This is a genomic window from Leptolyngbya sp. FACHB-8, from assembly GCF_014695575.1.
In the GTDB taxonomy this organism is placed as follows: domain Bacteria; phylum Cyanobacteriota; class Cyanobacteriia; order Elainellales; family Elainellaceae; genus Vacuolonema.
This window is the reverse complement of the sequence record NZ_JACJOO010000087.1, coordinates 115,343-173,013: the sequence shown is the minus strand read 5'-3', so window position 1 is coordinate 173,013 and position 57,671 is coordinate 115,343. Positions and strand designations below refer to the sequence as shown.

At 52.2% G+C, this 57,671-nt stretch carries 38 protein-coding genes (2 of these 38 running past the window's edge); 12 read left to right on the top strand and 26 right to left on the bottom strand.

The annotated features are described in order from the left end of the window. The 8 genes from H6F91_RS25530 to H6F91_RS25495 form a co-directional block, all read right to left on the bottom strand. A protein-coding gene (locus H6F91_RS25530; RefSeq protein WP_190773215.1) for a glycogen/starch/alpha-glucan phosphorylase crosses the window boundary here: on the bottom strand, positions 1 to 1,947 show its 5' portion. The gene continues 558 nt to the left of window position 1, outside the view; 1,947 of the gene's 2,505 nt are visible here — the first part of the coding sequence; it begins with the start codon at positions 1,945 to 1,947; its stop codon lies off the left edge, out of view. A gap of 365 nt (positions 1,948 to 2,312) precedes the next feature. Further along, entirely contained in the window at positions 2,313 to 3,899 is a 1,587-nt protein-coding gene (locus H6F91_RS25525) for a glucose-6-phosphate isomerase (protein WP_190773214.1), read from the bottom strand. A gap of 36 nt (positions 3,900 to 3,935) precedes the next feature. Then, a complete protein-coding gene (locus H6F91_RS25520; protein ID WP_190789540.1) occupies positions 3,936 to 6,818 on the bottom strand; it encodes a substrate-binding domain-containing protein in 2,883 nt (960 codons plus the stop codon). Between the two features lie 89 nt (positions 6,819 to 6,907). Continuing rightward, positions 6,908 to 7,222, bottom strand: a complete 315-nt coding sequence (locus tag H6F91_RS25515) for a hypothetical protein (RefSeq protein ID WP_190773212.1) — start codon at positions 7,220 to 7,222, stop codon at positions 6,908 to 6,910. A 162-nt stretch (positions 7,223 to 7,384) separates the two neighbouring features. Continuing rightward, positions 7,385 to 12,340 (bottom strand): glycogen/starch/alpha-glucan family phosphorylase, encoded by a 4,956-nt coding sequence (glgP, locus tag H6F91_RS25510; RefSeq protein ID WP_190773211.1) that lies wholly within the window; start codon positions 12,338 to 12,340, stop codon positions 7,385 to 7,387. A gap of 43 nt (positions 12,341 to 12,383) precedes the next feature. Continuing rightward, positions 12,384 to 13,415, bottom strand: a complete 1,032-nt coding sequence (locus tag H6F91_RS25505; RefSeq protein WP_190773210.1) for a 2-hydroxyacid dehydrogenase — start codon at positions 13,413 to 13,415, stop codon at positions 12,384 to 12,386. Between the two features lie 475 nt (positions 13,416 to 13,890). Then, positions 13,891 to 16,317, bottom strand: coding sequence for a phosphoketolase family protein (locus tag H6F91_RS25500; protein WP_190773209.1), 2,427 nt, complete (start codon positions 16,315 to 16,317; stop codon positions 13,891 to 13,893). Between the two features lie 1,200 nt (positions 16,318 to 17,517). Further along, entirely contained in the window at positions 17,518 to 19,032 is a 1,515-nt protein-coding gene (locus H6F91_RS25495) for a phospholipid carrier-dependent glycosyltransferase (protein WP_199308049.1), read from the bottom strand. Positions 19,033 to 19,540: 508 nt separating this feature from the next. Between H6F91_RS25495 and H6F91_RS25490 the strand changes: the two genes are divergently transcribed. The 4 genes from H6F91_RS25490 (at position 19,541) to H6F91_RS25475 (ending at position 25,201) form a co-directional block, all read left to right on the top strand. Beyond that, the gene (locus H6F91_RS25490) at positions 19,541 to 19,840 is read left to right on the top strand and encodes a YkvA family protein (protein WP_190773207.1); all 300 of its coding nucleotides are present in this window, start codon (positions 19,541 to 19,543) and stop codon (positions 19,838 to 19,840) included. A 442-nt stretch (positions 19,841 to 20,282) separates the two neighbouring features. Next, positions 20,283 to 22,013: a diflavin flavoprotein gene (locus tag H6F91_RS25485; protein ID WP_190773206.1), complete on the top strand. Its 1,731-nt coding sequence runs from the start codon at positions 20,283 to 20,285 to the stop codon at positions 22,011 to 22,013. A 173-nt stretch (positions 22,014 to 22,186) separates the two neighbouring features. Next, positions 22,187 to 23,908 carry a diflavin flavoprotein gene (locus tag H6F91_RS25480; RefSeq protein ID WP_190773205.1) on the top strand — a complete coding sequence of 574 codons (1,722 nt, stop codon included), beginning with the start codon at positions 22,187 to 22,189 and terminating at the stop codon, positions 23,906 to 23,908. Between the two features lie 105 nt (positions 23,909 to 24,013). Next, positions 24,014 to 25,201, top strand: a complete 1,188-nt coding sequence (locus H6F91_RS25475) for a HEAT repeat domain-containing protein (RefSeq protein WP_190773204.1) — start codon at positions 24,014 to 24,016, stop codon at positions 25,199 to 25,201. A 112-nt stretch (positions 25,202 to 25,313) separates the two neighbouring features. Here the strand turns inward: H6F91_RS25475 and rsmI are convergent, their stop codons facing one another. Further along, a complete protein-coding gene (gene rsmI, locus H6F91_RS25470; RefSeq protein ID WP_190773203.1) occupies positions 25,314 to 26,156 on the bottom strand; it encodes a 16S rRNA (cytidine(1402)-2'-O)-methyltransferase in 843 nt (280 codons plus the stop codon). Positions 26,157 to 26,557: 401 nt separating this feature from the next. On the opposite strand from rsmI, the gene H6F91_RS25465 reads away from it, so the two are divergent. The 3 genes from H6F91_RS25465 (at position 26,558) to H6F91_RS25455 (ending at position 31,286) form a co-directional block, all read left to right on the top strand. Beyond that, positions 26,558 to 27,541, top strand: coding sequence for a sensor domain-containing diguanylate cyclase (locus H6F91_RS25465; protein WP_190773202.1), 984 nt, complete (start codon positions 26,558 to 26,560; stop codon positions 27,539 to 27,541). 188 nt (positions 27,542 to 27,729) lie between these two features. Continuing rightward, complete coding sequence (locus H6F91_RS25460) at positions 27,730 to 29,616, top strand: fatty acyl-AMP ligase (protein WP_190773201.1); 1,887 nt, start codon at positions 27,730 to 27,732, stop codon at positions 29,614 to 29,616. Positions 29,617 to 29,696: 80 nt separating this feature from the next. Further along, a complete protein-coding gene (locus tag H6F91_RS25455) occupies positions 29,697 to 31,286 on the top strand; it encodes an alpha/beta hydrolase (protein ID WP_190773200.1) in 1,590 nt (529 codons plus the stop codon). Positions 31,287 to 31,738: 452 nt separating this feature from the next. On the opposite strand, the gene H6F91_RS25450 is transcribed toward H6F91_RS25455, so the two are convergent. Further along, positions 31,739 to 33,652: an acetate--CoA ligase family protein gene (locus H6F91_RS25450; protein WP_190774246.1), complete on the bottom strand. Its 1,914-nt coding sequence runs from the start codon at positions 33,650 to 33,652 to the stop codon at positions 31,739 to 31,741. A 389-nt stretch (positions 33,653 to 34,041) separates the two neighbouring features. Here H6F91_RS25450 and H6F91_RS28655 point away from each other — a divergent pair, with 389 nt between their 5' ends. From H6F91_RS28655 to H6F91_RS25435, 4 genes are all read left to right on the top strand, one after another. Further along, complete coding sequence (locus tag H6F91_RS28655) at positions 34,042 to 34,254, top strand: hypothetical protein (RefSeq protein WP_347280085.1); 213 nt, start codon at positions 34,042 to 34,044, stop codon at positions 34,252 to 34,254. A gap of 608 nt (positions 34,255 to 34,862) precedes the next feature. Further along, on the top strand, positions 34,863 to 35,723 hold the full coding sequence (locus H6F91_RS25445) for a cyanophycinase (RefSeq protein ID WP_190774245.1): 861 nt from the start codon (positions 34,863 to 34,865) through the stop codon (positions 35,721 to 35,723). A 201-nt stretch (positions 35,724 to 35,924) separates the two neighbouring features. Continuing rightward, positions 35,925 to 36,542 (top strand): pyridoxamine 5'-phosphate oxidase family protein, encoded by a 618-nt coding sequence (locus H6F91_RS25440; protein WP_190774244.1) that lies wholly within the window; start codon positions 35,925 to 35,927, stop codon positions 36,540 to 36,542. A gap of 280 nt (positions 36,543 to 36,822) precedes the next feature. Continuing rightward, on the top strand, positions 36,823 to 38,154 hold the full coding sequence (locus H6F91_RS25435) for a glutamine synthetase family protein (RefSeq protein WP_190789539.1): 1,332 nt from the start codon (positions 36,823 to 36,825) through the stop codon (positions 38,152 to 38,154). A 73-nt stretch (positions 38,155 to 38,227) separates the two neighbouring features. Here H6F91_RS25435 and H6F91_RS25430 read toward each other — a convergent pair whose 3' ends face one another. From H6F91_RS25430 to H6F91_RS25390, 9 genes are all read right to left on the bottom strand, one after another. After that, positions 38,228 to 38,953: a glycerophosphodiester phosphodiesterase gene (locus H6F91_RS25430; protein ID WP_190774242.1), complete on the bottom strand. Its 726-nt coding sequence runs from the start codon at positions 38,951 to 38,953 to the stop codon at positions 38,228 to 38,230. Positions 38,954 to 39,024: 71 nt separating this feature from the next. Then, positions 39,025 to 39,948 carry a nucleoside hydrolase gene (locus H6F91_RS25425; protein ID WP_190774241.1) on the bottom strand — a complete coding sequence of 308 codons (924 nt, stop codon included), beginning with the start codon at positions 39,946 to 39,948 and terminating at the stop codon, positions 39,025 to 39,027. Positions 39,949 to 40,063: 115 nt separating this feature from the next. After that, on the bottom strand, positions 40,064 to 40,867 hold the full coding sequence (locus tag H6F91_RS25420; RefSeq protein ID WP_190774240.1) for a formylglycine-generating enzyme family protein: 804 nt from the start codon (positions 40,865 to 40,867) through the stop codon (positions 40,064 to 40,066). A 56-nt stretch (positions 40,868 to 40,923) separates the two neighbouring features. Further along, positions 40,924 to 43,242, bottom strand: coding sequence for a formylglycine-generating enzyme family protein (locus tag H6F91_RS28085; protein WP_242035986.1), 2,319 nt, complete (start codon positions 43,240 to 43,242; stop codon positions 40,924 to 40,926). A 119-nt stretch (positions 43,243 to 43,361) separates the two neighbouring features. Beyond that, positions 43,362 to 44,453: a VWA containing CoxE family protein gene (locus H6F91_RS25410; protein ID WP_190774239.1), complete on the bottom strand. Its 1,092-nt coding sequence runs from the start codon at positions 44,451 to 44,453 to the stop codon at positions 43,362 to 43,364. After that, positions 44,450 to 45,433: a MoxR family ATPase gene (locus H6F91_RS25405; RefSeq protein WP_190774238.1), complete on the bottom strand. Its 984-nt coding sequence runs from the start codon at positions 45,431 to 45,433 to the stop codon at positions 44,450 to 44,452. The genes H6F91_RS25410 and H6F91_RS25405 overlap by 4 nt, the downstream gene beginning before the upstream one ends. Then, entirely contained in the window at positions 45,430 to 46,431 is a 1,002-nt protein-coding gene (locus H6F91_RS25400) for a hypothetical protein (protein WP_190774237.1), read from the bottom strand. Before H6F91_RS25400 ends, H6F91_RS25405 begins: the two co-directional genes overlap by 4 nt. A 315-nt stretch (positions 46,432 to 46,746) precedes the next feature. Next, a complete protein-coding gene (locus H6F91_RS25395) occupies positions 46,747 to 47,781 on the bottom strand; it encodes a caspase family protein (protein WP_206754977.1) in 1,035 nt (344 codons plus the stop codon). Positions 47,782 to 47,994: 213 nt separating this feature from the next. Next, positions 47,995 to 49,458: a hypothetical protein gene (locus H6F91_RS25390; RefSeq protein WP_190774235.1), complete on the bottom strand. Its 1,464-nt coding sequence runs from the start codon at positions 49,456 to 49,458 to the stop codon at positions 47,995 to 47,997. Positions 49,459 to 49,786: 328 nt separating this feature from the next. On the opposite strand from H6F91_RS25390, the gene H6F91_RS25385 reads away from it, so the two are divergent. Then, entirely contained in the window at positions 49,787 to 50,212 is a 426-nt protein-coding gene (locus H6F91_RS25385; protein ID WP_190774234.1) for a gamma-glutamylcyclotransferase family protein, read from the top strand. Positions 50,213 to 50,389: 177 nt separating this feature from the next. On the opposite strand, the gene H6F91_RS25380 is transcribed toward H6F91_RS25385, so the two are convergent. From H6F91_RS25380 to H6F91_RS25350, 7 genes are all read right to left on the bottom strand, one after another. Beyond that, entirely contained in the window at positions 50,390 to 50,896 is a 507-nt protein-coding gene (locus H6F91_RS25380; protein WP_190774233.1) for an ureidoglycolate lyase, read from the bottom strand. Between the two features lie 716 nt (positions 50,897 to 51,612). Beyond that, the gene (locus tag H6F91_RS25375; protein ID WP_190774232.1) at positions 51,613 to 53,271 is read right to left on the bottom strand and encodes an ATP-dependent DNA ligase; all 1,659 of its coding nucleotides are present in this window, start codon (positions 53,269 to 53,271) and stop codon (positions 51,613 to 51,615) included. Between the two features lie 175 nt (positions 53,272 to 53,446). Continuing rightward, positions 53,447 to 53,929, bottom strand: a complete 483-nt coding sequence (locus H6F91_RS25370) for a hypothetical protein (protein WP_190774231.1) — start codon at positions 53,927 to 53,929, stop codon at positions 53,447 to 53,449. Next, entirely contained in the window at positions 53,926 to 55,089 is a 1,164-nt protein-coding gene (locus H6F91_RS25365) for a pyridoxal phosphate-dependent aminotransferase (RefSeq protein WP_190774230.1), read from the bottom strand. The genes H6F91_RS25370 and H6F91_RS25365 overlap by 4 nt, the downstream gene beginning before the upstream one ends. A gap of 51 nt (positions 55,090 to 55,140) precedes the next feature. After that, positions 55,141 to 56,127: a D-glycerate dehydrogenase gene (locus H6F91_RS25360; protein WP_190774229.1), complete on the bottom strand. Its 987-nt coding sequence runs from the start codon at positions 56,125 to 56,127 to the stop codon at positions 55,141 to 55,143. Positions 56,128 to 56,273: 146 nt separating this feature from the next. Then, positions 56,274 to 57,476 (bottom strand): hypothetical protein, encoded by a 1,203-nt coding sequence (locus H6F91_RS25355; RefSeq protein WP_190774228.1) that lies wholly within the window; start codon positions 57,474 to 57,476, stop codon positions 56,274 to 56,276. A gap of 26 nt (positions 57,477 to 57,502) precedes the next feature. After that, a protein-coding gene (locus H6F91_RS25350) for an AMP-binding protein (RefSeq protein WP_190774227.1) crosses the window boundary here: on the bottom strand, positions 57,503 to 57,671 show its final stretch. Its footprint extends 1,877 nt past the window's final position; only the last 169 of its 2,046 coding nucleotides appear in the window; its start codon lies off the right edge, out of view — the gene reads right to left on this strand; the stop codon is at positions 57,503 to 57,505.

Below are 57,671 nucleotides of genomic sequence, written 5' to 3'. Positions count from 1 at the left end.
ACTGACGTTATAGTCAGGAATGAAGACGACTTTGAGGCGATCGCCCACATCCGGATCGCGATTCACCACTTCCCCAACAGCATTAATAAGCCGGATGATCAGCTTTGCCATGGCATAACCTGGAGCCGCTTTGCCACCAAAAATACAGGTGCGCGGCGTCATCTCCATATTGGGATTGTCTTTGAGACGGGTATAGAGCGTAATAATATGCAGCACATTCAGGTGTTGCCGCTTGTACTCGTGGAGGCGTTTCACCTGAACGTCGAACATCGAGTCAGGATTAACGGCAATGCCAGTACGCTGTGCAATGTAGCCAGCCAGATTTTGCTTCAGGTCACGTTTAACTCCGCGCCATTCGTTGCGAAAACCAGGGTCATCGGCAGAGCCCTCCATCTGGCGCAAGTCGCTGAGATGGGTGAGCCAGCGATCGCTCCCCATCTGACGGGTTAGTAAACGAGCCAGACCGGGATTGCTCTCGGCAATCCAGCGACGGGGGGTGACACCATTGGTTTTGTTGCTAAACTTCTCTGGCATCAGGTCGTAGAAGTCGTGCAGAACCGTTTTCTTGAGCAGTTCCGAGTGAAGGGCAGCAACGCCGTTGATAGCATGGCTGCCCACACAGGCGAGGTTAGCCATACGCACGTAACGGGGGCCACTTTCATCAATTAAGGAGACGTGCATGACCTTCCCAACGTCGCCGGGATACTTCATACGCACCTGATCCAGGAAGCGGCGGTTAATTTCATAGATAATTTCCAGATGCCGGGGCAGCATTTCTCCAAACAGGGCAACGGGCCACTTTTCCAGGGCTTCGGGTAGCAGGGTGTGGTTGGTAAAGCCGAGGGTACGGGTGGTAATGTCCCAGGCAGCGTCCCAATTCATCAGGTGCTCGTCCACCAGAAGCCGCATCAGTTCGGCAACGGCGATCGACGGGTGAGTGTCGTTCATCTGCAAGGCAAATTTGTCGGGCAGGGTGTCGAGGGTGCGCCCACAGTTCAAATGCCTTCGGATTACATCTTGCAGGGAGCAGGAGACGAAGAAGAATTGTTGTTCCAGGCGCAGTTGTTTCCCCTGAATTTGCTCATCGTTGGGGTACAGCACCTTGGTAATGTTTTCTGAAATGACTTTAGCGTGAACGGCTCCCCAGTAATCTCCCTGGTTAAAGGCTCTAAAGTCAAAGGCTTCAGGAGATTCAGCTTTCCAGAGGCGCAGAGTGTTGGCGGTGTTGACTTTGTAGCCCAGAATGGGGGTGTCGTAAGGAATGCCCGCGACGGTGAGTTTTGGAACCCAGCGCACCCGGTAGCGTTGCTGCTCGTCAGTGTAGCTTTCGGTATAGCCGCCTAATTTAACTTCAATGGCTTCCTGGGGGCGGGCGATCTCCCAGGGGTTGCCGTATTTCAACCACTTGTCGGTGATTTCGACCTGCCAACCGTCCTTAATTTCCTGGTCGAAGATGCCGAATTCGTAGCGAATGCCATAGCCAATGGCGGGGACTTGGAGGGTGGAGAGGGAGTCCATATAGCAGGCGGCGAGGCGTCCCAATCCGCCGTTGCCGAGGCCGGGTTCTTCTTCGGTGTTGATGATTTCTTTCAGGCTTAGCCCCAGTTCTTCGATCGCCTGCTTGACGGGATCGTAGATATCGAGGTTGATCAGGTTGTTGGCGAGGTGGGGGCCGACGAGGAATTCAGCGGAGAGGTAGCCAACAATTTTGGTAGTGGAGCGGCACATGGTTTGGCCAGTGCTGAGCCAGCGTTGAATGAGGCGATCGCGCACAGTATAGGCGAGGGCCAAGTAGTGATCGATGGGGGTGGCGTCGGAGGAGAGTTTGCCCTGGATGTAGTAAAGATTGTCTAGAAAGGCGCGTTTGAGGGTTTCCGTGTGGAGGCCGGTGCGATCGTCTTGGATGCCAGCGGTGGTGAGGGTGGAGGGGTTGATGGATGCGGTCATCGGGGGTTCCTCTGGAATGGACGTGGGCAAGGCCGTCAGCCAAAGCGAATTCGATTGTTTTGCGATCCGAAAGGGGAATTAGAACTTACGCATTTGTGTTGTGGGGTAGGCTTTGCTCACCCCACAACACAAATACTCCAGTGAGAGTGGGTTTATGTAAACCCTGGAAGTTGAGGTGGTTGGAGAAAAGTGTTTTTGGCGGAGGCTTGAATTGAAGGCACGTCGCCCCCAAACCCCCCGACTGGGGGACGGGCTGCCCCTTCCCCAGACCCCCTTGGGCATAAGGGGTTTTGCATGAGGATGTCAGGCCGCTTCGCATCGGTGGGGTTTGGATCAGGTTTGGGTGATGCAGGTAGGCTGTGCGGCTAACCGGCACTAACGGTTAGGGTAGCGGGTTTGGCGCGATCGCCCTCTAATACCACGCCGCGCTTGTTAGCCTCCAGGTGTCGCAGAATCAGGTAGATGGATTCGATGCGATCGCCTGCGCCCACTTTCTCAGCCAGGGTAGCCAGATCGAGGGGTTGCCCAGTCGCTTTCACAACGTCTACGACTTTGCGCTGTAAGTCGAGGATAGAGGCAGCGGCTTTCTTGCCGGCTTCTACACCGGGTTGGTGGTAGGCGTTGATGTTGACCAGGGAAGCGTAGAAGCCCACGGCCCGTTCGTATAGAGCGATCAATGCGCCCACGATGCGGGGGTTGACGGTGGGAATGGTGATGGTGACGGAGCCCCGGCCATTCTCGTAGAGGGCTTGACGCGTGCCCTGATAGAAGCCAGAGAGGAAATCGCCGGAGGTGGCTCCGGTCTCCACTTCGATGGAGGGGCCGTCGCGGTCTTCGAGCACTTCGATGAAGGTGGCGAAGAAGTTAGGAACGCCTTCCCGGAGTTGCTGCACGTAGGCGTGTTGGTCGGTGGAGCCTTTGTTGCCATAGACGGCGATGCCCTGGTAGACCTTGTTACCGTCCAGATCCAGCTCTTTGCCCAGGGATTCCATGATCAACTGCTGGAGATAGCGGCTGAAGAGCAACAAGCTGTCTTTGTAGGGCAGAATCACCATGTCCTTTTCCCCTTTGCCATTGCCGGAGGCATACCAGGCCAAAGCCAGCAGAGCGGCAGGGTTTTGCTTCAGGTCTTTGGCGCGGGTGGCTTCGTCCATCTCGGCGGCCCCGGCCAGCATGGTGCGGATGTCGATACCCTGGAGGACGGCGGGAAGCAGACCCACAGCAGACATTTCGGAGGTGCGACCGCCTACCCAATCAAACATGGGAAACTCCGCCAACCAGCGCTGATCGCTGGCGAACTTGTCCATCGTGCTGCCCTGCATGGTGACGGCGATCGCATGGGCTGGGAAGTTAAGCCCGGCCTGGTCAAAGACGTTCTTGACCTCCAACATGCCGTTCCGCGTCTCGGGGGTGCCGCCAGATTTGGTGGTTACGAGTACCAGGGTGCTCTTGAGCTGATCCTTTAACAGGGTCATGACCCGATCGATCCCGGCGGGGTCGGTGTTATCGATAAAGTGAACCCGCATGGGAGCGTTCAGGGGAGCCAGGGCTTCCGCAACGAACTCAGGGCCCAGAGCCGAGCCACCAATACCCACCGAGAGCAAATCGGTGAAGCGATCGGCTTCGGGGGGCTTGATCTCGCCGCTGTGAACTTTGCGGGCAAATTCCTCGATTTGAATAAGGCCGTCTTCAATCGCCTGCTTTAGCTCAGGAGAGGGGGCGCGGTCAGAATCCCGCAGCCAGTAGTGGCCAACCATACGCTCTTCGTCGGGGTTGGCGATCGCCCCTGCCTCTAGTGCCTCCATATCTGCGAAGGCTTTCTCAAATTTAGGCGTGAGGGACTCGACCAGGGAGGCATCAAACCGCATCCGGCTGATGTCCAGGTATATGCCCAGGCCGGAATGATAGTAGAGCCAGTCCTGGTAACGTTGCCACAGTTGGGTTGGGTCCATAAGTCACCTCATCATGTATGCGAGCCTGACGGCTGTTCAGGGGGTTTCTGGAGGGGAGAGCTGCTCAATAGACAGGGTCAGTTCTCCTTCGTTGTCTCCCTTATAAGTGTCGATGAACAACGCAGCGAGCGTAGTCGGCTCTAACACTTCCAGGGTCAGGCTGTCGTGATAACCATTCAAAGTAGACCACGTAGCCGACACTGGCACACGGGTTTTCTGGTTGATAAATCTTCCACCATAAATCCATAGCAGTACCCAGGGTTCACCTGGATGACCTGAAGCGGCCTGATAATGAAAGTTTCCGCTTTCAATGAAGATTTTGTAATGGCCAGAGTCTAATGGGTACCGAACGGCCACCTCTTGCATCTGCTGCATCCGCAAAGGATCCAGCACAAAGGAGTGGGCCCGGTTATCAACGGTGAGGTATTCGGTCGCGGGCTCTGGTATACCAGAAGCATCCGCTTCTAGCGGAACCAGATGCAGTCTATCCTCATGCTCTAGCGGTTCGGGTGCCTCATCCATGGGAATGAAATCGGCCTCCGTCGAGCTGTCCTCATCCCGCTGCCGTTCTGCTGCCACTTCAACCGAGTGAGAGGGCTCCGTCTCAGTTTCATCGGAGGACTGAGCCGCAATTGCCAGCCCCGCTAATGCAGCCGCAGTAGCACCCGTTGCAAGCGCTGGGTTTGCATCCTGCTCCTCCATAGGATTACCAGACTCATCAGCCGGAACGAGCGGTAATTCTTCATGGGAGGGATGGGCGATCGCCTCCTCTTCCGATGGCAACTCTACCATCGTTTCGGGTGTCGGTTCTGTCGCATTTGCGGCGATCGCCGCTCCAGCCAGGGCAGCGGTTTCTGTCAAATCGGCTGCATCATCCAACGGTTCTGGAACGGGTTCAGCGGCATCAAGTGCATCCCCATCGACAGGAAGGTGGTTTTCCTCGTAGCCAGCCACATCAGCCACGGCTGTCACAACTTCAGCCTCAGGAGCAGGCAAAGGGCTCTCAGTCGAAGCTCCTATAGAAGGTACTACTTCAGCAGGAACCACCTCCGGCTCCTCTCCTCCGGCCTCCTCGCTGGGTTCTGACAGGGGAGCACCAGATCCCTCCCCAGGGGTTCGAGGGGTACCCGCTTGAGAGGCAAGGGAAGTTGCAATGACGGCTGCAGCGATCGCTCCTGCTCCCGTTAAAACGGCGGCATCATCCATGAATTCAGATGGTGCAGCCTCCACCGGAGGGCCTTCCACTGCGGGATCAGCATCGACCGAATCTGGAACAACTGCTGCGGGTTGCTCACGCACAGACTCTGCCGGATCCGCCGTTGCGTCTCCTGCCTCAACGGGAGGCCCCGTCTCAGCAGCCGATGACTCCGCCACAGGGGCTGAAGCATCAGCGGCAACCGATGAAGGCGTTTCCCAGGGATCTGGAATGACAGGGTTGGAACGCCGAGGGGAGGGAGTAACTGGTTTGGGAGCCTTTCGGGGAATAGCCGTTCCCGCCAGCCCGGCGATCGCCGCCCCTGGCAAAGCGGCCCCATTATTGTGGAGAGGTGGCTCTGCTGTATTTAAGGTATTTCCTGCTGATGGATTGACTTCTGGCAAGGGCTGCGGCTCAGACTTGGGAGCAAAGCTAACAGCAGGCTCCGTTGCGCCCGGCAAAGCTTCGGGTGGAGGTGGAGAGGCGATCGCCCGCGAGCGAGGTGGCGGTGCACTGGCTTCATGGCGACGGCGCAGTAACAACAACACACCGGCCAGCAACAGCGGAATCAGGAAAATCCACCAGGGGAAAGCCGCATCCGGCCCCTCAGTGTTGGAGGAGGGAGCTGTAGGCTCGGTTGTGGTCGCTCCTCTAGGGGCGGTGGTAGTGAAAGCCCCAGACGGTTCGGCGGGGCGGTCTGAGGAAGAGGCTGCACCAGTAACGGCAGGCTCGCTGCCGGTGCCCTGAGGAGAATTAGCCGTTGTTGTGCCAGCGGTTCTGGGGCCACCCGAAGACTGGGCCGCATTCGCCGCCAGTACCTCAGCCGGAAGCTGACTCCAGGTCACATTCCGTGCCGCTGTCACCGCTGCCTTCCCAGGATCTGAGGTGGCCCATCCCAAAAACGCCTGAGCCCCCTCGCTCACATTCTCTTTGCGATACACATATCCCTGAGACTGCGAATAGGGGTAGAGGGAACTATCGGCAGAAACCCCATGCATCTTCACAATTCGGACATCCGGGTTGTCCTTCACCTGGCTATAAAGGGCGTACCCGATGCCATCTTTCCCCAAGGCCTCGATCACCCCGGCCGTTTCATCCCCATCAACCGGAACCGCCGTTTTCCCAGTTCTCACCTTGCCCGCGAAAATATCGTAATAGCGGAGAGATTGACGGGTATCGCTAGTTTCCGGGCGATCGATAAAGCGTACAGGGCGATCGGAGCCACCCAGTTGCTCCCAGTTCGTAATTTCACCCCAAACAATACGGGCGAATTGATCAAAGCTAATCTGCCCCTGAAACGGATTGTCTTTACTCACAATCAGAGCAATCTTTTCTCGCCGTAGGGGCACTTCCGCCAATCCCTCGGCCTTTTCTTGCGAAGACAGAGGCCGTCCAATCGCCACCAGATCTACGCCTCCCTGCTGCAATCGATTCAGGGCATCCGGGGTTCCGTCAGCGGCCATCCTCAAAGTTGTGCCAGGAAATGCTTCTTCAAACTGCCGTCGCAAGGTTTCGTTCAGCAAAATCAGGCTGCGGGAGCCGTCAACTTCCAGGATTGTCCCCTCGGGAACCTCCTGGGGGGGCGGAAAGGGTGCAGGAGCAGGGGTACTGCGGGTGGCATGGGCAATGGTGAATTCCCGTTGCAGCGCAAACCCCATCGGTTCAGGGGCGATCGCCAACGTCATCAACAGGGGAAACACACCAATCAGTGAACGAGATTTCATAGCGCGAGGGGTGCCCAGGTAAGACTAACGCCTTCTCAAACTTCTCAGAACATGTAGATCGAAGACCACCCAATATTCTTGACAGACCGCTACAGCCGGGTGAAGGCCAATGTCAGTTCGCCCTCATTATCCTCCCGATGAACATCAAAGAAAAAGGCCGCGACAGTAATAGATTCCAGAACCTCCAGGGTAAGTGTATCGTCATAGCCGTTGAGGGTAACCCAGGTAGCCTCCACTTCAACCCCCGTATCCTGATTCACAAAGCGCCCCCCATAGATCCAGAGCATCACGATGGGTTCGCTTGCTTCCCCAGCCCGATACCCAAACCCTCCACCATGAATGCGGATTTGGTAACGGCCCGAAGATAGGTTTTTGGATACAGCAGTTTGTTCTAACTGCTGCATCAGGTCAGGTTCTAGAACGTAGCAGTTTTGTTGACTGTTAATCGTCAGGCGTGTAGAGGGTGGAGAAGCCGGGGTTGGTTCTACTGGAAGGGGTTCGAGCAGGGGCAGGGGAGTATCAGCAACGTCTGCCGGTTGTGCCTTGGGGGCGGGGGGTTCTGCCAGTCAGCCATAAGGGGGGGAGGTAAGCAGGTGCAGGCGATCGCCCCGAGGCTGCACCTGCCACAGGGTTTGTTGGTAAGTTTGGATGGCGCGATCGCTGGAGAAGCGACCCATCCGTGCCACGGCTCGAATCGATTGGCGAGTCCAGGTCAGGGGCTGGCGGTAGAGATCGCCAACCTGCTCTTGAGCAGCGGTATAGGCGGTGTAGTCTGCCAGTACCCGATAGGGATCTTGAGACAGGAGCTGACTTACCAGAGGGCGGAATAGTTGCGGATCAGAGGGCGTTAGCGAGCCATCTACAAAGGCATCAATTGCGGCTTTCAGTTCGGTATTGCGCTCATAAATCTCCCAGGGTCGATAGCCCTCCTCCTGTAACATCTGGGCTTCCGGCTCCGTTAGACCGAATGGGAAGAAACTGCCTTCTCCCAGGATCTCCTGAAGCTCCAGGTTGGAGCCGTCGGGGGTACCAATAAGCAATGCCCCATTAAGAACCGCTGCCATGTTGGCCGTATCTGCCGCTTCTGTTCCCGCCAGGGAGAGATGCTCGGATAGATCCAGCGCTGGATAAATGACCTCAACCAGTTTTTGGGTAAAGTCGGGCAGGAATAGTACTGTTAGCCGTCCCGCTACATCTGGATCTGTATTGATCCGCTCGGCCACGGTGGTGATCAGTTTGATCATCAACTTGGCAATGGTGTAGTCCGGGGAAGCTTTTCCACTGAACAGGAATGTGCGCGGCAGAATGTCTAAATTAGGGTCCGTCTTGAGCCGATGGTAGAGGGTCAGGATATGCAGCACATTCAGATGTTGCCGCTTATATTCGTGAATCACCGTAGCCTGCCCATCAAACAGAGTATCTGGATTCACGGTCTGTCCCAGACGCTCCTGAATCCAACCGGCCAGGTTCTCCTTACCGGTTCGTTTCACCTGTTGCCACTGGGCACAAAAAGCATCGTCATTGGCCAGAGGCTCCAACTGGCTCAATGCTTCAGGGTTGCGCAACCAATCCTGACCGATCGCCCGCGTAATCAGCTCCGCAAGCAGCGGGTTGGTTACGGCCAAAAATCGCCGTTGACTCATGCCATTGGTGATGGTGTGGAAGCGATCGGGGGTGTAACTGTAAAAATCTGGTAGGATCCGTTGCTCTAACAACTGGGTGTGGAAACGAGAGACGCCATTGACGGCATGCGTACCGATACAGGCCAAATTAGTGAGACGAATCCGTTGTTCAGCCCCATCCCCAATCAAAGACATGCGCTGAATTTTTGCATTATCGAAGAATTGCGATCGCAGCCCATCCAGAAAGCGTGCATTGATCTCATAAATAATTTGCAAGTGCCGGGGTAACTCCGCCTCAAACAACGCCACCGACCAGAAATCATCCAGAGCTTCGGGCAAGAGGCTGTGGTTGCTGTAGGTCAGGGTACGTTGAGTGAGATCCCAGGCAGCCTCCCACTCCAGCTCATGCACGTCCACCAGGAGGCGCATCAGTTCAGCAATCGCCAGCAACGTATCGGTGTCGTTCAAATGAAGTGCAAGGCGATCGGGTAATGCATCCCAGGGTTGGCCGCTCTCCTGATGCATCCGCAGCAAATCCTGCACTGCACAGGACACCAGGAAGAACTGCTGCCGCAAGCGCAAATTTGCACCATGATCCTCTCCATTCACAGGATAGAGAACTTTGCAGAGGCTATCGTCGGTGTTGGCTCGCCATAGACGCAGCAGGTTTACGGTATCGGTCGCATAACCAGGAACAGGCGTATCGAAGCATTGGGCCTGTACCGTCTGAGCGGCCACCCAACGGACGCGATAACGGCCCTGTTCATCGGTGTAGGACTGGGTGTAGCCCCCGAATTGGATGGTAAGGGTGCGATCGCCCCGCTCCACCTCCCAGGGGTTGCCGTATAGCAGCCAGTTGTCCGGCACCTCAACCTGCCAACCATCCCGGATTTCCTGGTCAAAAATGCCGTACTCGTAGCGCAGGCCATAACCAATGGCAGGAACGTCCTGAGTTGCCAGAGAATCCAGGTAATCCATCATCAGCCGTCCCAAGTTGCCACGCCCCAAGCCAGGTTCTTCTTCCTGTTGCAGCAGGGAGGTTAGATGCAGCCCCAGGTCTTCCAGAACGTGCTCGGTGGTTTCCAGACATTCCAGACTAACGAGAGCATTTCTTAAATGAGGACCGGGCAAGTATTCTGCCGAGAGTTGAGCAATCAGCCGTCCATCGGTCGCTATTAACGTAGCCTCAGGGGTACGGCGCTCTAGCAAGTGATCGCAAAGAACCGATGCCAGAGCCAGGTACGCCTCATTGGGAGTAGCCCCCTGAACGGTTTTGCCATAGGTTCTTAACCGCTCCTGAAATGCCTGTTTGAGCGCATCGGCTGTGATTGGCGAGGGCAGCGTGGTTGCTTCTAGGGGTGCTGGGGCAACTGGGGCGATCGCTTCAGCCGCCCACACAGGAACGGCTTCTTCAACCCCAGGCTCTGAGATCTCAGACGCCGCGATCACTTCTGAATCAATGGGTAAAAGGGTTACAGGCTCAGCAGCAGGCTCCTCGACCACAGGTTCAGGAATTTCTGGGGCAGCCATGGGCTCCGAAATAATGGGCGTCCCTTCTGGTTGGCTCGCCTCTACCACAATGGGTTCAGGGATCGGCAATGGTTCTTCGACCGTCGTTGACTCAATCGTCGATACCAGTTCTTCGACAACCGCTTCAGGAGTTGCTTCTTCAACCCCAGACTCTGGGATTTCAGACGCCGCGATCACTTCTGAATCAACCGGTAAAAGGGTTACAGGCTCAGCAGCAGGCTCCTCAACTACAGGTTCAGGAATTTTCGGGGCAGCCATAGGCTCCGAAATCATGGGCGTCCCCTCAGGCTGGCTCGCCTCCACCACGATGGGGTCGGGGGTCGGCAATGATTCCTCGACCGTCGTTGATTCAATTGTCGATACGAGTTCTTCAACAACCGCTTCAGGAATGGCTGGCTCTGAGACGCCATCCACTGGTTCTGTTAATGATTCAGTGCTTGGGGATGGTTCTTCGGTCAGTAATTCTGTCACCTTAGCAGAGGGAGCCAACGCGGGTTCGGCTGTTTCAATCGCGTCGTGGAGAACAGGCGAAGCTGGAGCTTCGGGAGTTGGGGCGATCGCCTCCACAGCTTCCCCTTCGCTGGGTTCCGTCAGTACGGCTTCCAATTCTGCAGCTTGCTGATAACTGGCCTGAGCTTCTTCAGTCCGACCCAGGCGCGTCAGGACATCTCCCTTGCCAATCCAGGCAGCTTCCAGAGACAGATCTAACCCCAGGCTTTGCTCAAAGGCATCGAGAGCTTCGGGTAGCCGCTCCAGGGCCAGGAGAATTTGACCCTGAAGCACCCAGGCATCAGATCGATCGGGCTGCTGCTCAGTGATTTGCTGGAAATAGGGCAGGGCTTCTTCAAAGCGATCGCCCTCAAACAGCTCCATCCCCTGCGAGAAAAGGCCCGGAATAGCTCCCATTACCTCTGCTACCGATGGAGTTTCTGACGTTACAGATAAACCTGGGGCCGCCGGCATATCTTCCAGCACGACAACAGGTTCCGGAGCTTCTTCATCCTCCCGACCGCCTGAACCCTCATCCACGGCAGCCTCAACCGTAACCGAAGGTTCCAAAACCTCGGATTCCTCCCAATTTTCCCAATCCTCATCTACGGCAGCCTCAACCGAGGTCGAAGGCTCCATTTGGGCTTCTTCCCAGTCTTCTAAATCCTCATCCACTACAGCCTCAGCCGTAGCAGGAGCCTCGTCTTCTTCCCAGTTGTCCAGAATGTCGTCGTCTTCAACGGGGGTTGCTACAGGGGTGCGCTCCTGGGCCGCTCTTCGGGTTATTGGAGGCCGCTGGGGCGTGCGACGGGGCCGCCTCCGTAACAGACCTGCCAGGAAAAGGAAGAGTGGAAAAACGGGAACCAGGAACCAGACCCACACGGGAACCTTTTCTAAAGAAAAGCCGGGTGCCGGTTCGCTCGGGGGAAGCGTGGCTACGTCTTCGTTAGGAGCTTCCGCTACCGGAGCAACCACCGGACGGGTTGCCACACGGGCCTCTTCTTTACGGGCCGTGGCGATCGCATCTCGCCCCACATCTGTCGAGGTGAAGCCCAGGAACGACTTCACATTGGAATCGGTCTCATCGCGATAGGCATAGCCCCGCACTTGAGAGTAGGGGTAAAGGGCATCGCCCGGAAGCGTCGTTTGCAGAATGGCAATTTTGATGGGTTTAACGGCGGGTTGGTTGCGAACCTGATTGGCGATCGCATAGCCAATGTCATTCCGCCCCAACTCCCGGATCATCTCCTGAGTGTCATCTTGTTCAAGCTGCACCCGGTTAAGAGTTATGGGCAGCTCACCCTCCGGAAACAGCTTGTAGCGCTCCAGAGCAAGACGGGTCTCGCTAATGGGAGGACGATCCACAATGCGAATCAACCCCGGTTCTCGGCCCAGTTCCGCCCAATCTGTAATCTCACCCCGAAAAACCTGGGCCAGTTGCTCCAGGGTCAGGCTGCCGTTAAAAGGGTTGTCCTGGCTGATCAGAATGGCAACTTTATCCTGGCTCACCGGGATCACGCGCAACCCCTGAGCCTTCTCCTCAGCCGTCAGCGGGCGACTAATGGCCGCCAGATCCAGGTCGCCATTGAGTACAGCCTGCAGGGCCGTACTTGTGTCGGGGCCGTCCTCTATCTGCACTTCCGTGCCAGGAAACTGCTCCTCAAACTGGCGCTTTAAGGATTTATTGATAGGAGCCATCAGAGGCGAACCGCCGATGCGCACAGTGGTGCTATTCGTCACCGCCGAGGGCATCGGGAAAATCACTGTAGGCGGTTCAGCGAGCTCTTCCTGAGCAGCAGCAGGGGAAAAGGGGGCGATCGCCACAATTCCTGCGAGCAAAAGCGCCAGCAGGACAAGCAGAAGAGGGGGCAATGAAAGCATGACACGTACCCGTCGAGGAGATTAAAGATAACGTTGTAGACCCTTACCCTTTGGAAGCTGAAATGGGAACCGGGATCATCTCAGCCTTCACCTCATTCGCACAGGAGCGACCCTGTTCGATATCGGTGACATTTTGCAGAGTGGTATTGGCGATCGCCTCCACCGCATTCCGGGTAAAAAAGGCCTGGTGGGCCGTAATCACCACATTGGAATAGGACTGCAACAACTGGAAAGTATCATCCTTGATAACTGTATCGGACAAATCTTCAAAAAATAATTCAGCTTCCTCCTCGTACACATCGGTACCCAGGTAGCCAATTTGCCCCGACTTAATCCCATCAATCACATCCCGCGTGTTGACCAGCGCTCCCCGACTCGTGTTGATCAGCATCATACCTGGCTTCATTTGGGCGATCGTCTCCGCCCGAATGATGTGATGCGTAGACGGCAACAGTGGACAATGCAGAGAAATGATATCTGAATTTGCCAGTAACTCCGGCAGATCTACATACCGGGCATCTCCAATTGAACTAAATGCGTCTGTAGGATAGGCATCATAGCCCAGCAAATGGCAACCAAACCCATGCATAATGCGAGCAAAAATCTGACCAATTTTGCCCGTACCAATCACCCCAACGGTGCTGCCATTCAAATCAAATCCTAATAACCCATCCAGTGAAAAATTATCCTCTCGCACCCGGTTATAAGCCCGATACAGCTTACGGTTCAGCATTAGCACCAAGCCTGCGGCATGTTCCGCCACCGCATAGGGTGAATAGGCCGGTACCCGCACCACATGAAGCCCCAACTCCCCCGCTACCTCCAGGTCAACGTGATTAAAACCCGCCGACCGCAGCGCAATCAACTTTGTCCCATTCGCTGCCAGAATGCGTAGCACCTCGGCATCCAACACATCATTAATAAAGACACAGACACAGGGAAAGCCTGCCGCCAGTGCAGCGGTTTGGCTCGTTAAACGGGGTTCAAAAAAGGTGAACTCATGGCCGAGGTTAGTATTTGCAGATTCAAAAGAGATGCGATCGTACCGCTTAGTACTAAAGAACGCGACCCGCATAAAAATACCTCCAAGTATAAGTAAATAGATCTCTAAACACTTTCTAAAAGCATCCTACAGAGCGCTTTGTAGGAATTTTGTTGTTACTGCCTAAATCTAAAAGGGCGGGCTAAAAGGGCGGGTTTTGCCAAAAGATAGCTGCTGTGACCCAAGAACCTCTGCTAAACCCACCCCTACATCAAAATTGCCACCTCTCCGGAAATTAGCGTGCCTCTGCCATGCATCATTTCCAGACGGCACCCCATCATCGCCACCCACCTACCCCACCCAAACCTGATCAAAAACCCCACCGATGCGAAGCGGTCTAACGCATCCCATGCAGAACCCCTTTTACCTAAGGGATCTAGGGGAGGGTCACCCCGTCCCCTAGTCAGGGGGGTGAGGGGCGACGCACCCCCAAGCAGGGCATCAAAAAACCCTTATCTAAACTCCAGGCACCCGGTGTTTTTAGAAACACCGGGTGCCTAAACCCACCCTATGGGCAAGCCGACGAGCCATGCGGCCACGTCCAATGCGTGATCTCATCCTTATCTGCCCCATACTCATGGGCGTAGTTCAGGTTATCGATGATCTCATTCTTCATGCGTTCCCGCACATGGGCCGCCCGCGATCCCAGACTCGGCACCCGATCGATCACATCAATCACCAGGCTAAAGCGATCGACATTATTCCGAATCGCCAACTCCAACGGCGTGTTGATATTCCCCTTCTCCTTATAACCGCGCACATGAATTCGATCCTGATTTGTGCGCCGATACGTCAGCTTGTGGATTAACCAGGGGTACCCGTGGAAGTTAAAGATAACCGGCTTATCCGGCGTAAACAACGCATCAAACTCCCGCTCCGACATTCCGTGCGGATGCTCCTCCTGTGGCATCAACGTGAGCAAATCCACCACATTAATAAATCGCACCTTCAAGTAAGGAAACTCGTCCCGCAAAATTCCTGTCGCAGCAAGAGACTCACGAGTCGGCACATCTCCGCAGCAAGCCATTACTACCTCAGGTTCATCAGGCTCAGTTCCACAATCATCATTGCAGGCCCAGTCCCATATACCCACACCCTTCGTGCAGTGCTTGATTGCCTGCTCAATATCGAGGTACTGCATGTGCTTCTGCTTATCCGACACGATCACATTTGTGTAATTGGTACTGCGGAAACAGTGATCAGCAACCGACAGCAAGCAGTTCGCATCCGGCGGGAAATAGATCCGCACCACACTGGGATCCTTATTCGTCACCACATCCACAAAACCTGGATCCTGGTGCGAGAAACCGTTGTGATCCTGCCGCCACACCGTCGACGACAACAACACGTTCCACGATGACACCGGAGCTCGCCAGGGCACATGGTGCTTGCAAATATCCAACCACTTCGCATGCTGGTTGAACATTGAACTAATTACATGGGCAAACGCCTCGTAGGTATGGAAGAAGCCATGCCGTCCTGACAGCAGATAGCCTTCCAGCCACCCCACCAGGGTATGCTCACTCAACATCTCCATCACGCGGCCATCTTGAGCTAGCTCACTGCCATCCAAATCTTCCGGCAGCATCTCCGCCATCCACGTCTTCTTCGTCACCTCATAGGGTGCTGTCAGGCGATTCGACGCCGTTTCATCCGGCCCCATCATCCGGAAATTAGTGGGGTTGTTCTTCATGATGTCACGCAGGAAGATCCCCAGAGGCTTTGTATTCTCCGCCTCGACGGTGCCAGGGCTCGGCACATCCACGGCATAGTCACGGAAGTTCGGCATTCGTAGCTCTTTGCGCACCAGGCCGCCATTGGTAATGGGGTTGGAGCCCATGCGGCGATGACCTACGGGAGCCAAATCCTTCAATTCCGGAATGAGTGTCCCGTTCTGGTCAAACAGTTCCTCCGGTCCGTAACTGCGTAACCATTGTTCCAATACCTGCACATGGGCCGGGTTGGTTTGCAGATCCGCCATGGGCACCTGGTGCGATCGCCAGAACCCTTCCACTTTCCGTCCATCAATTTCAGCAGGAGCCGTCCAGCCCTTGGGCGATCGCAGAATAATCATCGGCCACTCAGGACGACGCGTTACCCCTTCAGAACGAGCCTCACGCCAAATAGCATGAATATCCTGCACCGCCGATTCCATCGCCGCAGCCATTGCCTGGTGCATGTATTGCGGATCTGAACCTTCTACAAAATAAGGCTTGTAGCCATAGCCCCGGAACAAGCTCTCCAGTTCATCATGGCTAATTCGCGCCAGGATCGTGGGGTTCGCAATCTTGTAACCGTTTAAGTGCAGGATCGGCAATACAGCCCCATCCCGAGCTGGGTTAATAAACTTGTTGGAATGCCAGGAGGTTGCTAGCGGCCCCGTTTCGGCTTCCCCATCTCCAACAACCCCCAGAACAATGAGATCGGGGTTATCAAGCGCAATCCCATAGGAATGGGAGAGGCTGTACCCCAGTTCCCCCCCTTCGTGAATTGAGCCCGGAGTTTCAGGAGTAGCATGGCTTCCAATTCCACCGGGGAACGAGAACTGTTTGAAGAACTTGTACATGCCTTCAATATCTTCGCTCTTATCCGGGTAAATCTCCGAGTAGGAGCCTTCCATATAAACCGGAGCTAGAAATCCAGGAGCACCGTGCCCCGGACCAGCCACATAGACCATGTTCTGGTCATACTTTTTGATCAAGCGATTGGCATGGACATAGATAAAGCTGAGGCCTGGGCTCGATCCCCAGTGTCCCAACAACCGCTTCTTCACATGCTCAGCCTTCAACGGCTCCCGCAGCAACGGGTTACCTTTCAGATAGATCATGCCCAGGGCCAGGTAATTGCAGGCTCGCCAGTAGGCATGGGTCTTGCGCAATTCTTCCTCAGAAAGAGGATTTCCAGTAAGAGTAGGTCTCTCAGGAGTAGCTACCATATTCTGTTTGCTCTCAACGACAACTGTGCTGTGAATATCGATGTCATGGCTATCAGGCAAGGGACTGACGGTGTGTAAAACCGACTTCCCTGGATGAACACTTACCCAATAGCCACATCGGTTCGAAAGATCTGGCCGGACTTAATCGTGTGAATCCATTGAAATCGCAAGTCGAAATTTGAGGATTTTATGGGAGATGACGGCGCAATTATGCCGAACAGAGAGAATAGAATCTCATGAAGCATCAGCCAGGGCAAAAACCCGGGTTTTCTGGTGACAATCTAAGCCGATTTCGAAGGAATTGCCAGTGCTACCGAATACTAAACCTGCCCAATGATAGATCTTTAATTTTTTACAAATTTAACGAATCAAATCGCTCCGAGGCATGAGAAATGGGGATCATAGGCAACGGCAAAAATCAAGCAGCATTATACAAGTCAACTAAAATTTCCCGCCTCTATCAATTGAAAGACCGGTAAATATCAATCTGTTATTCTTTTGAATTCCTTAAGTATTAACTTGAGTTTCTTATAGAAATTCTGCTAACTTGTCTTTGCTTTAGCTCTGAAAAATTAGACTTTAGAAATATCTTTAGATTATTTAGAATTATTGCAGAAGAATATACGAGGTGATTTTTAAAAACCTTAAGTTTGTGTGTAACTTGTATACACAAACTTAGCGTTAAGCAATAGAAATTACTCTATGTTTAAGGGTCCATTGTACATACACAAGTGCCTGGCTGTACGGAAAAGTCTCCCAACCTCCTTTTTCAAACGAGGGGGAACTGGAAAATGGGCCTACTCTAGGCAAAAACCGGCTCTCTGGCTCAGTCTCCCCCTTTCCCTGGAAAGGGGCTAGTAGGCTGCGGCCTAAGGAGATTTCCAGTAATGAAATTACCCCCAGAATGTTAGTGCTTTGCCCGCTTCGCGGGCAAAGCACTAACATTCTGGGTAAATTCTTATGCAGAAACCTCCTAAGTTTACATACTATGTTTTTGTGTGGGGTGCGAAGCACCCCACACAAAAACATAGGTGATGGATTTCCGCCTCAGCGTACTAGGGTGTGGGTTAGAGGCTGATCGCCAGAGCGACTAACTTACTAACTTGCGTATACACAGTAGTGTTTCAAGGTGAGGGAGAATTCACCCCCACCTCCTAACTTCGACAAACTGAGGCGATCGCCCATCAGAGCCAAGATTTCTTAGATCCAACTCATGAACCAGCGACGCATCTGGATTTCTGCGGGGGATAGGGGCAACCCCAGAAATAGCGGCAACCAGAAAAGGAAGCCCATCCCTATCAATATCAAAGTGGCGATCGCAAACCGTCGATGCCAGACCGAAGGGCTGTAGAAGGCGCGCTCAATCCATAGGGCGATGGCCAGCAGTGTAAACACCAACGCCCCCATGTAGTGATAGATGAACGTACAACGGGTCACCTTAACCCAGGGCAGCAAATTAGCCCCCCAGTTCACCACCAGAAATAGCAACGGCCATGCATCCAACTGCCAGGGATTCATCACCAAAGTTTCACCGGGCTCCCTGGCAGAAACCCGCACCTGTTGCCACAAGAAATACACCAACGCCCCTATGGATAAGACGATTCCCAACGTTGCAAACCACCAGAGAATTGGATTCCCCATCGCATGAACATCATAAATAGCCTCCGCTAATTGCGGTGGGGGGACTACGTTCAATTCCGGTGGAGGTGTTTGCCCGACAGTAACGGTTTGATAAAAATAGGCAACCGGACGCTGCATCAAAGGCCAGGTGTACCAGTGAGAGCAATATTGATGAGCATCAAAGCCACCAACCCGGCTGTGGTAGCTCAAGATTTCCTTTTGCCAAGACCAAAAGCTATAGTTTGGCCCCAGATTCAGGTAAGGCCACCAACTCATCCAATAGGTGAGGGCAGGAATGAGCCCAAAGGCGATCGCCCCATGTCCTAAATGCAGCCGGCTCAAATAAGCAAGAGGCGAGGCAGAACCCAGGTTAATTTGCCGAGCGGGGGATAATATCCGGTTCAACAATGCAACTGCCCAGGCCAGAACCCAGAGGGCGATCGCTCCCAGCAAAAACGCTGCACCGTTCCATTTAATAGCGATCGCTCCACCAAACCCCACGCCCGCTAACACGAGCCACAACCACAGGAATAATGATTGTGGCCGTGGCAGCCCTGATTCTCGGGCTAAAGCCCTTTGCCTCAAGTGGTTCAACGCTAGCAACAGAAACAACTGTCCCAGCAAGCCGAGCAACACCAGGTAAATGTTGTTGAGGGCATAACGCGATTCCACCAGGAACAGACCATCCAGGGCTGCCAGGAACGTCGCAATGATGGCATAAAGGCGGCGATGGGTCAGTTGTAGGGCGATCGCCCCCACCACGAGCGGGAAAAACGCCCCTATCAGGGCATTCATCCAACGGTAACTCACGGTCGAGAGAAACATCCCTGTCAGCGTATTACGGGTGTTGTCAGCGCCCCAACCCATACGCTCACCCACCCAAATGCCAAAAGCAATGAAATAGCTACTGAGGGGCGGGTGACCGCCAAATTCCTGCTTACCCTGCAAAAAACCTCTGGCAAAGTTGGCGTAATAGACCTCATCAAAGACCAGGGCATTAAACCGGCCCAATCCCCAAAACCGCAATCCTAGGGAAATGAAAAACAGCAACGCCATCCCCGCACCAAACCAGGGAAACGCTCCTTTAAGTGACATTTTTTCGAATGAAAAGACGCGGCTCATACCCCCCGCCCCGCTGAGAACTCGATTCTTTATAGCAAATTAAGAGGCCGAGCCGTTAGAACTCGCTTGAAAAGGTTGATTTTCTGTGCCCCTCGGACATATTCGTGCTTTTGGACATAGAAAATCAGCCTCTTAGGAGATTTCCAGATAAGAACTTCCCCATTATTTGGAAAAAAGGCGCGGCGAAGCCGCGCCTTTTTTCCAAATAATGGGGATATTGTTTCTCAGAAATCTCCTTAGGTACTTATGAAGCTAATGTTTTGGGGTGCATCCCATTTTCAAAAGTGGGTTTCTAGATTTGCAAAAGTGGGCTGCACCCAATGTTTTGTGCGTATCGCAAGCGAAACATTCATCACATAGGCAGGGAGTCTTAATGCGGTAATTTACAGTGAGGTTTACACCCCTAAAATCTGACGGTTTTCGCCTCTGACCAACCCAGGGCAGATTTGGAACAATAGGGATGTTGAGTGAAGGAACCGCCATGACATCTCCACTGCAAGGTCTCTACAACTGGTATCGTCAAACGCTTCGCAATCCGAAATACCGCTGGTGGGTTATTTTGGGAACCCTGGCCTATCTAGTCATGCCCTTCGATGTAGTTCCCGATTTCCTGCCCCTCTTTGGTCAGTTGGATGATGCCCTGCTGGTTTCCTTGCTCGTTGCTGAAGTATCACAAGTTCTGATCGATCGCGTCTCGAACAAGAAAGTGAACCGTACGGACGACAAAGCCGATACCACTGTTGCTGAAGAAGTAGAAGTCAAGGCTGTTCCCCTCGACTAACACTAAAGTCTCCGTCTTCGATAGCTAATAGCTACAAGACAACCTCCTAGAGAAGAGAAACGTCAATTGAGTGCGGGATGGGGCCTTCCAGGGGTGGAAAGCCCCTCTTCTTTTAATTGGCCTTCAGGCTAATTTTGCCTATCAAACTCCGAACATTGGCCTATAGAGGTCGTGTTCGTGGTTTGATAGACTTTCTAGTTTTTGTAATTCAGTTTTTTGAGAAATCTGACGCTGAGAAACCTTCATCCGGTAAGCGTGAGTTATAGGTCTGTTATTTTCGATGCTTTTACTAGAAAATCTTCTATTTGTCTGACCTAAGTAAAAAGGCAGAACCTATAATTCTGGCTAATAGGTAACTTTACTTATCAAAACTTTACAAAATACCCTTCTTTAGGGCGATAATAAAGCATAGAAACCATTCATGGCTTTAGGAGGTGTGGTAATGGTTGCCCTGACAGAGCGCACTCAGAAACGGCTGACACTACAGCAAGCCGAAATCGCCCCCGATACCACTACCATTCGATCTCAAGATTGGGATCGCGATCGCTTCGACATCGAATTTGAACTCCAGAACGGCACCACTTACAACTCCTTCCTGATTCGTGGCGAGAAAGTTGCCCTGATCGATACCTCCCACGCAAAGTTTCAGGATCTCTATCTGGCTGAGTTAACCGACCTCATCGACCCTCAGGAAATTGATTACCTCATCGTCAGCCACACCGAGCCCGACCACAGTGGGCTGGTCAAGGATGTCCTGGCCCTTAACCCCAACATCACTGTTGTGGCCGCTAAGGTTGCCTTGCAATTCCTTGATGAGTTGGTGCATCAGCCCTACAATCGCTTGCAGGTGAAGCAGGGAGACAAGCTTGATCTGGGCAACGGTCATGAGCTGGAATTCCTTTCGGCTCCCAACCTTCACTGGCCTGACACCATCTTCACCTACGACCACGGCACGAATACGCTGTTCACCTGCGATGCCTTCGGCATGCACTACTGCGATGAGTCCGTGTACGACGAAGACCTGGAGCTGATCGAGCCCGACTATAAGCTTTACTACGACTGCTTGATGGGGCCAAATGCCCGCTCGGTCTTGTCTGCCCTGAAGCGGATGGAAGCACTGCCCACGGCTCCTAGTACCATTGCCACCGGCCACGGCCCCCTGTTGCGGTTCAACCTGCCGGAACTCGTAGGACGGTACCGCACCTGGAGTGAAGATCAGGTCAAAACCGAGAAAATTGTTGCAGTGTTCTATGCCGCAGGCTACGGCTACAGTGACCACCTGGCAGAGGCGATCGCCCGAGGCATCCGCAAAACCGATGTGCAGGTTGATCTGGTAGACCTGTTCACCGCTGACCCTCAGGAGATTCGAGAAGCCGTTGTCCTGTCCTCTGGAGTTGTCATTGGGATGCCGCCGCAGACGGGCGATCGCGCCAATCAAACTCACACCGCCCTCAGCACGATCCTGGCCTCCGTTCACGCGAAGCAAGCGGTAGGCCTGTTTGAGAGCGGCGGCGGCGACGACGAATCCGTCTATCCCCTCCGCAACCAGATGCAAGAATTGGGCGCAGTAGAATCCTTCCCGCCCATTCTGATCAAGCAAACCCCTGAAGATTCTATCTACCAGCTGTGTGATGAGGCGGGTACCGACCTGGGGCAGTGGCTGACCCGCGATCGCACGGTCAAGCAAATGAAGGCCCTCAACAGCGACCTGGACAAAGCCCTGGGTCGTATCAGCGGCGGGCTTTACATTATCACCGCTCGCAAAGGGGAAACCTCTAGCGCGATGTTAGCCTCCTGGGTCACTCAGGCCAGCCTTGAGCCGTTGGGCATCACCATTGCGGTCGCGAAAGACCGGGCCATTGAGTCATTTATGCACGCAGGCGATCACTTCGTTCTGAATGTGCTGGAAGAAGGCAACTACCAGCCTTTGATGAAGCACTTCCTGAAGCGGTTCGCACCGGGGGCCGATCGCTTTGCGGGCATCAAAACTTACTCCGCTAGCAATGGTTCCCCCATTCTGGGTGACGCCCTGGCCTATCTGGAGTGCGAAGTAGTCAGTCGGATGGAATGCAGTGACCACTGGATCGTGTATAGCATCGTGGATGCTGGACGGGTGTCTAACCCTGATGCCCTGACGGCCGTACACCACCGCAAAGTTGGGAACCACTACTAAACCTCGTTCAAGGTTTGCAGATTGTTGCTGCAAACCTTGAACGACCCCATTCATCCTTAAACTCGGTTCAGGGTTTGTATTCGCAAATCCTCGAACTGCAACTTAAACCTTTAACCCGGCTCATGGTTTGCCCATCAAACCATTGATACCTCAATTCATCTAGGAGTAACGTTATGGCGGATAGCAGGCCACGGGATGTGCAGGTGGCGGAAGTAGGCGCCGCTACATTAGTGCTGCGATCGCGCACCTGGGATCGGCTCAAGTTTGAGGTGGAATACGCCCGTCAGAAGGGGACCACCGCCAACACCTATCTAATTCAAGCCGAAAAAATTGCCCTGATTGATCCGCCGGGAGAATCCTTCACACAGATTTTTCTAGAGCAATTGGCACAGCAGGCCTATCTGCAAAAAATTAACTACGTCATCCTGGGTCACGTTAACCCCAACCGGGCCGCGACATTAAAAGCATTGCTGGAAAGGGCACCACAAATTACCTTTGTATGCTCGAAAACGGGGGCGATCGCCCTCAAATCCCTCTTCCCCAACCAGGACATTCGCATCCTGGCCGTACGGGTTGAAGAAGTGTTGGATCTGGGCGAGGGGCATACTCTGCAATTCGCTTTCGTGCCCACTCCCCGCCACCCCGACGCCCTGGTCACATTTGACCCGGTCACCCGAATTCTCTACACCGACAAGCTCTTCAGTACTCATCTATGCGATGACCCTATATTCGACGAAAACTGGAAAGCCTTAGCAGAAGACCGCCGCTACTACTTCGATTGCATCCATGCCTCGCAGTCGAAGCAGGTTGAAACTGCGCTGGATCGCCTCTCAGTCTTCAAACCCAAGATCTATGCACCGGGCCACGGTCCTCTGGTACGCTTCAGCCTCAGCCGCTTTACCTTTGACTACCGTGAATGGTGTGAGCAGCAAAAGACCCAGGAAGCGAACGTAACGCTGTTGTATGCCTCGGCCTATGGCAATACAGCGGCAATGGCAGGAGCGATCGCCCGGGGCCTCACAAAAGCCGGGGTCGCGGTAGAGTCCATCAACTGCGAATTTGCTGACTCCACTGAAATCACCCAGGCGGTTGAAAAAAGCGACGGCTTCATCCTTGGCTCGCCTACCCTGGCTGGACACCCACCTACGCAGATTCAAACAGCCCTGGGACTGGTGCTCTCTTCTGCTGCCAAAACCAAGCTAGCCGGAGTGTTCGGCTCCTATGGCTGGAGCGGTGAAGCGGTGGATCTGCTGGAAAGCCGCTTACAGGATGCAGGCTTTGCCCTCGGGTTTGACACCCTGCGCGTCAAGTTCACCCCTTCCGATGAAGTTTTGGAGCAATGCGAAGCGGCAGGCGCAGAATTCGCCCAAAATCTACGGAAGATGAAGAAAACCCGCGCATCACGTCAACCGGGGATGGATTCCCAGAGCGATCGCACTGAACAGGCCGTTGGGCGTATTGTGGGCTCTCTCTGTGTCATGGCTCTTAACAATGACAACACCCATACGGGTCTGCTCACCTCCTGGGTCTCCCAGGCGACCTTCAACCCTCCCGGCCTTACCATCGCCCTGAGCCGCGAGCAGGCCGAGGAATTGCTCCCCCACAACGACGCTCCTTTTGTCCTCAATATTCTGAAGGAGGGACGGAACGTGCGGCGGGTATTCCAGCGGGCGATCGCCCCCGGCGAAAATCGCTTTGCCGAACTTCCCACCCACGAAGCGAGCAACGGCTGTTTGGTGTTGGACGATGCCCTGGCCTACCTGGAATGCCGTGTCCAGAACCGGATGGAATGCAACGACCACTGGATTGTCTACGCCACTGTAGAAAATGGTAAAGTCCTCGAACCTGTCGGGGTCACAGCGGTTCAGCACCGTAAATCAGGGGCTTACCATTAATAGCAACAGGGCTGGGGCAATTCCGCCCTGTCTAGAGTATTTATGTTATGTGTGGGGTGCTTCGCATCCTACACACAACATAAATACGTAAGTCCTAAATCCTCCATGGAAACATCCTCTGGGCAGCAAAGTTACGCTGGAGAGCCGATCGCCGAACTGCTTCGCGCTCTTGAGTCCCCAGATGCCTCTAGCCGAATGAAAGCCACTGAAGCTTTAGGGCAATTGGGGGGAGTTGAAGTCATCCCGGGTTTACTGAAAGCCTTTGTAGATGAGCGATCGCGCATTCGACGATTTGCTTTGGAGGCTTTAGTGAAACTGGGGAGTACCGAAGCCGTTCCGGGCTTGCTACAGGCCCTGACCCATCCCAATTTCCTCGTAAGGGTTCAAGCCGCTGAGGTTCTAGGACAATTGGACAGCCGCAAAGCAATTCCAGGGCTATTAACTGCCCTGGAGGATCCAAATGAGAGGGTACGCAGGAGCACAATCCGAGCCTTAAAAGCTTTGGGCAGTGTCGAGGCAATTCCGGGGTTACGCTGTGCCCTGGAAGATCCAGCCTTTTCTGTCCGTGAGGCAGCAGTTTGGGCGTTGGGGGCGTTGGGCTGTGTCGAAGCAATTTCTGACCTGCTTCAAGTTTTGGCAGATCAAAATCCCCATATCTGTCGCAGTGCTGCATCTGCGCTGGAGGCATTAAACCGTGAGACTGTTTCGCCTATTCTCCTGCAAGCACTTCATCATGAGAATCCTGCTGTGCGGAGCTATGTTGCACGAATATTAGGAAACTTGGGTTGCATTGAAGCGATTCCCGAGTTACTGGCCGTTCTTGAAGACCCCATCCAATCTGCACGCTGGAATGCAGCTCTTGCATTAGGGAAAATGGGGCGTGTTGAAGCGCTTCCTCACCTAACCACAGCACTTGAATCGAGACCATTCACGGTTGAGTCAGCTCAGGTATTGGGGGAGTTGGGCCAGACCGAAGCGATTCCGAGTTTGGTCAAAGCGCTTGAAATCCGAGATCCCTCTGTCATCATGAGTGTAGGACAGGCGCTAGGAAAATTAGGCGGTGTTGAGGCCATTCCTCGATTGGTACAACTTGTGTATCTATACGACGAATGGCCCCGTGAGGAGCTGGGAGCTGCTGCCGCCGCTGCTTTGGAAACGTTTGACATCACCAAAGCCTCTCCCCGCCTACTTCAAAACACTATCAGCTTTAAAACATTACAGAGTGCCCTAGAAAATTCAAATGCCACAATTCGTGCGGGTGTCATCGCTGTCCTCAAAAAACTAGTACGCTGAGAATTCTATTTCGCCTAGCAATTAATAGGACTTACGTGTTGTTGTGGGTGGGATGCTCCGCACCCCACCCACAACAATGCACTACAGCTGGCGGACTTGCGTAAGGCCTGAACTAAGTCTCCTGCTCAGGAATACTCAGAGCCAATTGATAGATTTGACGACGGGGCAATGCCGTACGCTCCGCCAACTGACGACTGGCACTCGATCGCGAAAGCCCCTGACGTAATAAATCCGTCAACTCCGCCAGAATAGCGGTTTCGGAAAGAATCGGTTGCTCTACATGGGCCCCTGCAACCACCAGGGTAAATTCTCCCTGGGGTTGGCGATCGCCAAACTCCTTCATCGCCTCCGCAATCGTCCCACGCCAAAACTCCTCATGCATCTTGGTAAGTTCGCGCGCCGCCACAATCGATCGCTCCGGTGATAGGGTCTGAGACAAATCCTCTAAGGTTTGCAGGACCCGATGGGGAGCTTCATATAGCACCATGGTTCGGCTTTCCAAAGCAAGAGCTTCTAAGCGATCGCGCCGCTCCTTCCCCTTAGTTGGCAGGAAGCCTTCAAAGGTAAAGCGATCGCTCGGTAGTCCTGAAGCAATCAGAGCCGTAATTACTGCACTGGCTCCTGGCACCGGCACCACTGTAATTCCTGCATCCGCACAAGCACTAACCAGCTCGTATCCGGGATCGGAAATCCCCGGCACTCCAGCATCGGTAACCACAGCAACTGACTGCCCTCGTTGCAACTGTGCCAACAATTCGGGTAAACGTTGCGTCCGATTGTGCTCGTGGTAGCTCACTTGAGGTGTCTTAATTTGAAAGTGTTGCAGCAGCTTACCCGTATGTCGCGTGTCTTCAGCAGCAATCACATCAACCGTTTGCAACACCCGAATTGCCCGGAAGGTCATATCTTCCAGGTTCCCAATAGGGGTAGCAACAACGTACAGCGTACCGAGCATAAGAAATGTTATTTGGAACGAGTTCTTGCGAAATTAACCAGGGTCAAAATACCGAATTTACCCGGTAGACTGCCTTTTCCTTCAAGGTTAATCTCATCTTATGGAGCGTGTGTAAACGGAGGAAGAAGCACTCACAATACTTATCTTGCAGGCAATCCCTTGGCATTTAAACCTATCTTGATTTCCCTGTCAGAAGGTATTAACTGAGTCGATTCCTGTAGATTTTAACGGTAAAAAACTCTTGTAATAATGTCTCTTCCGAAAGTTAACAGTCCTGTTGCACACTTGCATCCCATGTAAAGTTTGATCACCTCGCTCACACTACATGGCTTAAATTGTCACCTTCAAGGGCACATTGCTTTCGGGTTCGTTGTGTGCTTCCTTGTGGGTTCCTGTGGGCTATGAGTGATCTGGATCTGGTTTCTATTAACGCGATCGCATCTTCCAGTTTTGAGTCAGCAGTACAGCGCGTCCTGCAGTTTCTGCATAGGCGTATGGGCTTTCAATTATGGATGCTGACCCGTACCCAGGGCAATGATTGGATTGTGCTGTCTGCCAACGACCATGGTTATGATGTTAAGCCTGGCGACGTGTTTCAGTGGTCTGATTCTTTCTGTTCTCGGATGGTGGAAGGCAATGGCCCTAACATTGCCCCCCGTTGTCAATTAATTCCAGCTTATGCATCGGCTCCTATTGGTAGAAAAATTCCTATCGGAGCTTATGTTGGACTTCCCCTTTACTCTCCCGATGGGTCGTTATTTGGCACGCTGTGCGCCATTGACCCCAACCCGCAGTCAGAACACCTGCAAACCGAGCTCGCCATGCTGGAACTTCTGGTATTGCTCCTCTCCAGTTTGTTACACCAGGAGTTACAAGCTCAGGAAAACTTACGCCTTAAACAAAAGGCCGAAGCTGAGGCGCAACTAGATATTCTAACCGGGATTTATAACCGTCGAGGCTGGCATTACTTATTAGAAGCTGAAGAAATGCGCTGTTCGCGCTATGGCCTGACCGCCGGGATTGTCGTCATCGACCTGGACAATTTGAAACAAACGAACGATCAACAGGGGCACGCCGCAGGCGATCGCCTTTTGCAACGCACTGCCTACACTCTCCAGACCAACGTTCGCCCCTGCGATATTGTCTCTCGCATCGGCGGGGATGAGTTTGCCATTCTCATTGTGGAATCATCCCGCGAAGACAGCGAGAGGGTTGTACAACGAATTCAACATAACCTTGCCCGCGCTCAAATCAGCGCTTCTCTGGGTTGGGCTATGCGATCGCCCACAGCCCGATTACAGGAAGCATTGGAGCAAGCTGACAAAGCAATGTACCAGAACAAGAACCAACGCAGACAATTCTATACGCATAGCCATCTCAGTTAAGGAGATTTCTTAACCCCTTTCCTATTTGATGAGGTACGAGAGAGGCTGTGGGGCTTCGTTTCACGTTCCCTCTCTTACCTCATCGGATGGAAAAATACTATATATCCAAAGAAATAATATTGACTTGACAGGAATTACGCAAAGCCGTTAGATGAAGCAGAGTTCTCTAACGGTTGATGGATAGATCCATGCCCCTGCCAAAAACCCGCTTTCAGGCCTTTGTTGAACTATTGCAGGAGCGCGTCCAACAACAGCCAGAGCAGACGGCTTTTGTTTTCCTCAAGAATGGCGAGACAGAATCTGGCCGCCTGAGCTACGGAGAACTAGAGCAACGGGCTAAGGCGATCGCCGTCCAACTCCAGGCCTTCCTTGCCCCCGGAGAACGGGCCTTGCTTGTCTATCCTTATGAAGCTGCACAAGCCTTTATTACGGGGTTCTTGGGCTGCTTATATGCTGGGGTGGTTGCTGTTCCCTGCGCCGCACCACGCAACCGCTCAGGTTGGATTGATCTGGGCGATCGCCTCGCTTCCTCCGGTGCCAAAATTCTGCTCAGTACCGCCAATCTCCTCCCCAAACTCAAGCCTCAGCTTCAAAACACCGACGCTGCAAGCCTGGCGGCCTCACTACCGGGTTTGGCAACCGATACTCCAGTGGCCACTGACCCTACCGCCTGGATCGCTCCGTCCCTCCAGCCTGAGACTCTAGCGTTTTTGCAGTACACCTCCGGCTCCACCGGAAAACCTAAAGGCGTGATGGTCACCCACCGTTCCATTCTGCAAAACCAGCAGATGATTGAAGCGGCTTTTGGGCATAGCGATCGCACCATTGGCGTTGGCTGGCTACCCCTATTTCACGATATGGGTCTCATTGGCAACGTGCTACAGGTTCTCTACCTGGGCAGCTACAGCGTGCTGATGTCTCCCATCGATTTTGTGCAGAAGCCGGTGCGTTGGTTACAAATGATTTCTCACTATCGGGGCACCACCAGCGGTGGCCCCAACTTCGCTTATGACCTCTTATGTAACCGCGTCACCGAGGCCCAACGGGCCGAGCTCGACCTGAGCTGCTGGCAGGTTGCTTTTTCTGGTGCAGAACCCGTGTTGACCGATACTCTGGAGCGATTCACGAGGACTTTTGCCGATTGTGGCTTTCGTTCCTCCGCTTTTTACCCTTGCTACGGCATGGCTGAAGCGACCTTATTTATCGCAGGTGGGCGATCAGGCCAAGCGCCCCGATTCTCTACCGTGGCCGATGATGCCCTGGAGGAAAATCGTGTTGTCCCGACTGAACCATTGTCCGAGCGGGCTCGCACCCTGATTAGCTGCGGCACCCCCTGGCTAGATGGACAAATTGTCATTGCTGACCCAGAGAATCTGGCCCGTTGTGCGCCCAACCAAGTCGGCGAAATTTGGGTATCGGGCTCCGGCCTGGGGGTTGGATACTGGAATATGGAAGAAATGAGCGATCGCACCTTCAACGCCCATCTGAAGGACACTGGAGAAGGTCCCTTTCTACGAACGGGTGACCTGGGCTTTTTGCAAGATGGCCAGCTCTACATTACAGGGCGGCTTCACGATGTCCTGGTGTTTTGGGGACTGAATCACTATCCTCACCACATTGAAGCCACGGTGACAGCGTGCCATCCCGCTTTCCGCCCCAACCGTGCTGCGGCATTTTCGGTCGAGGTAGACGGCGTTCCCCGCCTGGTGATCGCTCAGGAAGTGGAGCGGCAGTTCATCAAACAGCTCACCCTGGACGAAGTCATTGAACCTATCCGGTGGGAGGTGTTTCAGGAGCATTTTATTGATGTCTATGGTATTGTGCTGCTGAAACCGGGCGATCTACCACTGACCTCCAGCGGTAAGATTCAGCGGCGTCGGTGTCGAGAGCTTTTCTTAAAAGGGGAGTGGGAAACCCTGGGGGAGTGGCGATCGCCCAAAGACGAGCGCAGCGATATGACAGGCATGCTCGAACGCTACCTCAACCCGATGACGCACCTGCGCCGCTTCTCCAGCACTGCGGCTGGGCGGCTGAGGCGGCTGCTGTCTGGCTTTTCAGCCTCTGAGATAGCCTAGTACGCCGTTACCATCCTCCTCAGACTCAAACGTTACGTTCAATCATCCAGTATCGTCACTATTTCATACGTTTCTTCTGTATGCCTCGCGTTCCTGTAAAAACCTTTATTCTGCGGCTCTGTGGGGTAGTAGCCACCAGCGTCCTTTGCAATGCCTTGCCTGCTGTCGCAGCCGAAAATCTGGTTGTCACGTTCGGCCCCATAGAGCGCCGTATTGCCGTAGCCGATCTGGAAGCCTTTGCCGAAAAAGGGGAGTTGCAAAATGAAGCCGGTTTTGTGTTGCAACGATTCAGCCCTGAGCAGCAGCAAAAGGCCCAACAAGCCCTAATAGGGAAGTTAGAGGGAATCGACCCAATCGTGCTTTCTCAGTTCACCTACACTCGCCCCGGTGAACAACTACTGACGGAAGTCGGCGAGTTAATTCGCACGGAGTCTGGGCAAAATGGCTTTCAGAGCTTGCGAGCGGCCATGTTGCTCACCGCCACGAGTCCCGATGGAGTAACTCCCCTAAACTTTCTGAAAAACCTGCCTACTGACATGCGCATTGATCTGGCAGCATTGCTCAGCCAGGGGCAGCGAGTCCGTCAATTCTTACAGGAAACTGATACTGCCGTCTCAGCCATCGAAACCCAGGCGAAAACCAGCACGCCGGGAATACCCTTATCGTTAGAGGCCCTTCCCGACCCTCGGGCCGAAGGCAGCACTTCCTTTACGAAGCAAACCATTCAGTTTTATGATGCGCGTCGCGATCGCACTCTCCTTACCGATCTCTACCTTCCTGAGGGTGCTGGCCCCATCCCGGTCATTCTCGTCTCCAATGGACTGGGAGCAAGGCGTACTCGTTTTGCAGACCTGGGCGCTCACCTGGCATCCCACGGGTTTGCTGTGGTGATTCCCGATCATCCCGGAAGCGATCGCCAGCGTCTGCAGGATTTCAATGCCGGGCTTTATCGAGAAAACTTTGACTCGGCGGATTTCATCGAACGGCCCCACGACCTCAGCTTTTTGCTGGACGAGTTGCAACGGCAGGGCTATGGCGATCGCCTCAATCTCTCCCAGGTTGGCGTTTTTGGCTACTCCTTTGGCGGCGTTACAGCCCTCTCTCTGGCCGGAGCCACCATCGACCCCGTGCATTTGCAAAGGGATTGCGATACTCGTAGCGCCATCTTCAATATCTCATTGCTCTATCAGTGTCGTGCTCTAGAACTCTCCCCTGAGCAATTGGCCATGCCCTTAGCCGATGAACGCGTCACAGCCATTTATCTGTTTTTTCCGTTCGGTCGTAGCCTGTTTGGCCCCGACGGAATGGCCAAGGTACAAATTCCTCTATTCTGGCAGGCAACCGATCTCGATATCCTGACACCCCTGTTAGAGGAACACCTCCCTACCTACGGATGGATCACCGCTGAGGATCGCTATCTTGCCATTTCCCGAGGGTTACCTCACGCTCGTCTAACCCTGGATGTACTACGTCAATTGACCCCCATCCCGGATGAGTGGCCTCGCTTGCGCGATGTCACCCAGACCTATCAGGAGGCTATGGCGATCGCCTTCTTTGAGACTTACATTCGAGAAGATGAGCGTTACCGCACCCTGTTGCAACAGGACTACACTCAGGTACTGACCGAAGAGCCCTATCGGTTTAGCCTGGTGCGATCGCTCCCCCAATAACAACGCTATTTCAACAGGACTTATACATTTAGGAGGTTTCTGCATAAGAATTTACCCAGGATGTTGGTGCTTTGCCCGCGAAGCGGGCAAAGCACCAACATCCTGGGGGTAATTTCATTACTGGAAATCTCCTTATTGTTGTGTGTAGTGGGCTTCGCCACACATAACAATAACGTCAGTTCGGGATAAGCCGAACCGTCTATTATAGCGCTGTGCGGGTTGATTAAGTACGGTGGTGTGGGGCACTTCGTGCCCCACACCACCGTTGCTGTACTTCACGCACTTGCACATTGCTATATCGCGTGCGCGACGCGCACGCAATAATGGGCTTTTTCGAGTGCCGCGCTTCGCGCGGCACTCGAAAAAGCCCTTAACCCGAACTGAGGTTAACAATAATGCACCAGAGGATGAGCGCAAAGCACTCATCCTCGTTTGAAATGCATATAAACAGACTACAGAACTGTAGACAATTCCTTCAGATAAACCCGGCTAAAGGGTTCATCAGGTCCTAGCTGATACCGTTCCATCAATCCCTTCCGCTGAATGGAGATTGTCTCGTGCTGTCTGACCACCACCGTTGATGTATCAAAGACATCACGGGTGAGAACGTTTTCAATATCCGTGGGATTGTCTAAAACGACGAGATCGCTACCGTAGTAGAACATCCCTTCCCGTTCAAGAACATCCTCTGGATACTCCACAATCAACAGATCTAACTTCGGATTACGCAACAGGTTTTGCACATTCACGTTGTAATTGGAATGAAAAACTTTGCGCGATCGGTTAACGAAAACTCCCTGACGGCATACAGCCCCAACCGAACAGTTAGGATGTTGAAACAAAATATGGTCAATCAGCTCCAACAAATCTCTCTCATCAATCCGGTTCACACTGATGATCGGAATCCGTGCATCCTGACTAGACGCAAAAAACGTTTTTAAGATGTGGGAGGGAACATCAACACTATCCCCAACTGCAGGCTTTAGATGCATAAAAATGCCGGGAGCCGCATTGATTTCCAGAATGCCGAAGTTCCCATCGCGCCAGGATTTTGACAGATCAGAGGCAATCACATCGATGCCTAGACAGGTTAACCGGAAATGCTGAGCAATATCCTGCGCCAAAATCACATTATCGGAATGAACATTAGGCGTTGCATCAATACTCAAACCCCCAGCAGACAGGTTCGCCACCTTACGCAGGAACACCGTTTCGCCTGCATCTAAAACGCTGTCCAGGGACAGGCCCTGTTCCTTTAGATAAAACCGCATGGCATCATCGGTTTTGATCTTACCCATGGGCGAGGTCGGTGTATCCGATCGCGCAGGCATCTGGTTTTCTCGGTCAATCAATTCTTCAATGGTTGACTCACCATCCCCTGTCACCGAAGCAGGACGCCGCTCGGTCGCTGCAACAAACTTGCCATTCACACACAGCAAGCGATAATCCTTCCCAGAAATGCTTTGCTCAATAATGATGCGAATGGCCTGGTCGGGGGCGATCGCCTCTAATGCCCGCTCATAGGCTTGCTCTAGCTCATCAGACGTGCGGACATTGGCGGTAACCCCAATCCCTTTGTGACCCACTACGGGTTTCACAGCTACGGGATAACCAATCTGCCGTGCCGTCAGTAGGGCATCCTCCAGCGTACGAACAATATCACCCTGAGGAATGGGAAATCCGAGGGTGTGGAGAAATGCCTTGCAATCATCCTTACGGGTCGTAAAATCCGAATCAAGATGGCTATCAGGATCAAAGGTTGTAGCCTGCCCCCGCACTTGTTTGCGGCCATAGCCATACTGCATCAGTCCCTCATCCCACAGATAAAAGGCAGGGATGCCCTGGTCGGCGGCGGTCTTCATTAAGGCATAGACCGTGGGGCCACCATAGACTGAGTCTCGAAAGAGATCCTGCAAAAGGGTAATTTGTTCTGTTAAGGCAAAGCTACGGTCATCAGTAATAGCTTCGATCCAGTCCCAGACGGTATAAATGACGTTGCGGCTGGTGCGTGGATGAATGGACTGCACCGCGACACGAAAGTGTTCATTGGGGCCAGAATGAACACTCCAGCAATGACCATACAACTCCATATCTAACTTGCTCACCTCGGCTACTGTGCGAGCAAATAGGTGAGCATAGTCTTCGTACGTCTCTTCGGCCATGTGAGGGTAGCGATCGCTAATGACCTCCACGTACTCCTCAATGGGCAACGGGGTTGTGTGCCCCGTCATCGTCAAGTCAAACACGTAGGCCGCTGTGTTCAAGTAGGGATTTGGCCCATCGTAATGGTGGAAGTTAAAAAGGTCAAAAGCGTCCGTTTTTCTAGCATTGACGCGAATGGTATCGGAACCCTGCTCTACTACCATGTCTCAGTCCCGTGTTGGAGGAAGCACAATCAGCAATAAATCATACAGGACCGATTGAAACGTATTAGAACCTATAATTCCTCTACCCAAGTGATGGTCTTCTATATAAAAACGTAATTTCTTCTATTTAGTTAAATGTCTATAAATCAAGCTCTACTATACATACAGATTACAAAAGACCAGATATATTTCATGCAAGGATTCTGACATGAAACTATTGCCTTAATAAAAGCTTTACCCTTTCAAAATAATGGATTGATTACGTTGTGCACTCCTAATCTGCATAGGGCTTTGGTCTTAAAATTACCGAGCAAGTTACAACTTTGGCAGGGTGAAACAAGCATACAAGTTTGGTTAAATAAATAGTAGATGAGTTTAAGGAGCAAGTGATGGATATCACGGATAGGTTGCTTCGAAGTCAGGTCCACGTCTTGGCTAATGAAGCATTCCATCGGCACTTAATCTCTGGCTATGGGGATGGGGAATATGCCGACCAATATCAAATTGTTTACCAGGGAAAACCCAGGCATTTGCCTTTAGAGCAGGCCCGAGCATTTCTTAGTACTCTTATTTCCCTCAATAGCTGCAAAACACAGGTTTAGACAGTATTACCACTTCCGATTGTCTAAGTCTGCAACTTTCATTGGTGTAGTGTTTTACACTGCACCAGTGAAGTTTTGTAGTTATATTCATTCTCAATTCTGATTCTGAAAACCATTGAGGATTCCTATTTTCATTACAGAAAAGGTATTATTGACCTACTATAAGAATCCATCCAAAAAGTTTATTTTTTGTACTCTAAGGGCATAAAATCAAGCTTCTTAAGGCTGATTCTTCTACTTCTATAGGGCTTTTCAAACGCTTAAAATCTGGTTGTTTTTATGAAAGCCACGCTCCATACGACTCTCACAAAAACAACTGTGGCTGATTCAAGCGCGGAGCGCTGTAAATGGGTCATGTAGTACGTTCCATCTGCAAATATGGCTGCGTTGTCGCCCTCATAAAATTTGAATATAGCTTGCTGTAGCGACGAGCTGTAGTCACAGGTCGGCGATCGCTCACATCTTTCTTAAGGCGCGTTAAAAGCCATCCTCCGACTCGGATGAGATCCATCAGCAGACGGATTTGGAACGACCTGATGTCAGGAATGATTGATATATAGCGTCGAGATTTTATCGCTAACTAGCATCAGAAATTTGCAGGAGCCTGTATGGTTGCCAATCAAGAAAGGGCAGTGGAAGGTGAAGAGAGCCAAAGTGTAGCTCTGCCTGAAACTCATGGACAACTTGTGATTATCGGCGGAGCCGAAGATAAAGAAGGGGAATGCAAAATCCTCCGGGAATTTGTACGCCGTGCAGGAGGTTTGCAGGCCCGGATCGTAGTGATGACTGTAGCAACCGGGTTACCTGGAGAAGTTGGCGAACAATACACCGATATTTTTCATCGCTTAGGGGTGGAAGATGTTCGGGTTGTAGACAATGCGCGTCGAGAAGATGCCAGTGATCCGAAGGCGATCGAAAATATCCGTCAGGCTACCGGAGTGTTCTTTACAGGTGGTAACCAGGCACGGATTACGGAATATATAAAAGATACTGAATTAGATGCGGCCCTTCATGAACAATTTTCACAAGGGGCTATCGTGATTGCCGGAACCAGCGCTGGGGCCGCCATGATGCCAGACAATATGATTGTGGAAGGGGAATCAGAAACCAATCCCCGTCCCGAAATTGTCAACATGGATCGGGGTATGGGCTTCTTGCCTGGTGTGGTGATTGACCAGCACTTTGCTCAGCGTGGTCGTTTGGGAAGGCTTCTGTCCGCTGTAGCCCAACAGCCTGTTAACCTGGGTTTTGGCATTGATGAGAATACCGCGATCATTGTTAACGGCAGTGAAATTGAAGTAGTTGGTGAAGGCTCTGTCACGATTGTTGATGTCAGTAACCTGACCCACAACAACGTTGAGGAATTGTTGAAGGATGAGCCTCTGGCCCTTTGTGGTGTAATGTTGCACATCCTCCCCAATGGTTATCGGTTTGACTTAAACAGTCGCTCCTGCGTTTGTAGCCAGTAGATACACTTGATAAAAAGAGAGGGGGTGCAAAGCACCCCCTCTCTTTTTTGCCTATCGACAAAGCGTTGCTGGAAGTTGCTGCATCACACGCTGAAAAATTTTGGGTCATCTAATCCTTGAGCCAAAATTAAAGTTCCATAAAATGCTGAATTTCTTATGCAATAGACATGAAACGTCAGCCATTTAACCCAGGAGTGTTCTATGTCACGCAAGTTTGGAGAAATCGCTTTTACCCCTGAGGTGCTGGCAGCCCAGGAACAACGAGGTTCACGACAAACCTACGAACGCTACATTGCTAACGGTCCAGCCAACGACACCATCACAGCAAACATTGCAGAATTTATTGCACAGTTGGATGGTTTTTATTTGGGTACTGTCAGTTCCAATCACTATCCCTACATCCAATTTCGCGGTGGTCCCCCTGGGTTCCTCAAGGTATTAGATGAAAAGACCTTAGGATTTACTGACTTTTCAGGAAATGTGCAGTATTTAACCGTCGGCAACCTCTTTGGTAATGACAAAGCATTCCTATTCCTCATGGATTATCGCCATCGTAAACGTATCAAGATCTGGGGCCGTGCCGAATGCATTGAAGGGGATACCGAATTAATTGAATGCTTGCGTGTTCCCGGCTATTCTGCAAATATTGAACGAGCCATTCTCTTCCATGTTGAAGCGACGAGTGAAAACTGTCCCCAACATATTCCCATCCGTTATTCGGCACAGGAAGTAGAATCAATCATTAAACCACTACAAAATCGCATTACCGAACTAGAGGCCCTATTAGGCGATCGCCTCCCTTCCACCCGCCAATCCTAGCCGATCACCTATTGCCTAGCTCCGTTTAGGACTGCAAATAGAATCCAACTGGATTTTTGTGGGAGGTGCGGCTAAGTCGCACCTCCCACAAAAATCCAGTTGGATTCTGTAGGGGATCCTTAGCGATACCCAAAAACAAGGGTTTTAGAGAAAATATTCATGCTGGCAATTTAGGATACCCTGTTGTAAAACAGAACGGAAAAATGGTGTTGTGTCTTGCACACATACCACCATAATTTGAAAGATTGGTTCTGAAAATAGGGTTTCCTGGGGATCAAGCATGACAGATTCAGTCGTGAAATATTTGAGCGATCGCCACATTCGCTTCGTTCGTCTACTCTGGTGCGACAACGGCAACATAATTCGTGGCAAAGCATTTCACACCGGGATGTTCGAAGAGCACCAGGAACATGGCATTGGCATCTCTATGGGACAACAGGGAATTCCCGCCACCGTCGATGCCGTAACTCCTGATTCGGGATTAGGCCCAGTCGGTGAGGTCTGGCTGAAGCCTGACTGGAGCACCCTTGCTGCTCTACCCTATACCCCAGGGCATGCCCGAGTTTTGGCAGACCTGACCCTCAATAACGAACCCTGGCCCCTCTGCCCTCGTGCATTTCTGCGACGGATGGTAGCCCGAGCAGAGGCCATGAATTTACAGGTCAAGGCCGCCTTTGAAAGCGAGTTTTACCTGCTCCGTCGTAACCCCGAAGGAAATATCGTTCCCGGTGACACCACGGCCTTTGCCACAACTCAGGCCATGGATTTGCACTATCTTGTCATTGATGAAATCGCCGAAGCCCTGATCAATCAAGGTGTACCCGTCGAACGTTATTATCCTGAATCGGGGCCAGGCCAGCAAGAGATTACCGTACGCTATGGCACCGCAATGCAGGCTGCCGATCGCCACATTGTGTATCGGGAAACGGTGCGCGGGATCGCCTTACGTCACGGGATCGTTGCCTCATTTTTGCCCAAAATTTTCGCGGATGCTGCGGGTAGTGGCTGTCACCTGCACCTGAGTCTTTGGCGACAGGACGAAAACTTATTTCCCACCTCTCAGGGCCGAGTATCCCCTCTGGCACGCCAATTTGTGGCAGGCATTTTGCATCACCTCCCCGCTTTAATGGCCATTACCACGCCTACAACGAACTCCTATCGTCGCCTCAAACCGCACTACTGGAGCGGTGCCTTCCGCTGCTGGGGCTATGACAACCGCGAAGCCGCTGTACGAATTCCAGGCAACCCAGTCCCACCTAGCCCCACGCACCTGGAATTGAAAACGGTGGATGCTTCGGCTAATCCCTACCTCGCCCTCGGGGCCGTTATTGCCGCTGGATTGGATGGCATCATTCATCAATGGGAACCGGGGGAGGCGATCGCCCAGGACCCAGGCCTCTGGTCAGATGCCGAACGAGAACAACGGGGAATTGACCCATTGCCACAGAGTTTGGGAGAGGCGATCGCGCATCTCCAACAAAACACATTGCTCCTGGAAGCCATGGGAGCCCCATTAGCCCAGGCATTTCTGGCTGTACGCCAGGCAGAATGGCAAACTTTAAAGGAGGCCTCTCTCGAAGAGGAGGTCAAGCTCCTGGTAGACAAGTATTAGGACAGTTCTGATTCTATGAAGTGGCACGGTATAGGCGCACCGTGTCACTTCATTTTTGGTTGTTCAACCCGTTCTAACAGGCAATGCTACCCCGAAGCGCAGGAGTTTGATTGCGGATTTGCATGCCCACATCGGGGCGATCAGTAATAATGCCTTCGATCCGTAAATCCTGCATCAACGACTGCATCACAACTTCATCATTGACGGTCCACACCCAGACGGGGCGATCGTCCCCCAACGCTTGAGCCAGCACGTTGGCATCCAACAATTGCCAGTCCGGGGCAACAAAATCCACCTTCATCCGGCGGATGCGATCGCGCACAGTTTTAGCCCCCCAACGCAACGAGCGGCAAACATCCGCTGTCACCTCGCTGAATAAGAACCCGGTTGTGGTGTCGGGGAAGCAGCGCTTCACGCGCTTCAGGGTAAAAGGATGAAACGACGTCACCACAAAGCGATCGGGATCAAAATAGCGCAGCAGCAATCGCATCAGTTGAGGCTCATAGCCCATCTCCTTCAACTCCACATCGAGCTGAATGCGGTGTTGACACAGTTCAAGAACCTCTTCGAGCAGAGGAACCGCCGGATCCAGTTGACGAATCTCGGCAACGGTCAGCTTACGAATCGGACGACGACAAATTTCAGGGTCATGGTAAACAATGAGCTGTCGATCCCGTGTCCGTCGTACATCAAACTCCACCATATCAGCTCCCAGAGCGATCGCCCGCTCAAAAGCCTCCAGGGTATTCTCCCTCGCGTAGGCCGACGCCCCACGATGGGCGATGATTTTAGGACTCATACCGTTCACTCCTCATAGAACCGACGCGGTGCGACGTCATGTCATAGTGTCCAGGTTAATTGTGCCCGGGGCTACTTTGCCCACTGATGCAGAATGTAGGCATAAAAACGCTCCGTGTCTACTTTCTGCAATACCTTCACAGGACGACCTCCCGCTGTAACCTGGGTTCTACCCTGGCTCAATCCCCGAGTAACAACCGAAGTTTCACACTCAACCACTTGATAAAACTCAGGATGAGCCAAATAGGCCGTCGCTAACACATCCCAAAAGTAGTAATCCTGTGGGATGACCAGGGCATAACATTGCCCGGCCAGATCTGAGAGAGGAAACTGACGCTGGCGACTGAGGCGGCGGATAAATTCCGGTGTCACAGGCACCATATTCGTAATATCTAGCGGGCACATCACGATAGGGATAGAGGTTTGCCAAACGCGACCCACAGCAATAGGATCCCAATAGGCATTCCACTCCGCTGTCCCATCCTGGCCTGGTTCCAGGTCAGTCGCCACGTTGCCCGGCACCTCCAGAGCACCTCCCATCCAAACCAGCTGCTCAATCTTCGCCTCAATGCTGGGATCAATATCCAGAGCGACTGCCAGGGTTGTGAGTGGCCCTGTCATCATCAAAGTAATGGGCTCTGAAGCATCGCGCAGTACCCGCACCATGAAGTTTTGCCCTGGCTCCTCCAGCAGAGGAGTTTGGATCTCATCCGCCTGATTCAGGATGGGAAGATGGTCAATGACCAGGGAATCGCGTCGGTAAAGTGGCGGAAATGGATTAATGCCTCGCACTGTGCTTTCGGCAACGGGGAGGTGCGATCGCCCCACCAGATCCAGCATTTTTCGGGTAATGCTGAGCGCTGGCTGAATGTAGCAATCTGCCGGAGTCACCACCACCCCTAAGGGTTCTACCTCCTCCATAGTCATCAACAACAGCATGGCGAGGTAATCATCCACGGCACCATCGTGATCCATCAGCACGAGAGGCTTCTTCATGGGGCAGGCTGCAAAAGGGCACTAAATGGGTGCAGTATAGCAGTCTGCCCATTGCCCAGCGTTGCGGAAGGGGTAAAACGCTCCGTTTTATCCCTCCCGCAACGCGATCCACTCTCTATCCAATCGCACACACCACTCGGAAGCCAATATCCAAATCGTAATTTCCTGCATCGGCAAAGCGGCGGTAGGCCGAGCGGCAAAGGCGCGGGTAGTCAATCCAGGAGCCGCCTCGTTGAACCCGAGGAGCACTGTCATTGGGTTTAAGCCAGGGGCTACCGTCTGCGGGGGCACCTTCGTAGCTATCGTGCCAATGGTCAAGACACCACTCCCACACGTTGCCGTGCATTTCGCAGAGGCCAAAGCTGTTGGCGATGTTGAAGAGGGTAACGACGTTGGTTTCCTCACGATAGTCGCCAGGCTGGCCGTCCCCATAGACGTAGCGACCGTTGTAGTTGGCGAGACTGGTGGCAATCGTATCGCCAAAGTGAAAAGGGGTCGTGGTTCCGGCGCGGCAAGCATATTCCCACTCCGCTTCCGAGGGCAAGCGATAAGAACGGCCTGTCGCCTGGGAGAGGCGATCGCAAAATTCCACGGCCTCATGCCAGTTGATTTGCTCGACAGGGCGATCGTCTCCACTAAACCCGGAGGGATCTGGATCAAGATCCCAGTGAATCGTTTCCCGGCCAGCGATCGCTAGCCATTGTGCCTGTGTGATGGGATAGCGCCCCATAAAGAATTGGGGCACTGTTACTGGATGCAAGGGTCCCTCCGATCGCCCTCGCTCCAGCTCACTTTCCGGAGAACCCATAGAAAAGGTGCCTGCCGGAATCAGCACCATATCCAGCGCCACCCCATTTCCCAGGTCTTCAGCGTAGTAATGGGTCTGCCGTTTGAGGCGATGAATAATCAGTTCTGGCATGACTGCACCTTGCTGGGTTGGGAGCGAGTTGGTTATAGAGCCGAGGAGGATGCAACTTAAGGGGCGCAAACCACTCGAAAGCCAACGTCGAGGTTGCTTTCGTCTGCATCCATCAATGTGCTACGAAAGTAGGAAAGACAAGCCTGAGGTGGGCTAAACCAGCAACCACCCCGCACAATACGCCGCCGCTCCTGCGCGTTAAACCAGGGGCTGCCATCCTCGGGGGCACCCTCATAGTTGCTGTGCCAGTGGTCAAGACACCACTCCAGCACATTGCCATGCATGTCATATAACCCAAAGGCATTGGCAACCCCAAAATACCCGTTCGGTGTAGTGTCCCGACGATACTCCCCGACGGGCCCATCCGCATAGGGATGATTGCCATTGTAGTTCGCGAGTTGAGGGGAAATGGTATTGCCAAAGTGAAACGGAGTTGACGTCCCAGCGCGGCAGGCATATTCCCACTCCGCTTCTGTGGGCAGGCGGTAAGGGCGACCCGTGGCCTGAGCAAGGCGATCGCAAAACTCCACCGCTTCATACCAGGTCACCTCCCGCACCGGGTAATCATCCCCCTGAAAGGGGGCCGGGTTTGGCCGCAGAACCCGTTTCACAGCAGGTAATTGAGAGACTTTGCGCCATTGAGCCTGGCTGACAGGGTACTGGCCCATCAAAAATGCAGGTACGGCCACCCAATGCTGTGGCCCTTCATGACCTGCCAATTCGGGTTCCTCTTCCGGGGAGCCCATGAGAAACTCGCCCGCTGGAATAGCTGTCATGGCCAGGGAAACCCCTTGACCTAAGTCTTCAAAAAACTGGTGCACCTGGTGGGGCGATCGCTGAATCTGCCAATCGTTGCCCAAACGGTGAAGGGTGGCGACTTCAAAGGAAACCAGTTGCAGTTTCGTCAGAATGGACTCATCCCAGGTGGAAATGGCCGTGAGAGGTGCAGCCATCGGATTGAGTTCCAGGTGCAGCGACTCCTGCATTCCGTGGAACACCAGGAAGTAACCTAGAATTAGCGCTTTGGTTGCATCTTGAGGCGAAAGAGAATCACTGACAATCACCAGGGCCAAGCCCCCAACCGTTTGCAAAAAGCCTCGCTCAATGGCATGGCGAGCTTGAGTTTTGATTTGTCGGGGCAGGTTTTTAGTGACTTCTAGCTGCTCAACAATCGCCGTGGCAAAGGTCAGTAATTGTTCGCGCAGATGTGCTCCATCTCGCGCGTCCGTTGGCATCGCTAGATTAAACAGAGATAATTCTGCCGGCAAAATCGTAACCGCCTGCCGCCGCAGAAACGCACTCAACAGTTGACCCGTGCGCTGAAAGTCCTCCGGTTGCAGGTTAGCTGCATGTTGGGCCACAATGCGCGATCGCACCAACAGCCCTGCCTCCAAAAATTCGCACACTTCCGGATCTTGCAAACTTGCCATTAACGTCTGAAATTGTGCTTGATAGGCAGCAATGCGCCGGGGCATAGAAGGTGTTTTCTTGAGCTGGTTGAAGACGTTTCCCCAGTTGCGCAGGTGATCTAAAATTTCCTGTTTCCAATGAGGGAGCACTAAAATGGCCGCACTTTCAAACTCCAGGGTGCTCAGGGGCGGGAAGCCGGCGATCGCCTCTACCGCTTCGGGAGCCTGGTCTGTTCGGAGAAGATCCGGCCAGAAAGGTTCGGCAATGTTTAACTCAATTCCTTCTACCTCAAAAGAGCGCCGTAGTTCTGCAGCACTAACGCTTTCAGGATTTCGCAGGACCCGCTGTACTAAATGGGCATATTCCACCAGGCTCTCGTTGTGGCGCAGTTGGGGTTCCAGTTCGCTGGCAATTCGCGTCAGGCGGGCTAGTTCGGCGCGCATGTGGGATTCACGCCCTACATCCTGCACGGCCACCTGGTTGCTCTGCTGGAGGCGCTCGGCCATCTCGCGTGCTACCACCCGACAAGATTCATCGCCCATATACACCATGGCAGCCCAACGTTGAGCCTGAAGCTCTGCCTGACGCTGCCCCGGATGCATTTGACTGAGGTAATTGACATAGCTGATTAATACCTGAGCCACTTCCCGCATGCGTTGCTGCCAGAAAGAATCATTTTGAATCTCGGCCAGCAAATAGGCTCGAACATCAGTATCCATGGCGTACAGCTCATAGCCAACAGGACGGCACAAGTCTGATAGCAACAGATCAACTTCTGCAATCCAGGGAACCTGTTCGCGGGGCAAAAACTGGGTTCGCAGGTAGTTGAGTAGCTCCGGCGTCAGCAGCAAGGGTAATGCCGCGTGGTAGAGCAAGAGCCGATAGGACGTTTCAAAGCGACCGACAAAGCGCTCCACCTGGTTTCGTTGTTCCTGCCAGCGGTGAGAATGGGCGATCGCATTCATACAGTTCACTAAATCTCACGGGTGTCTTGTCAGTTTTTAAGTGCTGAGCACCTGACACTTAGAAACTTGATTTAAGAATAGTAGGTGGTGTTTCACCCCACATCATTCTTGAAAGACCATTATGTAAAAGGCGAGTGCAGATGGCGCAGGGGTTGCCCCCGAACAATATCCACGGCGTTGCTCAGACCGATATTGTCCATCTGGTACATGGGCACCATCTGGGCAATAATTTCTGCAGAGCTACCTAACCAACGGTCTTCGGGCATTGGGTTCAACCAGGCGATTAGACTGGTGTATCGCTTGAGCTGAAACAAAAACCGGGTCATCGCCCGGATACGCTCCTGGGTACGATGGCCACGGGCAGCCCCCGCATCACTGACGATTAGCACACTGGTATCGCTGGTACAGAGAGACAACACCTCCTGGCGTGGAATAGGTTCTTTCAAGTAGGGGTCGACATATAGGGTGCTAGCTGGAACATTTTGGAAATAAAACGTGTTCACGTTTTCCGGTTGCAGCGTGCTTTCCCTCAGCGCAGTTTCAGCCAGATCCCGCGTAAAACGATGGAACGGCATCATAGAGCCGTTTTGATCAATCAGTAACAACAAGTGCGCCCGATTGCGTTCTCGACGGCGATACACGGGAGCCAGATAGAATCCCTGGTGGGTAACCTGCGTGACCGTAGCATCAATATCCAGCACATCCTGCGGACCATCTGCTACTGGGCGACGCAGATAACGCCACAGGTAGACCATCGAGCGCCGGCTAATGGGGGAATAGCGATAAAGAGCGGTCGTATCGTCACTGCTGGGGAGGAAGGGAGCCTGAACCGGCACAGAGCCCAGTTCAGGATCGGGTGGCTGCTCCATTAGAGGAAGCTTGGGTGTTGGGGATACCGCTTCTGAGGGGACATCCGGGCGTTCGGAGCGGATGTCGGGGCGAGAGGATGCTGTCGGGTGCGATATCTCAGCTTTCGCTTGGGGCAAGCTGGTTAGCAGCGATCGCCAGATCGGCTCGAACTGATTTTGCTCTCCGGGCGAGTGACACCAGAGAATCTTTAACACTTCCATTAAAGATTCTGTCGTGTCACCAAAGCCCCCCTCTAGTGCCTGCAACGCTGCCTGATACTCGCCAATGCCCAGTTGGAAGCCGCTACGGCGGAGCCGCATGAAGGCACGGGTAACAAGTTCCTGGGCATCCACTTCACTCATGAGGCGCGAGCGTATTTCTTCCAATCTTGCTGAAGCTTAAACAGTAATTCCCGATAAGGCAATACAGGCGATTGTTGCAGTACTTTAGCCGGGTAGGGCTCCGCTCCAAAGGTATGCAACGCCTTGAGCCAATCCAAAAACTCGCTCGTGCCCGGTTTCTTGAACAGCCCCCCCTCATTCCATACCGTAAGAAACTCCTCTACAGCGGCATGGGTCAATGGGTCAGGAGGTGGGTCTTCTCGGGTAACGGCGTAGTGTTGCTGCACAATTTCCTTCAGGCGGTTGGGGTCGTTGGGGAATTCCACATAATGGTATAAGCAACGACGTAGGAAGGGGGCTGGAAGATTACCTTTTTCTTTGTTACTCGTGATGATGACAATGGGTTTATGTTCGGGGTTAGCGGCGATCGTCTCCCCTGTCTCTTTAATCGTGAAGCGCCAGGGCTCATCCAAAACAGCCAGCAAATCATTAGGAAAATCGAGATCTGCCTTGTCAATTTCATCAATCAGCACGACAGCAGGGCGATCGCGCATCTTGAAAGCTTTCCCTAATGGCCCAAATAAACGGTAATGAGTGGGATTGCTGGGATCACGATAGTGCGGAATTTCTAGCCCCTCATCGTTGTCGGGAAGAGATTGAGGGGAAAGTTCGGAAACGACCTTTTGAGTTTGCACATCATGCAACCGCAGAATGGCATCGTATTCGTACAACCCCTCCTGGGCCTTGGTAGTGGAGCGCACATCCCAGCGGTAGAGCGGCAAGCCGAGTTCGTAGGCGATCGCTGAAGCCAACCGAGTCTTGCCGCAGCCTGCATCCCCCTCTAATAACAAGGGCCGCCGTAAGTAAATGGCCAGATTCACAGCCACCTTCAACTCCGGTGAAACCACATAGGGTTCGGGTTGTTGAGGGGAATGGGGATGGGCATCGGTTGGCCGTCGCCCCGGATCCCCCTCAAACAGTAGTTTTTGCACCACAGTCATAGAAAACGCTCCCGTAATCTTAGACAAACACTTTCTGGCGTCCCTTCACTGTCTCGATGAATGCGCCGCGCGATCTGCTCAATATCCTGCTCTGTTAGAGAGCGTGTGCGATCGAATACGCTACCAAATCGAATTAACCAATCGCGAATATCTTGCATCGTCCAATCGGGTACAGGCAACTCCAAAAATTTGCCAGGGTCAAAGTCTTGCTCATCACAAAAATAAGCCATTGGACAATCCGACAGAATTTGACTATCGGCCATTACCGCCACGATTACCTTACTCCGATATTTACTTTTAAGAGCATCCAGCGTACTGACTAGAGGCTGCCAGAACTCCTTTAGAAACCACCGAAGAAAACTTTCTCGCTCAATCAAGTCGTCCAGGCTACGAATCTCGAAGAATAATGTACATCCCACCGACAGGGATGCACAAATTTCTCGCCGCAGCGCTTCCGTTAACTGACTTAAATCTGCTACGGGCTCCAAATTAAAATAGCTTGCCAAACGGGTCAATAATTCTACTTCGTTGTATTCCGAGATAGCTGATCCGAGATCAATAGAAAATCGTCGGTAATCTCCGTAGATTTGTCCATCAATAACCTGATCTCCCATGATGATATTTAATACTTCATCAACACAATAATGCCCCATCTGCTTCTTAGATTTTTGAATGAAAAAGAGAACAGCACCACCATCGTTCTTCAAGTTGTAATGAAGATTCGATGCAATCTTTCGAGCTCGATGAAAGTCTATTTTTGAAAACGTACGTTCAATATTCAATTCCCGCACGTTGGCACTGCTGTTGCATCCCGCATCCAATTCTCGTAATTTCTCATCCAGCTCCTCAATTTTCTTGAGAATATTTTCTGCTTCCCGATTGAGCTTAATTTCATGCACAGAACTGAGAGTCCCCTCCAACTGAGACTCAATGGCGGCGAGCTCTTCCTCCTTTCTAGCTCGCTGCTGGATATAAAATTCTCTGCGGTTCTTGGTCACTACCACAAGGTATTAAAAGAATAGAAGTCAGAAGATAAGTGGAAGTAGTAAACCCTCTAAATAGTTCTTAGAAAGCGGAAAAATACTCTAAAGATTTTCAAATATTCTCCTCATCTTTTAGCTTAATGTGCCTTCTTGCTAATAGGACAGGGGGTCTGACTCCTTCTCTAGTATTCATAGCCACTTTTTGGATTCATGCTTCAACTACTTCTCAGCAGTTATTGGGGGGATTTTAATAACTACCGCGCATGCAAAATTAACGCCATAAAAATATGGCGTTATCCTATATACAATTGGCCTACAAAATTGAGCTGGCTATCTCAATTGCTGTTCCAATTTCTCAATCTGTTGTAAAAGAATTTCAATCTGACGAGTTAGTTTCAATTCATCCATAGCGTTGATCTCCGCTCCCAACTGACCTTCTAATGCCGCCAGCTCTTCTTGTTTACGGGTAAGGCTGTTTTGATAGAACCGTCGCTGGGAGGATGAGATGGGTCGCTCTACTGCAGCAACCTTTTCAGCACCACGCGCCACCTCTGCCACCTGAGAAGTTACACCTAGCAGAGAAGAAACATCAGGGCGCGATCGCTGGCGATAATCGACTAGAATCATATCCCCTAAATCGCCATCTGACTGACCTGCCGGGCGTTGCTCATAGCCTGACTCCACGCTCCAACGGGCGATTCCACCCTGTACATAGCGCTTCAGATCATTCACACTGACAAAGTTCTTGCCCTCCAGATCTGCGGCCCCACTTAACCCCTGTAGAAGGTGATAGCTAAACACTCCATGCCCACTCTTCTCCCACGCTTGCTGCTGGTCCGTACTCGCTGCCAGTAAGTGGAATCCCTCCGCCAACTCATACACCTGTCGAACAAACTCCTGGTCAGCCAGGCTGCGGCCACCCTTCCCTGTACCAATGTGGCAGGCATCAATCAGTAGTACCAAGCGTTTCGCAGCACTGGCCCGCAGCCAATCTTCCACATCTCGAACCTTAATAGCGGTTTCATCCAAATTGATCGAGCGAGTATCCCAGGCAATCAAGCGAGGCTGGCCGTCCCCCTGGCGCGTACCGTGGCAGGCAAAGTAGACCAACAGCAAATCATTAGGGCCAACCTTACTGCATAGAGATTGCAACTCTGCCCGGATGTTTTTCGCTTCAGGAAAGCGGGGTTCCGAGTAGTCCAACCCATCGTGTAAGCAAACGGTTGTGTAACCCACCTGTTGGAGCAGCGTTTGCACTGCTTCCACATCACTCACGCAAAAATTTAATGGGGGAAACTGTTGCCGTTCCCGGTAATGATTAATGCCAACTAAAAATGCCCAACGATTCTCGATCGCTTCTACCATTGCACCCTTCCAATTCAACATCGATGTAGAGGAGTTTGGGAGAATTGTGCAGGGGAAACCTGTGCAATCCTTCCAAAATCTATTTATGAGCATTCCCAAAAATTACCGTTTTTGAGAATTCATCGAGACTTTTTCAGGCCTACAACCTGAGGGATGTAGATCCTCAATTAGCGACAAAACCTACTATTTATAACATCAACAGATCATCTCCATTTAAGTCATTGGCATTTGATCTCGACTTTTAGCACTGCCGTTCAGCTCTTGCACCGCCTTCACAATAGAATCACGGGTAACTTCTGCCCCAAAGCCCCAGGCGGCCAGAGCCAGGTAATCTCCCACGGGGGACGCCCCAAAGATGGGATTCCCTTCGTATAGCTCATTTAGACCGGCCCAGGAAAGGAAAGCGATCGCCACCCCCTGACTCACCAGGCGAAAAATGCGAAGACGCGATCGCGCTGAACGCGCAGCCCCTTCACCCGAGTAGGAACCTACCCCCGGCACAAGGGGCAATCCCAGGGATTGCATCCGAGCCAAATCTCCTCGCGCTACCACCTCCAATTCTCCCCCTCGTAATTCTGCATTCTCTTGTCCGTAGAGATCCTGCTGCATTGCCTGTTGTTTCTCTTTAAAGCTGTTTTTCCACTGCTCATAAGCATCCGGATTCTGGGGATTCAACTCGTTGAGTCCCGCTTCCAACAGATCACGTTCAGCGGCCCAATAGCGACGGCGCTCCTCATCCTTTATACGGGTTTCCAACTGCGCCATATGCATCATCAACGTTTCCCCTGATTGGAAACGATTGATGCCATCCCGTAGCGGAATTAAGGTTTCTCGTAATACTTGCGGTGTATCAAACTCTGCCATGCGGCGTTCTATGTCTTCTAGCCCAGCCTGCACTTGATTGCCATAGTCCGTCTGCACCATAGCGGACTGCTTCACCTGTTGTTGTAACATCTGCAAATATTGAATTTGGCGGAGCCAATCTTCCCGCCCCTTACGCCACCGCTTCCAGGTGGATTCTGCTAACTCCAGATGGGTTGTGGCGGCTTCCCAGTTGCGCACCCCCAGCATCGACTCCACATCCATCAGATCTCCCTCAATTCGCTGCCGAAAGCGCTGCCCAACAGTTTCTAGTTCAGCATCCGTACGCATCTGGGTTCGCAGTTGCCCCATCCGCACCACCAGTTCATCTTGCGGTAAGCCCCGTGTCCGGTACCAGGCTAAGGTACTTCCCAGAGCCACTCCCGCTAGCAGCACCAGCAGAGGTAGTCCAATTGGATCTTTTGTTCGCAGGGTAATGGGAATAGTTTGGCGAGTCCCGTCATAGGTCACCCATACGACCCCTGTAAATTCCCCACTTACCCTGGCTTCAGAGGGTTCCAAGGTAATGGGAACTTGAACAAGCTCGCCTGCTTGTAGTGAGGTTGGCGGTTGTTGCAGTTGAATAGCTCTGGCCGGCAGAACCGCCCTGTTATCGGTGCGCTCTAAATCTGAAGTCGCGATCGCCAATCGCCGTACGTCTACATCGCTGCTCAGGTTAAGGGTGCGGGTCACACCCCGATTCTCCGTTGTGCTGATCACCAGGGCATCAGGTTCAACTGTAATAGCTGCATAAGCCGGAGCACTGAGCAGCCAGCAACCCAAACCGAGGAGAAAAAGCACAGAACGTCGTTTCATGACAGCGGGAAAAGAGTACCAGAGCACCTCACTATAGCGACTTTTACAAAAAGTGGAGTCGGGGTTAAAGCCCCATATATTCAAAAATTTAAGGACCTACAGTGAGTGTTCTGAGCCTCTGGATGGGATGAGGTGGAAGGGGCACTTCGCGCCTCTTTCACCTCATCCCATCCAGAGGTTTGAAACGTAATCGCCCTACACAGTGTTGTTGAGTAGGGCGGGTAAAACTCGATATACCCTCTTGCACTTTTCTAAAGCCAAAACTCAGAAGCGTTTTGGTACAAGATCGGGTATAAGATTTGGGGGTTCCATAGTCTTCTTAGGAGATATGGTGATTCGCGTCTTTGTTTACGGTTCTTTGAAACCAGGGGAAGTCAACTATAAACGCTATTGTCAGGGGCGAGTGACGTCTGAAGAAGAGGCGATCGCCCGAGGCGACCTCTATGACTTTCCCCATCTGGGATACCCGGCCATGACTGGGGGTTCTAGCCTGGTCTACGGCTACGTTCTAAGCTTTGATGACCCTACTCTCCTGCAATCCCTGGATTGGTTGGAGGAATATGACCCTCACCGACCTGTAGAGGAGAACGAGTATTATCGGGAGATAATTGAAGTGGAAGGGTGCGATCGCCAGCCTCTGGGCCAAGCTTGGTGCTATCTGATGCACCCGGACAAAATTCTCACGCTCCGTGGGGTTCAGGTCGCTTCTGGCAAATGGGCCTCTCGGCAAGCTTTTTTCCCAGACGCCGTGTAGGGCAACAAAAATTGCTCTAATTAAGCGTGTTTGAGACTGCTGAGAACGTTGTTTTACGTGCGCTTTGCGTACGTAAAACAACTCTTCAGGGCGTGTTTTAAAGCTTGCTCGCAAAATTGTTTTTTTCATGCATTTCGCATACAAAAAACAACCTTTTAAGCAGACCCTAATTTGGCGTTATGCCACATCGGCAACATCAATCTCAAAGGTCAAACCATAGGCTTCTAAAAGATCACAGGTTTCGTGGTCTGTGATATTGGTATCGGCAAGCTCAAGATTATAAAAATCGACACTGGGTTGATCAAAATAAGGCCCTGCATGCCAGGTTCCCAGATTCAGTTTAATAAAGCAGGTTCCAGGGATACGGAACACTACAATATCCTCCACAGATGGACAGGCAGATTCAGTTGGTGCAGCCACTCCCAACCACCATTCCTGCCCCCCCAGAGAACCCAAACACTGAGTACATTTCACATGCCGGGTAATGCGCGAAAAGCGACGCCCACGGGATTGAAGCCGCATGATGTAAAACCGGGGAGTTCCTTGATCCAGTTGCAACTGGGCATCTTCGGCGTCGTACAGTGCCCCATCTTCACTGGCTTCAATCATCTGGCCATAGGGACGGAAATTCTCAGCTGTAATCCATTGAGCCTGAATGGGTCGAATGGTCGATGTGAAGTTCATAGTAGTAGGGATAGCAGTGTTCATTTTTATACTAAATCTGGCTAGCGAACCCAACTATGGGTGTAGCGCTACACACAATTCTGATCAAATCTTGGCGGTTTAAGCAGGGTAGATGTTAACTGGAAAAGCCCTATGGATTCTGAATAAAATATCCAGAAAGAATACAGGAGCAATAAGTATTACAACGGTGGGCATATCCCTATGAATAAAGCATTTGGGCCTCAACTCATCCATATCTTTCAGCAATATTACTAGACCCTCTGAGGAAATCAAGAAAAGTTAGAGGAACTTACGGAATTACATTCCGGTCGATTGTAGGTAGTGTTAGATCAACAAAAGACATCTCCCCTCCACAAACTGTCTGTTATCTCATTGTTCGCATCAAGTCCAACCTACATCCGCTTCACGAGGTTTCTATGCAACGTTCCCTGCAAGTACAACAGTCTCCGCAAGACTCGCCACTTCCTCTCTTCATGCAATCTAGCTTCGCCATTGTTAGTTTCTTACTTCTAGTTTGCTTGCTCTAACTCAGTACTTCACTTCAGGCCGTGTGTTAGGCCAACCGAAAACATCTCCCCTGCACAAATGCTCTGTTACCTCTCAGTTCAGTTCTAGCCCCAAACCTAAGTCCCCTTCCGGAGGTTCCCATGCAAGACTCCCTGAAAGATTCACCGCTTCCTCTCTTCATTCAATCTAGCGGTGCCATCGTTGGCTTCTTACTGCTCATTATCTTGCTCTAGTTTCTCCTCCACGGCGTTATCGAGTAACGTCATGGCAGTTTCGACAGTATCGGCTTCCTGAGCAGGTTTGTCTGTTCGCCACCGCAGAATACGTGGGAACCGTACCGCAATCCCCGACTTGTGTCGCTTCGAGAGGGAAATTCCTTCAAACCCAATTTCAAACACATGAATGGGTTCTACCGAACGAACCGGACCAAATTTTTCTATCGTGTGTTTGCGAATCCACCGATCGAGCGCATCAATTTCAGCATTGTCTAACCCTGAATAGGCTTTAGCAAAGGGCACAAGCTCATCTCCTTTCCAGAGTGCGAAGGTATAATCTGTAAAAAGGTTGGCTCGCTTGCCGCTGCCTGCCTGAGCGTAAATCAACACGGCATCCAGGGTCATTGGATCAACTTTGAATTTCCACCAGGATCCCCGCTTCCGCCCAACCAGGTAGGGGCTATCCAAAGCTTTCAAGACCAGTCCTTCAGCATCATAATCTCGCGATCGCTCCCGCAACGCTTTCAAGTCTTCCCACGTGTTAAACGTGAGCACCGTTGAAGGGGTAATGCGCGTACTGGAATGTTGTTCCAGCAAACTGAGAAGACATTGGCGGCGATCGCTCAAAGTCTTGTCCCGAATATCCTGCCCATTTTGCTCTAGCATGTCATAGGCAATAAAGTGAGCAGGATTTTCATCCATCACCTTCTGCGTCACACGCTTACGCCCCAGGCGTTTTTGCAAGGCATTAAAGCTCATCGGGCGTTCGGTGCCGCTTTCCGGAGAACCGCCCTCCCAACAAACGATCTCGCCATCCAGCACCGTTCCATTGGGCATTGTCTGAAATGCTGTTGCAATCTCGGGAAATTGTGGCGTAATCAAATCTTCGCCCCGTGACCAGATGAACACTTCATCGGCCCGGCGAATGACCTGTGCCCGAATGCCATCCCATTTCCATTCTGCCTGCCAGCGCGACAAGTCTTCTGTTTGAAAGCGCTCTTCTTCCAGTGGCGATGCCAGAAAGAAGGGATACGGGCGGCTGGGCACGATTTGGGCCTGATCATGACCAATCAGGTGTTCATAAAAAGCGGCCGTTGGTTCAAAATCTCCCATGAGCCGATGAGCCAGCTCTGGTTCGGAGACGCCACACGCTGCAGAGAGGCCTTTAATTACGAGCTTAGCCGAAGCTCCCACACGAAAGGCACCCGTCAGCAACTTGTTGAGGATAAAAACCTCGAATGGCGTGAGAGCCGACCACCAGGAAATTACCAGTTGATACAACTCAGCTTCGGACTCAACCTTTTTGGCCTGGGGAAGAATGGTTTCCATCCAGGTGGATAGGGCAATGTCAGAGCCAGATGCCTCTGCAATGGGGGTATCTTGCATCAGCAGGGAAATAACCTCAGCCGAGTCACCCACATGGGCATAGCAATCTTCAAACAGCCATTCGGGAATATCTGAAATACTTAGGAACACATCTCGCAGTACCCGAGATGTAATCAGCCGTTTACGAGTTTTGCCCAACAGTAGATAAAGCGCCCAAACGGCATTGGCAGGCTCTTCCTCAGTGAAATAGTTTTGGATTGCCTGCACCTTCTCGTTGGTGGAGGTGGTGGCGTCAATTTCCTGAAACAGTTGGGTAAAGCGCTTCATGCCATGCTCCGAGACCGTTATAAGCCAGATGGCTACCTTTTGACCCTAGCACCAGTATCGCAAAAGAGCGTTTTGGGCGTGCTTCGCATACCCAAAACGCTTTAAACCCCGAAGGGATTGAAGGTTTAGAGCAAATTAGCGATCTACTGAGCATGGCATTTAAATGTGCAGCCCCTTACAAATGGCATTTTAGAACAGACAAAAACTGGCTTAACTGAATCTGTACCGATTCATGGGTAAATTCATCGTCCGGGTGGGGAGGTTGCCCAGGCTTTTGAAAGTAAGGCCGTTCATTGTTCATCTGGCCCCATTTGCAATCCACCTGGCGCACAAACTCATAGAGCGTATCGGCATCGGTCGTAATATTCTCAACAATCTCTTGAAGAGCGACTAATGGGGATTTGACATATCGGCTCACACGGGCCTCATCAGATTTAACCCAGGCAAATAATATAGCCTGGACAATACCTGATATATCGACCAGATGTTGTTGAATAAACAGGTTAATCTCCGTCAACACCTGCACCAATCTGGGAACAGGCGACTCACCTTTCATAAAGGATGTCCCCTCCCGACCAATGACTTCTGCCATGGAGAAGGTGCGACCTGAAAGAATATCCCTCTGGAGGTCCAGCGTTTCGTTGTCCGGTGGGTTCATAAATGACTGACAGCAGCTTGTATACGGGCGATCGCCTCCCGAATATTCGCCAACGAGTTGGCATAGGAAAGCCGCAAATACCCATCCCCCAATTTACCAAAGGCGGTTCCCGATAAAACGGATACGCCTGCGTTTTCTAACAGATGGTCAGCCAGAACATCACAGGGAAGGGGAAGCTGTTTGACATTTGGGAACACATAAAAGGCTCCGGCCGGTTGACGGCATTGGATTCCGGCGATCGCATTCAATCCGTCTACCATGACATCTCGCCGTTGGCGAAATTCGGCCACCATGTCGTCAACAGCGGTTTGGGGGCCAGTGAGGGCCTCTATTCCGGCCATTTGGGTAAAAGAACAGGTGCAGGAGTTGGAATTGATCATCAGTTGCACCAACCGTTCTGCCAGAGGTTTAGGAGCGATGCCATACCCGAGCCGCCAGCCTGTCATGGCGTAGGTTTTGGAATGCCCATCTAGCAGAATCGTGCGGTCTTTCATGCCCGGAAATTGGATGATACTCTGGTGCTCCGCCTCGTAGATGATGCGGGAGTAAATCTCATCGGAAAGGACATAGAAATCGTGTTTCTTGGCGAGGTAGGCGATCGCCTCCAATTCTTCAACGGTCAAAATTCCGCCTGTTGGATTTTGGGGGGAATTAAGGATGAGCAGCTTGGTTCGATCAGAAATGGCATGAATCAGATCATCAATGCGGAAACGGAAATCTACCTCTTCACGTAATTCCAGAGGAACGGGTTTAGCACCAATAAAATTAATGACCGATTCGTAAACAGGAAAACCTGGATTGGGATAAATCACTTCATCCCCATCGTTAACCAATGCCAGTAGTGTGAAAAAGATAATCGGTTTTGCTCCCGGCGTCACCACCACTTCATCGGGATGAACCTCAATGCCTCGGGTTTGCTGAATGTATTCGGCAATGACTTGCCGGAATTCCAAGAGCCCTGCGGCTGGAGCATAACCCGTATAACCCTCTCGCATAGCTTGACAGGCCGCTTCGCAGATATTTGCAGGAGTTGGAAAATCAGGCTGACCAATTTCCAGGTGGATAACACTTTTTCCTTGAGCTTCGAGTTTTTTGGCTTTTGCAAAGACCTCAAAGGCGGATTCTGTTCCTAACCGACTCATGCGTTCTGCAATATCCATGATGATGCGCTCACTGGTATGGATTGGCCTAAAACAAAAAAGCAATCAAATTTATTCGCGGCGATCGTAAATTTCAGGGTTAACACAATGGGGCAGGCGATCGCCCTTCAACCCAGCGATCAGGTTGGCGATCGCCATGTTTGCCATTTTTTCTCGGGTTTGCTGGCTGGCACTGCCGATGTGAGGCGTAATAATGAGATTTTGGAGCAGCAGCAGCGGGCTATCGGGAGGAATCGGTTCTGGGTCTGTCACATCCAATGCGGCCCCTGCAATAAGCTCCTGGGTTAGTGCGCGATGAAGCGCCTCCTGATTCACAATCGAGCCGCGTGCCGTATTGATTAAAATAGCAGTCCGTTTCATCTGCTCAAATTGTGGATCACTGAATAACTGATTTGTTTGCGGCGTCAACGGCGTATGAATGGTCACAAAATCGGATTCCTGCAACAGGCGATCGAAGGGGACGAACTCAACACCTAGAGCCTGTTCTACCTCGGATGGGGCCTGCCGTTGATTGGCGTAGAGAATTCGCATGTCGAATCCCCTGGCGCGACGGGCAACGGCCTGACCAATACGGCCCAGACCCAGAATGCCGAGGGTTGCTCCAGCGACATTAGGACCCAGCAACAAGTCTGGTTCCCAGGTTTGCCATTGCCCCGCGCGGGTGAAGCGATCGCCCTCCACCACCCGTCGTGCTGCGGCCATCAGTAACGCCCACGTCAAATCTGCGGTGGCATCGGTGAGCACACCGGGGGTATTCCCAATGGGTATGTTGCGGGCAGTCACAGCGGGAACATTGATGTTGTCATAACCGACTGCCATCTGACTAATTACCTTGAGGGTAGGTGCCTGTTCTAAGAGGGGCGGGTCAACGCGGTCGGTTAGCAGACACAACAGGCCATCGATGGTCTTCACCTTCTCCAATAACACGTCATAAGGGGGGGGAGTGCGCTCAGGCCATACCTCAACCTGGGCAACCTCTTGCAACGCATCCAGAGCGGTCGGAAGCTGGCGAGTCACAAACACGTTGAATTGAGTCATGGGAGAAATTGCTCGATTATGTCCATCTTGAAATTAATCCTGAAATGCGGTTTGGGCTGAAGAACATAACGTAAATGAGTTGCGCTCTTTGTGAAATGGGTATCTTTCACCAAAATCAATAACCGGATGCCCATCTCACACTTCTTTTAATCGGTACTTCTTAAAAGATGTTGGGTACTTTCATCTCGGTGCTTTTTCAAGTACTGCATAAAAGGCGTGCCTCCCGTACCGATGTGGGTGTCATTATTCGCCCGCCCTGCCTGGGAATGAATGTAGCGAGCTGCAAATTCCAGGTGTTGCGTCCGGAACTGCTCAATTAGAGAAACACAGTCATTGTAGCGATCGCCCAACTCAGGCATCTGTCCCATTCGCTCCTTCACAAAGTTCCGCAGAGTGGATTGCTGCTCTACCTGCTCGATGAAAGCACGATGACTGGGTGGCATATATTCCCGCATCTCCATCAAAAACTCTCGGAGTGGGTCATTGCTGTGAGAGATATTGAACAATGCATCCATTGTAGGGACAATCGCGCTTTGCGCTCCCGTTTCCCCCCGCAGTTGTTGGGGTTCGCCATTGTACTCATCCACGCCTTCATAAATCAGACCGTTGGGCAGGGATGAATTATTCTTCCAGCCGTGGATGTAGGGTCGAACCCGATTGTAATAGACGTAGGGATCACAGGCTTCGGGCATGCGCTCCATGGTGGTATTAATTGCCATCCAAGCAGTCTTAATCACGTCCAGAGCCTGAATGACCGCCTCCGAATCATCTCGAACCACGCTATTCAATAAGGTGGGAATGATTGCCAGAGCCGGAGCCGCTTTTGCTTCAATATCAATGTGGATGAGAATGAACCAGTCTTCATCTAAGCCCCCCAGAAAGTTTTGGAAGATCAGAATATTACCAATTTCAATGGGTTCTGCCTCATCAATACGTACCCAGTTATCCAGAGCGTAGGATGCATAGGACAGCACTGGAGGTCGCCCCAAGTTCTGAGCAATCGTGTAAAAGGGGACGGCCAGGTTTCGGGGCAGCGTCGATACAGGAGGCGGTTGGCCCCAAACAAAAGCATGGGTTAAGTAGGAATACATCAACATGGCTCGTCGCCATTGCAGATCATTCAGCTCCCGCTCAGGGGTCACTTCAGGTAAGTTTGCGATCGCCTGCCGCAGCTTACCCGTCGTCATCCATTTTGGTAACTGCGTCGCTATCTGCTCAATCGGCTGAAATGCTGATGGTAGAGAGACATAAGCTGGAGTTTGAGATGGTAAAAAACCACAGTCCTGATGGATGTCGTAATCTTCCAGCTTGAGTGGAGGGAAAACAGACTGTTCTAATGTGGCGTTCATATCAAAACCAATGTGTAACGTTATAACTATGAGGAGGAATAGGAAAGTTCGCGATCGCGCAAAATTCGTCGCATCACTTTATTAGAAGCCGTGCGAGGCAAAGATTCCACAATCATCACCCGATGAATTTTGAAGAGAGGATTGAGATGATGTCGGATGGCATGCTGTAAAGCTGTCGTCAGTTGCTCTGGTTGA

Bases quoted from the DNA above. Each gene is read 5' to 3' on its own strand.
- H6F91_RS25490 (WP_190773207.1), top strand. From the start codon at position 19,541: ATGACATCTCCACTGCAAGGTCTCTACAACTGGTATCGTCAAACGCTT.
- H6F91_RS25380 (WP_190774233.1), bottom strand. From the start codon at position 50,896: ATGAACTTCACATCGACCATTCGACCCATTCAGGCTCAATGGATTACA.
- H6F91_RS25450 (WP_190774246.1), bottom strand. From the start codon at position 33,652: ATGGTAGTAGAGCAGGGTTCCGATACCATTCGCGTCAATGCTAGAAAA.
- H6F91_RS25360 (WP_190774229.1), bottom strand. From the start codon at position 56,127: ATGACTCAATTCAACGTGTTTGTGACTCGCCAGCTTCCGACCGCTCTG.
- H6F91_RS25425 (WP_190774241.1), bottom strand. From the start codon at position 39,948: ATGAAGAAGCCTCTCGTGCTGATGGATCACGATGGTGCCGTGGATGAT.
- H6F91_RS25430 (WP_190774242.1), bottom strand. From the start codon at position 38,953: ATGAGTCCTAAAATCATCGCCCATCGTGGGGCGTCGGCCTACGCGAGG.
- rsmI (WP_190773203.1), bottom strand. From the start codon at position 26,156: ATGCTCGGTACGCTGTACGTTGTTGCTACCCCTATTGGGAACCTGGAA.
- H6F91_RS25475 (WP_190773204.1), top strand. From the start codon at position 24,014: ATGGAAACATCCTCTGGGCAGCAAAGTTACGCTGGAGAGCCGATCGCC.
- H6F91_RS25355 (WP_190774228.1), bottom strand. From the start codon at position 57,476: ATGAACGCCACATTAGAACAGTCTGTTTTCCCTCCACTCAAGCTGGAA.
- H6F91_RS25370 (WP_190774231.1), bottom strand. From the start codon at position 53,929: ATGAACCCACCGGACAACGAAACGCTGGACCTCCAGAGGGATATTCTT.
- H6F91_RS25455 (WP_190773200.1), top strand. From the start codon at position 29,697: ATGCCTCGCGTTCCTGTAAAAACCTTTATTCTGCGGCTCTGTGGGGTA.
- H6F91_RS25390 (WP_190774235.1), bottom strand. From the start codon at position 49,458: ATGAAACGACGTTCTGTGCTTTTTCTCCTCGGTTTGGGTTGCTGGCTG.
- H6F91_RS25465 (WP_190773202.1), top strand. From the start codon at position 26,558: ATGAGTGATCTGGATCTGGTTTCTATTAACGCGATCGCATCTTCCAGT.
- H6F91_RS25405 (WP_190774238.1), bottom strand. From the start codon at position 45,433: ATGACTGTGGTGCAAAAACTACTGTTTGAGGGGGATCCGGGGCGACGG.
- H6F91_RS25375 (WP_190774232.1), bottom strand. From the start codon at position 53,271: ATGAAGCGCTTTACCCAACTGTTTCAGGAAATTGACGCCACCACCTCC.
- H6F91_RS25365 (WP_190774230.1), bottom strand. From the start codon at position 55,089: ATGGATATTGCAGAACGCATGAGTCGGTTAGGAACAGAATCCGCCTTT.
- H6F91_RS28655 (WP_347280085.1), top strand. From the start codon at position 34,042: ATGGATATCACGGATAGGTTGCTTCGAAGTCAGGTCCACGTCTTGGCT.
- H6F91_RS25435 (WP_190789539.1), top strand. From the start codon at position 36,823: ATGACAGATTCAGTCGTGAAATATTTGAGCGATCGCCACATTCGCTTC.
- H6F91_RS28085 (WP_242035986.1), bottom strand. From the start codon at position 43,242: ATGAATGCGATCGCCCATTCTCACCGCTGGCAGGAACAACGAAACCAG.
- H6F91_RS25495 (WP_199308049.1), bottom strand. From the start codon at position 19,032: ATGTCACTTAAAGGAGCGTTTCCCTGGTTTGGTGCGGGGATGGCGTTG.
- H6F91_RS25395 (WP_206754977.1), bottom strand. From the start codon at position 47,781: ATGGTAGAAGCGATCGAGAATCGTTGGGCATTTTTAGTTGGCATTAAT.
- glgP (WP_190773211.1), bottom strand. From the start codon at position 12,340: ATGCTTTCATTGCCCCCTCTTCTGCTTGTCCTGCTGGCGCTTTTGCTC.
- H6F91_RS25440 (WP_190774244.1), top strand. From the start codon at position 35,925: ATGTCACGCAAGTTTGGAGAAATCGCTTTTACCCCTGAGGTGCTGGCA.
- H6F91_RS25500 (WP_190773209.1), bottom strand. From the start codon at position 16,317: ATGGTAGCTACTCCTGAGAGACCTACTCTTACTGGAAATCCTCTTTCT.
- H6F91_RS25445 (WP_190774245.1), top strand. From the start codon at position 34,863: ATGGTTGCCAATCAAGAAAGGGCAGTGGAAGGTGAAGAGAGCCAAAGT.
- H6F91_RS25460 (WP_190773201.1), top strand. From the start codon at position 27,730: ATGCCCCTGCCAAAAACCCGCTTTCAGGCCTTTGTTGAACTATTGCAG.
- H6F91_RS25520 (WP_190789540.1), bottom strand. From the start codon at position 6,818: ATGAAATCTCGTTCACTGATTGGTGTGTTTCCCCTGTTGATGACGTTG.
- H6F91_RS25385 (WP_190774234.1), top strand. From the start codon at position 49,787: ATGGTGATTCGCGTCTTTGTTTACGGTTCTTTGAAACCAGGGGAAGTC.
- H6F91_RS25515 (WP_190773212.1), bottom strand. From the start codon at position 7,222: ATGCAGCAGTTAGAACAAACTGCTGTATCCAAAAACCTATCTTCGGGC.
- H6F91_RS25480 (WP_190773205.1), top strand. From the start codon at position 22,187: ATGGCGGATAGCAGGCCACGGGATGTGCAGGTGGCGGAAGTAGGCGCC.
- H6F91_RS25420 (WP_190774240.1), bottom strand. From the start codon at position 40,867: ATGCCAGAACTGATTATTCATCGCCTCAAACGGCAGACCCATTACTAC.
- H6F91_RS25525 (WP_190773214.1), bottom strand. From the start codon at position 3,899: ATGGACCCAACCCAACTGTGGCAACGTTACCAGGACTGGCTCTACTAT.
- H6F91_RS25485 (WP_190773206.1), top strand. From the start codon at position 20,283: ATGGTTGCCCTGACAGAGCGCACTCAGAAACGGCTGACACTACAGCAA.
- H6F91_RS25410 (WP_190774239.1), bottom strand. From the start codon at position 44,453: ATGAGTGAAGTGGATGCCCAGGAACTTGTTACCCGTGCCTTCATGCGG.
- H6F91_RS25505 (WP_190773210.1), bottom strand. From the start codon at position 13,415: ATGCGGGTCGCGTTCTTTAGTACTAAGCGGTACGATCGCATCTCTTTT.